Here is a 56779-nt window from a genome sequence, read left to right as displayed (position 1 = left end):
CGCGGCCTGGGACTACCCGGCAGCGGATCCGGGATTCATGCCGCTCGGCAGCAGCGAGTTCTCGGAGTCCGCACGCAGCGACCTGGAGAAGGCCCTCTCCGCTGCGTATGGCGAGGACCGGCCGGCAGGCTTCGAGAGCACGGTGGTGTTCGCCCACCCGGCCAAGGCCCTCGTCAAGGCCTCCGAGTCCGCAGTGCTGCTCATCGTCGGCCGTAGGGGCCACGGCACCTTCCGCGGCCTTCTGCTCGGGTCCGTCAGCAGTGCCTGCGTATCCCATGCGCACTGCCCTGTCCTCGTCATCCGCGAGGACGCGCATCACGCAGCGTCCGAGGCGTGATGTGCTTCCTCCGGCTGTCGACCGCAGTACGTCCGGCACAGCTGAAAGCGAAGCATGCAGGCGCGTCACCGGACGACGACGACGTTGCCTCGCGCATGGTGCAGGACGGCATGGACCGTGGAACCGAGCCGTACTCCCAGGGTATTGGTGCCCTTTGCGCCGAGGACGACGACGGCGGCGTTCCGTGCCTCCTCGAGGATGAGTCCCGGCACGGAACGCGCCACGACGAGGTCCCGGGTCACGGCGATACCCGTATGCTCGCTGAGCAGGGCGGAGGCCCGCTCCAAGGCCTCGTCCCCCACCGCGGATACCGGGCCGGAGGGTGCGTGCCTGCGGTGCTGCTGGACGTGCAGGAGCCGCACCGACGTCCGCAGGCTTGCCGCGAGATCGGCCGCCACGGCCACGGCTCTCTCACTCTCCGGCGATCCGTCGACGGCGACCAGGACGGCGTCGTGGTCGGCGCGGGCCTCGCGGACGACGACGACGGGGCAGGACGCGCTGGACGCGAGATGGAAGCTCACCGATCCGACCAACAGGCCCGCGAAACCGCCGAGTCCGCGGGTTCCGGTGACCAGGAGCGAGGCTTGCTGAGAAAGCGCGGTGAGGTTCCCGGCCGGTAGTCCGACGATCAGGCGCCTCCGCACATCCAGGTGTGGTTCCGCCTCCGCGGCGAGATCGCGGCCTTCGTCGGCGAGCTTCTCCGCCTCCCGGCGCAGGCCGCTGTCCTGAACGCCCGTCACGGGCCCGAGGTCATGGGTGAAGAGGGGCCACACCCAGCAGTGCACGACGACGAGCCGAAGCTGTGCCGCCAAGGCGTAGTGGGCCGCCCAGAGGACCGCGCGCTTCGCGCCGTCCGAGCCGTCGTACCCGACGACCACGGGTTTGCGCTGGACCTGACCCGCGCTGGTGTCGGCATCCTCGGTGCCCGGGATCATGCCGGCACCATGAGGGGTCGCGAAGCGGAGGGCTCACCGTCGACTCGAGGCAGACGGGGTGAAGTGGGCGTGTCCATGGTGGTGTCCTGCTCCCTGGGTGCGGCAATCTCCTAGGCGTTCATCGTCGGCCGGGCCGGTGCGCAGAGATAGGGCCGAAAGTCCCATCTCCTCTTCCGGGTCCTTGGACCCTGCTGCGACAGGGGGCGGCAGGTGATGATGGTGCGGGTGCAGGACGCGCTCAGCCGGTCGGAGCCCGGCCTTTCAGAGGAGTCGGACATGGACAAGGCCGAAGGTGACATACAGGACCGACGGATCACGGTGTTCCTCCTCGACGATCACGAACTCGTGCGACGGGGATTGAGGGAGTTGCTCGAGGGCGAGGGCTTCACCGTGGTCGGTGAATCGGGCTCCGCAGAGGAGGCTGCCCGGAGGATCCCCGCCCTGTCACCGGACGTCGCGATCCTCGACGCGAGGCTGCCCGACGGTACGGGGATCGAGGTGTGCCGGGACGTGCGCTCGATCGATTCCTCGCTGTCGTGCGTGATCCTGACGAGCTACGACGACGATCAGGCGGTGCGCGGCGCCGTGTTGGCGGGGGCGTCCGGCTACATCCTGAAGGAGATCCTGGGCTCGGACCTGATCGAGAAGATCCGTCGCGCAGCGTCGGGTGAATCCCTGTTCGCAGCAGGCGTGAAGGAACGGATCATCGCCGGGCTTCGTGATGCTCCGGTCGAGGATCCGCGGCTGGCGGGACTGACGAGCCAGGAGAAGAAGGTCCTGGCTCTCATCGGCGCCGGCCTGACCAACCGGGAGATCGGCGCAGAACTGTTCCTGGCCGAGAAGACCGTGAAGAACTACGTGTCGTCGCTGCTGTCGAAGCTCGGCTTCCAGCGCCGCACGCAGGCGGCGGTGTTCATCTCGAGGCCGGCGGAACCGAGATACCGCTAGCAGCCAGGGGGATCTCGAGGTGGACGTCGGTCCCTCCACCCACGGTGCTGGTGATGGACACCGTGCCCTCGCACAGTTCGGCGCGACGCTTCATGTTGGCCAGTCCGCTCGTCCGGCTGGGGTTCTCGAACCCGCGGCCGTCGTCGGTGATCCTCAACTCGAGGCGTCCGCACCGTGCACGCAGGATCACGGTGATCGTGCGCGCCTCGGCATGACGCAGCGCATTGGCCAGCCCCTCGAGCAGCACGGCCCGCACATGGTCGGCTCGCTCGTCGTCCACTGACGTATCCAGGGGGCCGGAGAGTTGCAGGACCGGGTCGAGGTCGTGGCCGTCGAAGGCATCGGCGACGAGGGAGAACACCGTGGAGGTGAAGGTCGGGGCGACCTGCGGGACGGAGCGGAGCGAGTAGATGGTGTCGCGCAGCTCCCTGATCGTCGCATCCAGTTCCTTCGTCACTGCCGAGATGCGGTTCAGCGCTTCCGCATCCGGAGTGTACTTCCGCAGGCTCTGAATGCTCAGGCCGGCCGCGAAGAGCCGCTGGATGACCAGGTCGTGCAGGTCTCGGGCGATCCGGTCCCGGTCGCCGAAGACAGCTTCCTGTTCCCGCTGCCGGTGGATCCGCAGCAGTTCGAGGGCCAGGGACACATGGGAGGCGAAGGTGCGCATCATCCCGTGATCGACATCCGAGAAGGGCGTCGCGCCGGGCGGGCGGCCGATGACGAGGAAACGCCGGTCCCCCGCGCCGGCGAGCCTGCAGCACAGTGCCGTCCCGATGGTGCCTGCCGCAGCCCCGGGGAGTACCGCCGCGACGTCCTCAGCATTCAGCAGGACCGGTGACAGGGTGGTCGGCAGCCGGTCCATCAGTCCGGCATCGTGGCTTCGTCGTCCCAGGAGGGCCGCGGCCTCGACGCCGTCGACGGCTTCGCAGATCATCTCCCGTTCGTTGCCGAACGTCCTGAGGACGGCGGCGAGGATACTGTGCGAGGCGTCGAGTGCATGGGTAGCGATGATCTCGAGGTCATTGCTGGATCCGTCGTGCTCCCCGAGGAGTTCCCTCACCGCGTTGAGCCCGCCTTCCAGCCATCGTGTCCGCCGGTTCGATTCCTCGAAGAGGCGCGAGTTCTCTATCGCGACGCCCGCGGCGGAGGCGAGCGAGACCACGAGCTGCTCATCTGCGGCGGAGAAATCCGTCCCCCCGTTTTTCTCCGTCAGGTACAGGTTGCCGAACACCCGGTCATGGATGCGGATCGGCACGCCCAGGAACGAAGTCATCTGAGGGTGATCGGCCGGGAATCCATAGGCGAGGGGGTGCTCGCGCAGATCCGAGAGACGGACGGGGTGCGGCTCGGTGATCAGCAATCCCAGGACGCCGTGCCCCGTCGGGAGCGGACCGATGCGCCGAATGTCCTCCTCCTCGAGACCGACGGTGATGAAGTGGCTGAGCATCCGGTCCGGACCGACGACGCCGAGGGCACCGAAGCGTGCATCGACCAGCTGACACGCCGCTTCGATGACACGTTCCAGGACGGTGTCGAGTCCCAGGTCGTCCGCGATGGCAGCGAAGGCAGCCAGGAGGTTCTCCACCCCCGCCGGAGCCGGTGGTTGCACAACCGCGCCCAGGGGCGGCTCCTCAGGGTAGGTGACCATGCCGCACGCTCCGTCGATCAGGACGAGACCTCATCGTTGGACGATAACAGGGTCGGCGGGCCCCGGTCGGCGTGGCGCCCGCTTCGTACTCCCGGTCCATGGACGCAGGACCTGCACGGACCGACGCTCGTGCTGCTCACGAATGCTGGGATCTGCTCCGAGGCGCTCCCGTCGGGTGCTGGGCGGATGCCGCCGCCGGTCCGGCTGATGGAGGGCACATCAGGGTCTTGCGGCCCTGATGCATGCCTCGGACGCACTCACGCCGTCGCAATGCTGGGCGTTGGTGACCACGCAGTCGACGGGGCGGCTGAGATTCTTCCGGGATGGGCTGCTGGAGATCTTCCCCGTCAACTACTTCGTGCTCGATGAGCGCGTGTACGTCAGGACCAGGGCCGACGGCATCATCGCCACCAGCCATCTGGAGCACGCTGCAGTCCAGACCCATTCCACGGACAGGACCACGCAGAGCGGTTGGACCGTCCTGGTGAACGGGCCGGCGGCCCGCGTCGAAGATCCTGAACTCCTCACCACGTTGTGGGGTACAGCAGCCGAGGAGCCGTGGGCGCCCGGCCTGCGCGACCTGTTCTTCGCCCTGACGCCCGCACATGTGCGCGGGCGCCGCCTGCACACCACCCACTAGTCGCTGTCGGGTACGGGCAGCCTGTCCGACGCTCACCCGATCGGCCGTGCTCGGTCCCGGTGCGCCTGCTGCGGCCGCCGCCATCGGCCTCTATCGGCAGCGGCGACGCAGGTCTACCGTGAGTGCATGTCGAGCCCTCCCGTATCCCCGGCCAACCACGACACCGATGCGACCGGCGTGCTCATGCGGGACGTGATGGGGCAACTGCTCCAGAAGCTGAGATACGAGCCGACCGCGAAGCGCGTCCGCGCCACGCTCGGCGGACAGACTGTCGTGGACACGACGCACGCGATGCTCGTGTGGGAGCCGCGCAGGGTCGTGCCCGGGTACGCCGTCCCGTACCAGGACATCCGCGCCGAGATCTCGCCCCGCACCCCACCGCCACCCGAGAACGGTCCGGTCGGATTCATGCTGCCCGACCTGTCGACGATTCCCGTGTTCGACCCGCGTATCCCCTTCGACGTGCGCACGACCGCGGGCGAGCCGGTCGGGATACGCGTCGCTGGAACGGAGGCCGTCGCGTCCGGATTCCGCGCACGCGACCCCGGCCTCGACGACTACGTGATCCTCGCATTCGCCGACTTCGACAGCTGGTTCGAGGAGGACGACGAGATCATCAGCCATCCGCACGACCCGTACGGCCGCATCGACATCCGAGGCACCTCCCGACACGTGCAGCTGATGCTCGACGGACACATCCTCGCCGACACCACCCGGGCGCGGATGCTGTTCGAGACGACCCTGCCCGCCCGGTACTACCTTCCGGTCGAGGACGTCGTGGCGCCGCTCGAGCCCAGCTCGACACGGTCCATGTGCTCGTACAAGGGCTACGCGACCTGGTACTCCGCGATGGTGGGAGACAGGAGGGTGGATGACATCGCGTGGCAGTACGAACACCCCCTGAGTGACGCGGCCGAGGTGCAGGGCTACGTCGCGTTCCTCGACGAGCGGCTCGATCTCGTCATCGACGGCGAGCAGCAGGAACGTGCCCTCACCCCGTGGTCGTGATATCGGTGGTCGTGTCACGGGCGGTGATCGACGTCGGCACGTCGCGTCGGCGGTGACCTGAGCACCCGGGGTGACGTGGGCTTCCCCGCCGAGGACCGTCGCGGTCTCAGGCCTGCCGCGGCGTCAAGGGTCTCCGCACCCCCCGGTCCTGTCCGGGAAGGCCCAAGGCACCGGCCGTGCCGACTATGCTCGCGCCATGGACCAGCAACTGCACTTCGTCACGGTCGCCACCCGCGACCTCGACGCCGCGCGATCGTTCTACAGCGGATTGGGCTGGTCCCCTGCGCTCGACGTCCCGGAGGAGATCATCTTCTACCGGGTGGCGCCCGGTCTGCTCCTGGGGCTGTTCCGCTCCGACAAGTTCGCGCAGGACGTCGGGCTCGCTGCGGCGCCCGTACCGTCCGGGATGACGCTGTCGCACAATGTCGGCAGCCCCGACGAGGTCCGCCGGCTGGTGGCCAGGATGGCGGACGCCGGCGGGACCATCCTCAAGGAGCCCCGCGACGGCTCCTTCGGGGGCATCTTCCACGCCCTGGTCCGGGATCCGAACGATGTCGTCTGGGAGATCGCCTTCAACCCCGGCTGGCGGATCGACGACGACGGGGGCGTCGTCATCGGCTGATGCCGGAATCAGGTGCGGCACCGGCTCCCCTGCTGTCGTATTCCCTGTCCGCCAGGTATTCGACGGGACACTGCGCGGGTATCGCAGGTCCCGGTCATATTTCTTCTTATTCGCAGGACCGCCCGTCTCCCTGCCTATATTGAATCCAGCTTCAAGAGATGCGGTCGGAAAGCTCCGACTGGACCGCACACCAACCCCATGTTCCTGGGTGGTTCGGATGACGAAGCGGCCTTCGCCATGGCACGTGAGTGCCCGTCCGGCGCGGGCAAGAGCACACCGAAAGGCACTCCCGTGAGCTGTAACGCCCTCCCCCTCCCTTAGCAGGCCCTGCGCGTCCAGCGCATCCTGTTGCTCCTTTCTCCCCTTTTCCGGTGAATTCCGCCGTGCGCGGCACCGGACCCCTCAGAGGAATTCTCCATGAATGCATCCGTAATTCCCCCTGCCCGGAATCACCGGCCGGTCCGCCGGCTCACCACGTTATCGGCCGTCGCCCTGGTGGCCCTTGTCAGTGGCTGCGCCGGGCCGGCGGCCTCCACCTCGGAGGCGGCCGGTGAGCCCGTGTCCGGAGGGGTCCTGGACGTGTCGATCTCGGCCGAACCGGGGTGCCTCGACGGCCACGGCATCTCGGCGACCCAGCAGCAGTTCCTGGGACGCCTGATCTACGACAACGTGGTGACGCTGGACGAGAACGGGGACATCGCGCCCTACCTCGCGGAATCATGGGACATCTCGGAGGACGGCAGGACCTACACCTTCCACCTCAAGGAGGGCGTCACCTTCAGCGACGGCTCGCCGTGGAACGCGGAGGTCCTCGGCCAGAACTTCGAGCACATGCGGGACCCCGCGACGAAGTCACCGCTCGCCGCCGCGTACATCGCCCCCTACGTGGACGGCACGGTCCTGGACGAGTACACCTTCGAGGCCCACCTCGAATACCCCTACACCCCGTTCCTCTACACCCTCGCGCAATCCTGGCTCGGGATGAACTCGGGCAAGGCCATCGCGGAGGCTCCCGAGACCCTGTGCCAGCAGCCGATCGGGACCGGCCCCTTCACCGTCGCGGACTACCAGCCGGGCCAGAGCATCACCTACACGAAGCGCGAGGGCTACGACTGGGCGCCGGAGTGGCTCGAGGGTGACGGCGAGGCATATCTCGACGGCATCGAGGTGACCCTCGTCGGCGAGCCGGTGATCCGGCACCAGTCCCTCGTCTCCGGGCAGTACGACCTGACCGAGAACCTCGCGCCCCAGAACGCGGCGGCTGTCCAGGCAGACCCGAACTTCACCTACGAGAACCTCCCCCGCACCGGCAGCCCCTACGTGCTGAGCTTCAACCTCAGCCGCGCGCCGTTCGACGACCTCGCCGTCCGCCAGGCCTTCGCCGCCGCCGTGGACACCGCTGCGGTCACCGAGAGCCTGGGCTTCGGCACCTACACGCCGATCGACGGGTTCCTCTCGAAGGAGAGCAAGTACTACGACCCGACCGTCGAGGGGACGCTCACCCACGATCCCGAGCGCGCGAACCAGCTGCTCGACGACGCAGGCTGGTCCGAGCGCGACGGCGAGGGCTTCCGCACGAAGGACGGCCGACGGCTGGTCGTCGAGGTACCGACGGTGGAGAGCTCGACGCCGAGTCCCCTGCTGGTCCAACTGCAGGGCGAGGCCCGCAAGGTCGGCTTCGACCTCCAGATCATCCAGCTGCCGCAGGCGCAGCTCAGCGAATTGCGCTACGCCGGTGACTACGACGCGCTGGCCGGCGTGTGGCACACCAACACCACCGACGTCCTGTTCATCCGGTACCACTCCTCGGAGATCACCGGCGAACGGATCGGCCAGAACTCGTCCTACGTCGACGATCCGGCGCTGGACGAACTGCTCCTGACGGCCCGCGGGTCCGACGACGGACCGGAGGCTGAGGAAGCGTACTCGAAGGCGCAGCACCGGCTGCTCGAGATCGTGCCCGGCGTGCCCCTCTACGAGAATCCGAGCCAGTTCGCGTACGCCAAGACGGTCCATGATGTCGCCGTCGACACGTCCCACCCCGTGCCCGTCCTGACCTACGCGTGGAAGGCGGAGTAGGTGCCGATCCTCCGACGCATCCTCACGCGCCTGCTGGTCGGCATCGGCGTGCTCTGGGGCGCGGCAACGCTGACCTTCCTCGCGGTCTACCTGATCCCGGGCGACACCGCTCTGCTGATCCTCGGCGGTCCGGACGCGCGGCCCACGGCCGAGACCCTCGCCCAGGTCCGCAGCGACTACCTCCTCGACCAGCCGTTCATCGTGCAGTACGGCAGCTACCTCGGCAACCTGCTGCAGGGTGACCTGGGCCAGTCCTACCGGCTCCGGCTGCCCGTCACGGATGCCATCGGCCAGCAGATCGGCGCGACGGCGGCCCTCGCGGCAGCCGCCGTCGCCGTCGCCCTCCCGCTGACCCTCGCCGTCGCCGTCCTGTCCGCGCAGCGGGCGAACTGGATCCGGTCGATCGTCTCCGGCGTCGAAGTGGTCCTCGCCGCGACACCGACCTTCATCATCGGGTTCGCCCTGCTGATCGTCTTCTCGTTCTCTCTGCGCTGGTTCCCGATCGGTGGCAATCAGGGCGTGGCGGCACTGGTCCTGCCGGCGTTCACGCTGGGCCTCGCCGTCTTCGGGGCGCTCTCGCAGGTCCTCCGCAACGAACTCGAGGACGTCCTGGAGCAACCCTTCATCCTCACGGCGAGGTCCCGCGGGATGCGCGACCTCCCGGTGCGTGTGCGGCACGCACTCCGGCATGCCGCCATCCCGGTGATGACGATGTCAGGATTCGTCGTCGCCGCGCTCCTCGGCGGATCGGTGATCGTCGAGACCCTGTTCAGCCGGCAGGGCATCGGTTCGCTGACACTGGCCTCCGTCTACAACAAGGACCTCCCCGTCATCATCGGCATCGTGCTGCTCTCCGCCGCGGTGTACGTGGTGGTCAACCTGGTGATCGACCTCCTCTACACGCTCATCGACCCGAAAGTGGTGACGGCATGAGCATCACCTCGCGCACTGCTCCCCCCGACGCGGTTCCCCTGGCGCCGACGCCTCCGGCTTCTCCTACGGTCCCCGTCCACCCCGTCCACCGCGGGGTCCGCGCCCGGCGAGCGCGACGCATCAGGCCCGGCATCCTGCTGGCCTCGGCCTTCCTCCTGTGGCTCGCGGCGGCGGTCCTGGCACCGGGTCTGCTCTCCCCGGCCGATCCGTACGCGGTGGATCCCTCCCGGAGCTTCGAAGCGCCGAACGGGACGGCCTGGTTCGGTACCGACGACTCCGGCGCGGACAACTACTCCCGGATCGTGCACGGTGCTGCCACCTCGCTGTACATCGGTCTCGGCGCGACGGCGATCGGCGTGCTGGGCGGGACGGCCATCGGTCTCCTCGCCGGGCTCAACGGGCGCCTGGTCGAGGCATCCGTGATGCGCTTCCTCGACGTCACCCTCGCCATCCCGGAGATCCTGCTCGCTCTGGTGGTCATCGGCATCATCGGCGGCGGCACGGAGAATGCGATCCTCGCGATCGGGGCGGGCAGCATCGCCTACTACGCCCGGATCACCAGGGCGCAGACGCACCTCGTCCGGCGCTCCGGCTATGTCGAGGCGGCCCGTACGCTGGGGCTGCCCGCCTGGCGGGTGCTCCTGACGCACATCGTCCCGAACGTCATCAAGCCCGTGCTGGTCCTGGCGACTATCGGGGTGGGATCCGCCATCGGTGCCGGTGCGTCCCTCAGCTTCCTCGGACTCGGCACGCCTCCCCCGGCCCCCGAGTGGGGTGCGATGCTCTCGGCGGGGCGCAACTTCATCTCCAACGCCCCCTGGATGATCACGATCCCCGCGGCGTTCCTCGTCGCCACCGTCCTGTCCATCACCGTCGTCGGGCGTGAACTCCGGCGCCGCTCCGAAGGAAGGCTCGCATGAGCTCCACACCGATCCTCACACCCGCCGCCGCCATCGCCGCACCGGCCCGAGCGGCGCCGCCCGTCGTCGAACTCGACGGACTGACGGTCTCCTTCGGCCGTGGCGTACACCGGCGGGAGGTCGTCCGGGACGTCAGCCTGGCGATCCGGCCGGGTGAATGCCTGGCGCTCGTCGGCGAGTCCGGATCCGGCAAGTCGGTGACAGCCCGGACCCTGGTGGGACTGACCGGACCCGGCGCCCACGTCGGATCCCGCAGCCTGCGCTTCGACGGCCGGGACGCGTCGGGGTGGGGAGAACGGCAGTGGAGCCGCGTGCGGGGCAGGGAGGCCGGCTTCATCCTGCAGGACGCGCTGTCCTCACTCGATTCCCTGCGGACCGTGGGCGCTGAGGTGGGCGAGGTCCTCTGCCTACACAGCACCCTCGACCGCACGGGGCGTCGCCAACGCGTCGTGGAGCTCCTGGCGTCCGTCGGTGTCCCGGAACCCGAGGTCCGCGCGAGCCAGTACCCGCACCAGTTGTCGGGCGGCCTCCGCCAGCGGGCACTGATCGCCTCCGCCATCGCGGCGGGCCCCCGGTTCCTCATCGCGGACGAGCCGACGACGGCGCTGGACGCGACGATCGCCGCCCAGGTCCTGCGGCTGCTCGGACAGCTGAAGGGCGCCCGGACCGGGATGCTCGTCGTCAGTCACGACCTCGCGGTCGTCGCAGACCTCGCCGACCGCGTCGCCGTGATGCGCAACGGCGTCATCGTGGAGGAGGGCAGCGTCCAGGCCGTCCTGCAGGATCCCCGGCATCCCTACACGCAGGGGCTGCTGGCCGCCATCCCGTCGAGGACGTCGCGCGGCTCCCGACTCACGGGAGGTGCCCGGTCCGTCCCCGGACCCGGAACGCCGGCCACGACGTCCACGGAGGTCGGCAGCCGGGACGACGCAGCCGCGTCCCCGCCGGGACTGCTGACGGTCGAGGGCATCGGCAAGAGCTACCCCGGGCCCGACGGGCGCCGACGTACAGCGGTCGACGACGTGTCCTTCGCCCTCCGCGCCGGGACCACCCTGGGCATCGTGGGCGAGTCGGGCTCCGGCAAGAGCACGGTGGCGCGCATCGCGCTGGGCGTCGAGGCGCCCGACACGGGTGCCGTGCGACTGCACGGCCGTACCTGGCAGGAGCACCGCGCCTCCCGGGACCTCACGGCGCGACGGTCCGTCCAGATGATCTACCAGGATCCGCTGCAGTCGTTCGACCCGCGCAAGACGGTCCGTCAGGTCGTGGGGCAGGCAGCTGCCGCCGCCGGCACTCCCCGGGGCGCCCTCGCGGCGCGGGTCCTCGAACTCCTGGACCTCGTCGGCCTTCCCGCGGACAGGGCACGCAGCCGCCCACTGGACCTCTCGGGGGGCCAGCGGCAGCGCGTCGCCATCGCCCGTACCCTCGCGGCCGATCCCGAGGTCATCATCTGCGACGAGCCGGTGTCCGCCCTCGACGTCACCGTCCAGGCCCGCATCCTCGACCTCCTGACGGACCTGCAGGACCGTTTCTCCCTGAGCTACCTCTTCATCTCCCACGACCTCGGCGTCATCCAGCACGTCAGCAGCGAGGTCCTCGTCCTCAAGGACGGCGCCATCCTCGACCACGGCCCCGTCGACGACGTCTTCGATGCCCCGCAGCACGACTACACGCGACAGCTCATCAACGCCATCCCCCAGCTCCCCGCATTCCGGAAGGACCAGGTCCACCCATGACACGCCAGATCGCCTTCAACCTGTTCGAGATGAATTGCGTGGGCCATATCTCCCACGGACTCTGGGTCCACCCCGAGAACAACAGGCACCGCTTCAACGACCTCGACTTCTGGGTGGAGACCGCCAAACTCCTCGAGGCAGGCCTGTTCGACAGCGTCTTCCTCGCGGATGTGATCGGGACCTACGACGGCTACCGCAACGGACCGGAGACGGCACTCCGCGAAGCAGTGCAGATCCCGAGCAACGATCCCCTGCTGATCATCCCCGCCATGGCGGCGGTGACCGAACACCTCGGATTCGCGGCGACGTTCTCCACGACCTACGAGCCGCCGTTCGCGTTCGCGCGCCGCGCCTCGACACTCGACCACCTCACGAAGGGGCGGTTCGGCTGGAACATCGTGACCTCGTACCTGCCCAACGCCGCGCGCAACTTCGGTCTCGCGGACGAGGTCGAGCACGACCAGCGCTATGCCATCGCCGACGAGTACCTCGAGGTGCTCTACAAGCTGTGGGAAGGTTCCTGGGACGACGACGCCGTGGTCGAGGACCGGAACCACCGCGTCTACACGGATCCGACCAAGGTCCGTTACATCAATCACCGCGGCCCCCACTTCTCCGTCGCCGGACCGCACCTCAGCGCGCCCTCGCGCCAGCGCACACCCGTGCTGTTCCAGGCAGGAAGCTCGACGGCGGGCAAGGCGTTCGCCGCCAGGCACGCCGAGGGGGTCTTCGTCGGCGGACGTGATGCCGCCGCCTACCGGGAGAACGTACAGGACCTCCGCCGGCTCGCCGTGGAGAACGGCCGCCGGGCGGACCACATCAAGGCCTTCGCCGGCGCCGTCGTCATCGTCGGCCGCACGCACAAGGAGGCGCAGCGGAAAGCGGACGAGTACCGGCGCCTCTCGAGTGCCGAGGGCTATCTCGCCCACGCCGGAGGTGGGGGCATCGATCTGGCCGCCTACCGCCCGGACGAGGTGATCGACGACATCCTCGCGCGTGAGGACCGGCCCGGCCGGGACCGGCAGCCGAGCAACAGGCGGCACCCGGCGGGTACGACGGTCGGTCAGGCCCTCGAACGCATCACGAGGTTCGACCGTGGCCCCTTCGTGGCGATCGGGACGCCCGGCGAGGTCGCGGACGAGATCGAGCGATGGGTCGAAGGCACCGACCTCGACGGCTTCAACCTGCGGCAGTTCCTCACGCCCGGGACGGCCGAGGACTTCATCGAACTCGTGATCCCCGAACTCCAGAAGCGCGGCCTCTACCGCAGGTCCTACGAGGAGTCGACCCTCCGCGAGCGCCTGTTCGGTCGCGGTACCACGAGGCTCTTCGACCAGCACCCAGGGGCGAGGTACCGCAACGGTGCCCACCTCGGTCCCGATGCCGGCACCATCGCGGCCGCCGCTACCGGGGCCTCGGCCCCGTCCTACGCCTAGGAGCGCCGGTGTCCACGATCATCAACGCCCAGCCGCGCAACGGCGGGTTCCCGTCCGGCCCGCACCAGGCACCCGCCACCGAGGTGCTGCTCGACAGATTCCGCCCCGTCTTCGCTCGCATCGCCGGGAGCGCCGCCGAACGTGAGCGGAACCGGACACTGCCCTTCGAGGAAGTGGACGCCCTGAAGGAAGCAGGGTTCGGCGCCCTGCGGGTGCCGGTGGAATACGGCGGATCGGGGGCGAGTCTGCGTCAGCTGTTCGTCCTGCTGACGGAACTCGCTGCCGCGGATTCCAACCTGACGCAGCTGTGGCGGGGGCACTTCGCCTACGTCGAGGGCACACTGATCCAGCCCCGTTCGGCGCACCGCGACCGCTGGTTGCTGGACATCGCCGCCGGGGCCATGGTGGGCAACGCCTCGAGCGAGTTGTCCGGCACGTCCCTGCGGGATATCCGGACGTCCCTCACCCCGTCGACAACCGGCGACATGCAGACCCTGACGGGGACGAAGTACTACAGCACGGGCAGCCTCTACGCGGACTGGATCGCCGGCAGCGCCGTGCGCGACGGCGAGCGCGTCGGGTACGCCGTCCGGGCCACGGCTCCGGGAGTCGACCGGATCGACGACTGGGACGGTTTCGGGCAGAGACTGACCGGCAGCGGCACCACCCGTTTCACGGACGTACGCGTGGACCCACGCGACGTGCGTTCCTACTCCCCCGACGCCCCCAGCCACGTCCATGCCTTCTTCCAGCTGGTGCTCGTGGCGTCCCTCGCCGGCATAGCCCACGCGGCGGCAGGTGATGCAGCGGCCTTCGTGCGGCCGCGGACACGCTCCTACGTGAACGCACCGACTCCCCTGCCGCGCGAGGACCCGCAGGTGCTGCAGGTCCTCGGTGAGGTCTCCAGTCTGGCCTTCTCCGCCCGGGCGGTCGTACTGGCGGCTGCCGACGCGCTCGACACCGCCTTCACGGCGGTCACCAAGGTGCGCCAGGGCGGGTCTCCCGACGGCGGGACGGCGGATGCCCGACCTGCCGGCGAGGATCCGGAGGAGGACGCCGCCCGGGCTTCCGTGGACAAGGCGGAGGTCGCCGTGAGCCAGGCACAGGTGGTCTCCGTCGACCAGGTCCTCCGTGCGGCCACCCACCTCTTCGAGGTCGGCGGTGCCTCGGCGACGTCGGCGGGCAGGGCGCTCGATCGGCACTGGCGCAATGCGAGGACCATCTCCTCGCACAATCCCGCCATCTACAAGGCACGGTTCCTCGGCTACTGGGCCGTGCACGGCGAGCGCGAGCCGCTGCCTCCGGACGCCTGATCCGGGGCAGGAGCGGACAGGCCGGGACGGGGACGAGCCGGCACCGGATAGCGTGGAGGCATGACCCCTGAGTTCCGCTACGACGTGGAGATCCTGCACCTGCTCGTGTCCGGGGCGCATGCCTACTTCGGACGGGCGCGGGACGGTGCCGCCGATGTCCCCACCCTCGACGCCGACAGCGTGGATGTGGTGGAGGGCAAGGGCATCGTCGGCGACCGCTTCTTCGGCAAGGCCGCGCACATGGACGCGGCCGTCACCCTGATGGCCGTCGAGTCGCTCGAGGCCATCGCGGCCGAGGTGGGAGCGGAGCCCTTCGACGCCCTGCTCCCCCGCCGCAATGTCATCCTGCGGGGTGCCGAACTGGTGCCGCTCATCGGCCAGGACTTCGTGCTGGAGTCGGGTGACGGACACGTCGGGTTCCACGGCGGACGACACGCCCATCCCTGCGCGTGGATGGACCGCGTCCTCGCGCCGGGAGCGCACAAGGCCATGCGTGGGCGCGGCGGCCTGCGCTGCCGACCCCTGTCCAGCGGTGTCCTCCAGCGCGGCCCGGCCGTCCTGGTCAGCCCGGTCCGCCTGGATCCGGGCAGGGCTTCCCTGCCGTCCGTGCTGCGGCCCTCCCGGCTGCCCTGAGGGATCAGGCCGGCACGGCGCCGGCAGGGGCGAAGGAGACATCGGCGGTGTCGTCGACGGTCGCCGAGCGCCCCGGCGCGGACTGGTACTGCCAGTACATGTTGGTGTGCCCGATGACCTTGTCCGGTGTCGGGGCTCCCCATTCGCTCAGATCCTCGGTGGTATGGGCGTCACCGACGAGGGTGACGTCGTATCCCCGCGCGAACGCACCGTGGATGGTCGAGCGGATGCACGCGTCCGTCTGGGCGCCCGACACCACGAGCCGGCCCACGCCGGATGCCGCGAGGACGTCCTCGAGATCGGTGTCCTCGAACGAATCACCGTAGGTCTTCCGGACGAGGGGTTCGCCGGAGGACCGCTCCAGCTCCGGCACGAGCTGCCAGGGATCGCTCCCGACCTCCAGCTCGGCGTCCGAGTGCTGCACCCAGACCACCGGAACGCCTTCGCTGCGCGCCCGCGCCACCAGGGTGTTGATGTTGGACAGCACCTCATCCCGCCGGTGGGCACCGGCGACGACGCCGATCTGTACGTCGATGACCAGGAGGGCGGTGTGGGGACGGTTCTGCAAAGTGGTCATGGCTGCTCCTTCGAATGATCGGCCGACCGTGGAGCGGACCTGCCGCGTCCTCGGGCTGGGAGAAGACTACGACGACGCACCCGGCGGGGACAGGAGCATCGAGGACAGCTTCCTTCCGCATCGGGTCGGCTCCCCCGACAGGCCCGGGACAGGACAGGAACAGTCAGGCGCCGGGCAGGCACCACCCGGCGTGTGCGGGTGGTGCCTGCCGTGGCCGGACCTAGCGGTGGCCGCCGAGGATGCCGAGCTCCATAGCTCTCGCCGCGCCGTCCGCCTCCTCCTGGGTGAGGGACCCGTCCGAGACCGCCGCGTCGAGCCGTTCCTGCACAGCCGCCGATCGGTTCTCCTGCTGCTCGGCCCGGAGCTCGTCGAGCGCACCCTGCACCGTGGCCTCGTCCAGTCCCAGTGCTTCGGCGAGCGATGCTGCGAGCGCGGACTGCAGGGCGTCCCGGTCCGGCGTGCCTCCTGCGTCCTTCCCCGCCCCCGCGTCGTTCCGGAGGGTCTGCAGGGCGTCACTGACAACCGACTCCTCGACCCCGAGCTTCTCGGCGAGGCTCGCCGCATCGAACCCCCCGTGGCGCCCGAACCCGCCCCCGCGGCCCTCCTCGCCCGGGGTGGCCGATGCGCTCGCCGACGGCTCGGGCGCCGCCCCCGCCGCGCTGGCCATCCCCGTGACGCCGAGGCCGGCCCCCGCCACCAGTGCGGCCGCGCCGAAGCCCAGTGCCATCTTTCTTCGCTGAATCATCGTGTCTCCTCGATCTGCCGCTCGTCGCGGTTCCGGTGGGGCCCTTACGGCCCCTGACCCACCTTCGCCATCGCGGTTGTGACCCTGCTTTCGCGATGCTGTGCACGACCTGTGACGCAGGACCCTCGTCCGCGCCCGTGCGACGGCCCGTCCCGGAGGACCACTCCGAAGGGCAGGCAGCGGCATGATTCTCCGCACCATCGATCCACAGGTCCCGCGGAGCGAAGGCTTCAGCGACGAGGAGATCGTGCAGATCGTCCGTGCCGCGGCCGCGCGCACGTCATCAGCGGCGCCCTCCACGCGCTCGCCTCGGAGATCGACGAGCGGGCCGCACCCAGCGCCGCGCTGCTGGAACCGCTCGCCCGAGCCCGCCCGTCCCGGTCAACCGGTCATCGGCCGCGGTAGGCCGCTTCGAGGGCTGCGATGTCCAGCTTGCCCATGCCCAGCATCGCCGCCATCGCGCGCTGCGCACCCTCGGCGTCGTCCCCGCCGATCAGGCTCGGCAGCACGGTGGGCACGATCTGCCACGACAGCCCGAACCGGTCCTTGAGCCAGCCGCAGCGGCTCTCCTCCCCGCCGGCCGTCAACGCGGTCCAGTAGTGGTCCACCTCCGACTGGTCGGCGCAGGCGATCTGGAACGAGACCGCTTCCGTGAAGGTGTAGAGCGGTCCGCCGTTCAGGGCGACGAACGGCTGGCCGTCGAGCTCGAAGGACACCGTCAGGGCCGGGGCGTCCGGTTCCTGGCCGGCGCGTGACAGGCTCACGATCCGCGAGTTCTTCACCACCGAGGTGTAGAGAGCCGCCGCTTCCTCGGCCTGGCCGTCGAACCAGAGGCAGGGGGTGATGGATCCCATGGGAGTGTCCTTCGCTCGTGCCGCGCTGCGCGTGCGGATGTCGCCTGAATGTAGTCCACGGGACCGGAACCGACAACCAGTAGGCTGGACGTATGCCCCGAGCCAGCCGCCCGCCCGCCAGGGCCGAGCAGTCCCCCGGCCGGTCGGCGGCGGCTCCGATCACCTGGATCGCGCTCGATGGGGTCCTGATCCTCGCCTTCGCCGCTTCAGGCCGCAGGACGCACGAGCACGGGGTGACCGTCGCCGGCGTCCTCGAGACGGCCTGGCCGTTCCTCCTCGCCTACGCCGTCTGCTTCCTCGCGATCCGCGCGTGGCGCCTCCCCGCGGCGATCCGTCCCACCGGGCTGGTCCTGTGGCTCGGCACGGTGGCCGGCGGGCTCGCCCTCCGCGCCCTGTCGGGCGCCGGAGTGGCCGTCAGCTTCCAGATCGTGACCCTGCTGGTCCTCGGTGCGTTCCTGCTGCTGCCGCGCGTTCTCGCGCGCGTCCGCCGGGGCCGACGACGCCGTGTACGGCCGGTAGCGTAGGCCCGAGTTCCCTCCCCTCCCTGAAAGGCACGCCATGATCACCGCTTTCGTCCTCATCCAGACCGATGCGTCGCGCATCCCCGAGAGCGCCCAGGCCATCTCCGAGATCGAGGGGATCAGCGAGGTCTACTCGGTGACGGGCGAATGGGACCTCATCGCGATCGCCCGCGTGAGCCGGCATGAGGACCTGGCGGACGTCATCGCCGACCGCCTCTCGAAGATCGAGGGGATCCGCTCGACGACGACGCAGATCGCCTTCCGCTCCTACTCCCAGCACGACCTCGACGCCGCGTTCTCCCTGGGGTTCGACAGCTGAGGCTCGGCCGCGCGTCCGCTGCGTGAGCGCCGCATCAGGGCCGCGTAGGGGCCGGGCGATCAGGCGGAGCGGCTGACCTCGACCCACCGCTCGAGTACACCGGCCGCGGCCCCGGAATCGATCGAGGCGCGAGCCCGGTTCATCGCCGAACGGATCCGGTCGACGAGACCGCCCTCCGAGCTCTCGTCGAGCGCGACCAGGCCCGCCGCCGCGTTGAGGACGACGGCGTCGCGCACCGGTCCCGCCTCGCCGGCCAGCACTGCACGCACCACAGCGGCATTGCCCCTGGCATCGGTACCCCGCAGCGCGTCGACCGGGACGACATCCAGGCCGAAGTCACCGGGATGCACCTCGTGCGCATCGACGCGCCCGCCCCGGACCTCCCAGACCGTGGAGGAGCCGCTCGTCGTCAGCTTGTCGCGGCCGTCGTCGCCGCGGAACACGAGTGCGCGGATGCCCCGCTCGGCGAGGACACCCGCCATGAGGGGCGCCATGCGGGCGTCGGCGCACCCGAGGGCCTGCGCGATCACGCCGGCAGGATTGCTGAGGGGGCCGAGGAAGTTGAACGCCGTGGGGATACCCAGTTCACGCCGCGGCACCGCGACGTGCTTCATGGACGGGTGGAAGACCTGCGCGAAGCAGAAGGTGATGCCCGCCTGCTCGGCCGTCCGCGCGACATCGGCCGGCGCGAGGTCGAGCCGGACACCGAGTTCCTCGATGACGTCGGCCGCGCCCGAGGCGGAGGACGCCCCCCGGTTTCCGTGCTTGACAACCTTCGCGCCGGCCCCTACGGCGACGAGCGACGCCATCGTCGAGATGTTCAGGGTGTTCAGGCCGTCGCCCCCGGTCCCCACGATGTCCAGCGTGGGTCCCGCGACCTCGATCCGGTGGGCCCGTCCGAGCATCGCCTCGACCAGCCCGAGGAGCTCACCGACGGACTCCCCCTTGGCGCGCAGCGCGATCAGGAAGCCGGCGATCTGCGTATGGCTCGCCTCTCCCGCCATGATGGTGTCCATCGCCCAGCGGCTCTGCCCGGTGCTCAGATCGGTACCCGCCAGCAGGGACGAGAAGATCGACGGCCAGGTGGGTCGGTCCGCTGCAGGGCTCGTTGTCAGGCTCACCGTCCAAGATTATCTACGAATTGTAGAAAGTCATCCCGGGGAACTTCCGCGGAATTCCGGGCGTTGGGGCTCCCCGCCCCGCCACGGCAGGCTCCGGGCGGCCGTTTCGCGTTGGTGATCGCCCCGATCTTGGGGACATAATGAGTCTGTGACATCTGCGACCCAAGCCCCCAGCGCCGCCCCGCATCCCGCGCTCAACCGCCCCAATATGGTCTCCGTAGGAACCGTGGTGTGGTTGTCCAGCGAGCTGATGTTCTTCGCCGGCCTCTTTGCCATGTACTTCACCCTCCGTTCCACCTCCAGCGAGCTGTGGGCCATGGAGACCGAGAAGCTGAACGTCCCGTTCGCGCTGATCAACACCGTCATCCTGGTGTCGAGCTCCTTCAGCTGCCAGTTCGGCGTCTTCGCCGCCGAGCGCCTGCAGCCGCGCCGGACGGGAGGGCTCTTCGCCTTCGCCCGCTGGGGCATGGTCGAGTGGTTCCTGCTGACCTTCCTGATGGGTGCGATCTTCGTCTCCGTGCAGGCCTACGAGTACGCGGAGCTGGTCTCCGAGGGTGTTGCGCTGTCGTCGAACGCCTTCGGATCGGCCTTCTACATCACCACCGGGTTCCACGGCATCCACGTGATCGGCGGGCTCATCGCCTTCCTGTTCATCATCGGCCGGGCCTTCATCGCGAGGCGCTTCGGCCACTTCGAAGCCACTTCGGCCATCGTGACGTCCTACTACTGGCACTTCGTCGACGTCGTCTGGATCGGCCTGTTCATCATCATCTACTTCCTTCAGTAACTACCTCCTGTAATCTCTTCTACTAGAGGTAGAATTCAAGAAGGACCTCCAGCAGCTCTGGTACCACAAAAGGCAGGAAGCATTCCGTGAAGGCACTCTCCCAGAGGCGGCGTCACCCACTAGCAGCATTCGCGCTGCTCCTGATGGCGCTCCTCGTCACCGGCGGGATCTACGCCGCAGCCAGCACCGCGAACGAGGCGCAGGCACAGACCACCACGTTCACGGCGGACGACGTCGAAGAGGGCAGCAAGCTCTTCTCGGCGAACTGCGCATCCTGCCACGGCATGGGTGCGACCGGTTCGGACGCCGCACCGTCGCTCGTCGGGGTCGGCGCCGCCTCCGTCGACTTCCAGGTCGGCACGGGCCGGATGCCCATGCAGATGGACGGCCCGCAGGCGCAGGCCAAGCCCGTCCAGTTCACCGATGAGCAGATCCGGCAGATGGCGGCGTACGTCGCCTCGCTCGGTGCCGGCCCGGCCATCCCCTCCGAGGAGATCCTCGATGCTTCCGCCGGTGACGCCTCCAAGGGTGGAGAGCTGTTCCGCGTGAACTGCGCGATGTGCCACAACGCGGCAGCCGCCGGCGGCGCCCTGACCGGCGGGAAGTTCGCCCCGTCCATCGACGGCACCAGTGAGCAGCACATCTACGAGGCCATGGTCACCGGCCCGCAGAACATGCCCGTCTTCAGCGACGCGAACATCGCTCCGGAGGACAAGCAGGACATCATCGCGTTCCTCAAGACCATCGAGGAACAGGGTTCACCGGGCGGGGCAGAGCTCGGGTCGCTGGGTCCGGTCTCCGAGGGTCTGTTCATCTGGGTCGCCGGTCTGGGCGTCGTCATCGCCTTCACGGTGTGGCTCACGTCGAGGTCGTCCTGACCATCCGCCCCCGCCTCGACAACGAATCAACAACATACCTGCGCATGCAGTACCTAAAGAAGGATGAGAGGGATCATGGCCGACTCTAGTCACGGTGCTCCGGGAACCTCGGTGACCGTCGCTACGCCAGGCCGGGAGCTGGACGAGTTCGAGAACCCGGGCCTCCCGCCGCACCGGCCGCGCCTCGCGGACCGGGACCGACGCGCCGAGAAGCGTGCCGAACGCCAGGTCGCCCTGCTGTTCTTCATCTCGGTGCTCGGCACCCTGCTCTTCTTCGTCGGCTACTTCGCCATCCCGCTCAACGAAACCGTCGAGCGCCTGCGCCTGCAGAACCTGATGCTGGGTCTCGGCACCGCCTTCGCGATGCTCGGCATCGGCGTCGGCATCGTCCACTGGGCGAAGACGCTCATGCCGGACCACGAGGTCACGGAGAGCCGCCACGAGATCCGCCCCGAGCGCGATCGCCAGGACGCCGAGAAGATCGTCAACGACATCCTCGACGAGTCCGGCATCAAGCGCCGTCCGCTGATCCGCAACACGCTTCTCGGAGCTGCCATCCTGGCTCCCCTGCCGGCCATCGCCATCTTCCGCGACCTCGGTCCCCTGCCGGGCAACACGCTGAAGCAGACGATGTGGGACACCGGTGTCCGCCTCACGCGCGATCCGAGCGGCACCCCCATCCGCGCCTCCGACGTCACCGTCGGCTCGGCGTTCCATGTCATCCCCGAAGGCCTCAACGAGGTCGAGAACAAGCTCGAGGAGAAGGCCAAGGCAGTCGTCCTGCTGATGCGCCTCGACCCCGAGGAACTCAATCCCTCTCCCGGCCGGGAGAACTGGGGCTACGACGGAATTGTTGCGTATTCCAAGATCTGCACGCACGTCGGCTGCCCGGTAGCGCTGTACGAACAGCAGACCCACCACCTGCTGTGCCCATGCCACCAGTCCACCTTCGACCTCGAACAAGAGTGCAAGGTGATCTTCGGTCCGGCTGCGCGTCCGCTGCCACAGCTACCCATCGAAGTCGACGACGAGGGCTACCTCGTCGCGTCAAGCGATTTCCAAGAACCCGTAGGACCTAGTTTCTGGGAGCGAGGCTGACATGAGCAGCTCAACTGCGACGCAAACCTACGTGCCGAAGACGCGCGTCGGCAAGGTCACCGACTACGTCGACTCGCGCGTCGGCGGCTCCGGGATCGTCAAGGAGTTCGGGCGGAAGATCTTCCCCGACCACTGGACGTTCATGTTCGGTGAGGTGGCGCTGTACACCTTCGTCATCCTGCTGATCTCCGGAACCTTCCTCACCTTCTTCTACGATCCGTCGATGGCGGAGACCCACTACGAGGGCAGCTACCTGCCCCTGCGGGGTGTCGAGATGTCGGTCGCCTACGCGTCCTCGCTGGACATCTCGTTCGACATCCGCGGCGGCCTGTTCATGCGGCAGATCCACCACTGGGCGGCCCTGCTGTTCGCCGCTTCGGTGGCCGTGCACATGCTCCGCGTGTTCTTCACCGGTGCCTTCCGCCGCCCCCGCGAGTTCAACTGGGTCGTCGGCTGCGTCCTCCTCATCCTGAGCCTGGCCGCGGGCTTCACCGGCTACTCGCTCCCCGATGACCTGCTCTCCGGCAACGGCCTGCGCATCATCGACGGCGTCATGAAGGCCATCCCCGTCGTCGGTACGTACCTGAGCTTCTTCCTCTTCGGTGGTGAGTTCCCGGGCACCATGATCATCGGTCGCCTGTACGTCCTGCACATCCTGCTGATCCCCGCCGTGATCCTGCTGCTGATCGGTATCCACCTGTTCATGGTGGTGCTCCACAAGCACACGCAGTTCGCCGGCCCGGGCCGCACGAACACGAATGTCGTCGGCTACCCCGTCGGCCCCGTCTACGCGGCGAAGGCCGGTGGATTCTTCTTCATCGTGTTCGGTGTGCTGGCAGCGATCGCCGCAGCCTTCACCATCAACCCGATCTGGAACTACGGCCCATACGACCCCTCCCCCGTTTCCGCAGGCACCCAGCCCGACTGGTACATCGGTTGGGTGGACGGCGCACTCCGCCTGATGCCGGGCACGATCGGCAGCAACTTCGACTTCGAGTTCATGATCCCGTTCCCCTGGGGCGTCAACGCGCTCTCGCTGAACGTCCTGATCCCGGCACTCGTACCGGCCACCATCGTCTTCGCCCTGATGTTCGCGTGGCCGTGGATCGAGGCCTGGGTCACGAAGGATCGGCGTGAGCACCACTTGCTCAACCGTCCCCGGAACGCTCCTACCCGTACGGCTATCGGCGTCGCCGGCATCGTGTTCTACTGCGTGCTGTGGGCAGCTGCCAGCTCGGACCTCATCGCCACGCACTTCCTGGTGTCGCTGAACGACGTCACGTACTGGCTGCGCTTCCTCGTGATCTTCGGCCCGATCCTCGCCTTCATGGCGACGCGCCGCATCGCCTTGGCGCTGCAGCGCAAGGACCGCGAGATCGCCCTCCACGGTCGCGAGACCGGACGCATCGTCCGCCTCCCGCACGGCGAGTTCATCGAGGTCCACGAGCCGGTCGACGACTACAAGCGCTACACGCTCGTCAGCTTCGACTCTCCGGAGGTGACGGTTCCCAAGGCCGACGCTGACGGGAAGATCGGCCTGCTCGACAAGGTCCACGGACGCGTGTCCCGGTTCTTCTTCGAGGACCGCGTCGCCCCCGTGACGCCGAAGGAGCTCTCGGCCTCCCACGGCGACCACCACGACGAGATTGCGGGCGCGAAGGACCGGGAGTCCATCGCCAGCCACTAGGGGCCATCAGCCCCGAGGGTACGAGGAAGGGCCCGGACGGAGACGTCCGGGCCCTTTCCCGTTCCCAGGACGGAACGCGCCCTCGGCGGGAAGCTCTGGTCCCCGCTCCGGTAGATCAGCCGGGTATCGAAGGCGTGAAACGAGCTCGCCTGTCCGTAGGTTCCCGCACATCCTTGTTACGAGAGTGCTACGGGGTCTATCGTTCTCCCTGAGACGCCTGACGATTCCTCATCCTCCAAGGTGAAAGCGCCACCCGTCGTGGGTTCCGGATGAAGAATTCAAGGTGCAAGGAGCGCGACCATGGGCGCACGTAGGTCTTTCGTCGCCGGTGTGGCCTGTGCCTTCCTCGTCGCCGGTTTCTTTGCCAGCTCCGGCGGTACGGGACGAGTGGTGGCGCCCGCGGCACTTCAGGCCGTCCTGGATACTCCGGGCACAGTGCACTTCACCACGAGCGGCGATATCTCCGCGAGTAGTCAGGCGGCGACCGTCCTCACGCAGGTCAGGAGTATCGACCCGGATCTGCACCTCGCCCTCGGCGACCTGTCCTACGGCGCTACCGGCGCCGAGCAGGCGTGGTGTGACTTCGTCACGTCGCGGGTGGGGGCCGGATTCCCCTTCGAGCTGCTGTCGGGCAATCACGAATCGGACGCCCTCAACGGCAACATCAACGATTTCTCGGCCTGCCTGCCGAATCAGCTGCCCGGCCTTGTCGGAACCTATGGCCGCCAGTACTACGTCGACGTGCCCGAGGTGAACCCGGTCGTGCGTTATGTGATGATCTCGCCGGCTCTCACCTACCCGGACGGGCTCTGGTCCTACAGTGCCGGTTCAGCACGCTATCAGTGGACTGCCGCCGCAATCGACGGAGCACGCGCTGCAGGGGTTCCCTGGGTTGTGGTGGGGATGCACAAGCCGTGCTTGTCCGTGGGCCAGTACAGCTGCGAGCCCGGCTCGGCCCTGATGAATCTCCTGGTGAGCAAGAAGGTCGACCTGGTGTTGAGCGGGCACGAGCACCTCTACGCACGGTCCAAGCAGCTCGCACACGGACCATCCTGTTCCTCTGTCACGCCGGGCACCTATACCGCCGGCTGCGTCAGGGACGCTGACAACAGCCTGGTCAAGGGTGCCGGCACGGTGTTCGCCATCGTCGGAACGGGTGGAACTCCCCTTCGCGACGTCGACCAGGGCGACACGGAGGGACAGTACTTCGCCGCCTCCTCCGGCCTGAACGCCCAACCGGCTTTCGGCAACCTCGAGGTATCGGCGACGGCAACGTCCCTGGCTGCCGACTTCCGCCCGGAGGGTACAGCCGCCTTCACGGACTCGTTCACGATCGCCGCGGGTACGTCGACCAACGAACCCCCGACGGCCTTCTTCACGTCCTCCTGCACGGACCTGACCTGCTCCGTGGACGGCTCGGCTTCCAGCGATCCTGATGGTTCGATCGCCGGATACGCCTGGACCTTCGGAGACGGCGCAACGGCGACCGGTGCTGTCGCGTCCCACTCCTATGCGACGGCCGGCACGTACACGATCGGGCTCACCGTCACCGACAATGCCGGCCAAACTACTGCGACGACGCGGTCCCTGACGGTGACGACTCCCGGCCAGCCCGTCGGCCTGGCCACCGATACTTTCTCCCGTACAGTCACCAACGGCTTCGGCACGGCGGAGGTCGGCGGTTCGTGGACCACGACCGGCACGTCGTCGCGGTACTCCGTCTCGGACACGGGGCGGGTCGTGTTCTCTACGCCCGGTGTCACGAACAACGCCTACCTCGCAGGCGTGTCGTCGACCGCGACCGATCTGAGAATGACGGTCTCGGCCGACAAGAGGGCCACCGGCAATGGGATCTACGTATCGCCGATCGCACGGCGAGTCCTCGGGGTGGGTTCCTACCAGGCGAAGATCGTGCTCCGCTCGACAGGCGCGGTAGGTCTCTCGCTGGCGCGTGCCAATGCGACGGGTGGCAGCGAGGTCGTCCTCCAACCCGCGATCGACGTACCGGGGCTGACCCTGGCCGCCGGCGATATCCTCGCGGTGCGGGTGCAGGCCTCCGGAACCAACCCCACGACACTCCGAGCGAAGGTCTGGAAGTCCGGCAGTGCTGAACCGGCGGCGTGGCAACGATCAGTGACGGACACGACGGCCGGGCTCCAGGCCGCCGGCGGGATCGGCATCAATATGTACCTCTCCAGCACCGCGACGAATGCGCCGGTGACCTTGGCTCTCGATGACCTGAACGCTGTGACTCCCACACCGTAGCCGATCTGCACGGACATGGTCGCGCGGAACCGGTGCAAGGGACCGGGCACAGGATCGATGTCCTACGGCCTCATCGGTCGCATCGCTACCCCAGTCTCTTCGAGGTGTAGGCGCGCGGCGTCCGCACGCCTGGCCGCTGCAGGGGAACCCACAGTTTGTAGCGGTCTGCGCGGTAGTAGGACACCGAGTAGTCGATCATCGCGCGCGCCACGTAGGCGTGGCGCTGGATCTTCAGCAGGGGCGCGTTCATCTCGACGTTGAGCAGCCGTGCGATGGACGGCGACGCCGCCGTGGCCTCGATGGTGTCCTCACCCCACTCCATCACGAGGCCGTACTTCTCGCTGAGCACGTTGTACAGGGACGTCGGTGGCGGGTCATCCAGGATCCCCTTCACCCGGTGTGCCGGGATGAAGTTCTCGTCGACGCTCATCGGCTCTCCGTCGGCGAGGAGCTGTCGGCGGAAACGGACCACGGGCTGGCCGATCTCGATCTGCAGTTCCCGTGCAACCAGCGGCGTGGCACCCTGCTGTTCGAAGCTCAGCACCCGTGCGTCGGGCACCATGCCGCGCCGTATCATCTCCTCGGTGTACGAGGTCATCTTCATGTGGAGGTCCATCTTGCTGCGCGCCACGAAGGTACCGAGTCCCACGATGCGCTCGAGGATCTCCTCCGCGACAAGGGCGTCGATGGCCTGTCGCACCGTCATGCGGGCCACACCGTAGTACTCGCTCAGCCTGCGCTCCGACGGGATGCCCGCTCCCGGGTCCCCGGACTCGACCACGTATCGCCTCAGGCTCTCCCGGAGCTGGACATGCTTCGGCACGGCGGACCCCTCATCGAGGAGCTCGGCGTCGAAGGGCCGCGGCAGCACCGCCATGGATCCGTCCCCCCTCCTCGTTCCCGGGTCCGCCTGTCCGGCGGCACTACCGACTGTACTTAAACGGAAGGGAGCCCGCACGTGGCGGGCTCCCTCGCGGTCCTTCCGGTGGACTTCTCCTAGTGCGCGTGGTCTCCGCGGCTGTACTCGAAGACCCAGCCGACCAGGGCGATCACGGCCAGGCCGAGGCCGATGTACAGGATCCAGAATCCGATCGCGATACCGAGGAAACCGGTTGCGGCCGAGATGCCGAGGACCAGCGGCCACCAGCTCCACGGGCTGAAGTGGCCCTGCTCGCCGGAACCCTCGTGGATCTCGGCGTCGAGCCGGTCCTCCGGGCGTGCACCGACGCGCTTGCCGGTGAAGGCGAGGTAGAAACCGATCATGCCGGCGAGGCCGCCGACCAGGAGGATCCCGAGCAGGCCGACCCACTCGGACCATTCCGTCAACCACCCGTAGATGATGGCGACCGGCACGAAGATCGGGACACCGAAAAGGAACAGGTTCTTCTCGATCCTCATGCTTTGGCGTCCTTCCGGTCCGCGGAGCCCAGGGCCTGGCCCACGGCGCTGTCATCGGGGGTGTGGGTCTGCTGCAGCTCGGGGTGGTGCAGGTCGAGCGCAGGGCGCTCCGAGCGGATGCGCGGCAGCGAGGTGAAGTTGTGGCGCGGCGGCGGGCAGGAGGTCGCCCACTCCAGCGAGGCACCGAAGCCCCACGGATCGTCGACCTCGACCTTCTTACCGGTCCGCCAGGTGATGTACACGTTCCAGAAGAACGGGATGAGCGACGCCCCGAGGACGAACGAACCGATCGTGGAGAACTGGTTCATCGCGGTGTAGCCGTCCTCCGGCAGGTAGTCCGCGTAGCGGCGGGGCATGCCCTCGACGCCGAGCCAGTGCTGGATCAGGAACGTGGCGTGGAAGCCGAGGAACAGCATCCAGAAGTGGATCTTGCCCAGGCGCTCGTTGAGCATCTTGCCGGTGAACTTGGGCCACCAGAAGTAGAAGCCGGCGAACATCGCGAAGACCACGGTGCCGAAGACCACGTAGTGGAAGTGGGCGACCACGAAGTAGGTGTCCGAGACGTGGAAGTCCAGCGGCGGCGAGGCCAGGATGATGCCGGTCAGACCACCGAAGAGGAAGGTCACGAGGAAGCCGAGGCTCCAGAGCATCGGCGTCTCGAACGTCAGCGACCCGCGCCAGAGCGTACCGATCCAGTTGAAGAACTTCACGCCCGTGGGGACCGCGATGAGCATCGTCATGAAGGCGAAGAACGGCAGCAGGACCGCGCCGGTGACGTACATGTGGTGCGCCCAGACCGTCACGGAGAGCGCGGCGATCGCGATCGTCGCGTACACCAGGCCCTTGTAGCCGAAGATCGGCTTGCGGCTGAACACCGGGAAGATCTCCGAGACGATGCCGAAGAACGGCAGAGCGATGATGTAGACCTCGGGGTGGCCGAAGAACCAGAAGAGGTGCTGCCACAGGATGGCACCGCCGGCCTCCGGGTCGAAGATGTGGGCGCCGAAGCGGCGGTCGGCGCCGAGGGCGAACAGGGCGGCGGCCAGCGGCGGGAAGGCCATCAGGACGAGGATCGAGGTGATCAGCGCGTTCCACGTGAAGATGGGCATGCGCCACATCGTCATGCCCGGGGCGCGCATGCAGATGATCGTCGTGATGAAGTTGACGCCGCCGAGGATGGTGCCGAAGCCCGACAGGGCGAGTCCGAAGACCCAGAGGTCACCGCCGACGCCCGGCGAGAACGTCGTACTGGAGAGCGGCGCGTAGGCGAACCAGCCGAACGAGGCGGCACCCTGCGGGGTGATGAACCCGGAGACGGCGATGGTGCTGCCGAACAGGAAGAACCAGAAGGCCAGGGCGTTCAGGCGCGGGAAGGCGACATCGGGAGCGCCGATCTGCAGCGGCATGATGATGTTCGTGAAGCCTGCGAACAGCGGTGTCGCGAACATCAGCAGCATCACGGTGCCGTGCATCGTGAACAGCTGGTTGTACTGCTCCTTGGTCTGCAGGACCTGCATGCCCGGTTCGAAGAGCTCGGCGCGGATGACCAGCGCCATCACGCCGGCGAAGCAGAAGAACACGAACGAGGCGATCAGGTACATGTACCCGATGGTCTTGTGGTCGGTCGAGGTGATCCAGCTGACGACGATGCGTCCCTTGGACCTCGGGACCACGCGGGGAGCGGCTACGGTGCCGGCTTCCTCAAGGGTGTATTCGAAGGTGGACATCAGCTGCTGCTCCTGGCTGGGTCGGTATCGGGGTCATCCTCGGGGTAGGAGTCGCGGTCGTACTCGTCGCCGAGCTGACCGTCTTCCAGCTGCGCCATCTGCGCGTCGAATTCCTCCTGCGAGACGACCTTGACGTTGAAGAGCATCTCCGAGTGGTACTGACCGCACAGCTCGGCGCACTTGCCCGCGAAGGTCCCCTCCTTGGTAGGAGTGAGGTTGATGTAGTTGGTACGGCCCGGGTACAGGTCGCGCTTCTGCAGGAACGCCGGGACGAAGAACGAGTGCTGCACGTCGCGGGCGTTGAGCTGAAGCTCGACGGACCGGTTCACGGGCAGGTACAGCGTCGGGAGGTTCTCCGGAACGCCCTCCTCGCCGTTCAGGCTGCCCTGGACGCCGGTGGAGTACTTGTCCTCCTTGACGTAGTTGAAGTCCCACGACCACTGCTTGCCGCGGACGTCGACGATCACGTCGGGGTCCTCCACTCGCGCGTCGATCGTGGCGATGTCACGCTCGGTGAAGTAGAAGAAGACGAGCACCATGAACAGCGGGATCGTCAGGTAGAAGATCTCGAGCGGCAGGTTGTAGCTCATCTGCCGCGGGTAGCCGGTGTCGTTCTTCCGGCGGCGGTACGCGACCATGCACCAGATGATCAGGCCCCAGGTGATGATGCCGACGGCCAGGGCCGCGATCCACGAGTTGACCCAGAGATCGGTGATGATCCCGGTGTGATTGGTGTTGTCCCGGTCTGCCGGAAGCCAGCCCTTTTGGGCTTCTGCCGAACAGCCGGTCAGTAGGAGGGCGCCAGCCAGCGAGAGGCTGGAGATCTTCGCGATCCTGACGCGCTTGCTACCGGTTCGGTCCTGCGAACTCACAGACGGACCTTCCTTTTCTACGTGCGTTGCCACCCGCCCATGAAGCTGCCCGGGGTGCACATCCAGTTTTACTACTCACTGTAGAGCTTACCCGTAAGACCTGCGATCTGGTGACATGCAAAAGGGCCCGGAACACACCTCGGCGGTGATGTTCCGGGCCCTTTCCGCGTGTTAGTGGAAGGAATCCCCACACGCGCAGGAGCCGCCTGCGTTCGGGTTGTCGATGGTGAAACCCTGCTTCGAGATGGTGTCCTCGAAGTCGATGGAGGCACCCGACAGGTAGGGGACGCTCATCTTGTCCACGATGACCTCCACGCCGTCGAAGTCGCGGACGGCATCGCCGTCGAGCACGCGCTCGTCGAAGTACAGCTGGTAGATGAGGCCCGAGCAGCCGCCGGGCTGGACCGCCACGCGCAGGCGGAGGTCGGTACGGCCTTCCTGCTCGAGGAGGCTGCGCACCTTGCCGGCTGCGACGTCGGACAGGGCGACCTCGTGCACAGGGAGTTCCGTGGACTCCTGCATGGATCCTGTTTCGGTGGTCGATGTGCTCATAGTGCTTCTCCTAGCTCGGACTCCACCAGGTGTGTCCGCTCTCAGTGCCGTCCGCGGTGGAGCGCGCACGGCTTTGGTCAATCGTACGCCGGGCCCGCATCAGGGATAACGGCCGGGAGGGCGGAAACATTTCCGCCCTCCCGGCCCGTCCGTGACTAGCCGGCGGTGAGCCCGCCGTCGTTGATGCGGGCGAGCAGGATCGCCTCGGCGAGGACGGCCTTCCTGAATTCGTCGAGGTGCAGCGATTCGTTGGCGCTGTGCGCCCGGGAGTCCGGGTCCTCGACCCCGGTGATGAGGATCTGGGCGGAGGGGAAGAGCTCGGTGAGGTCGGCGATGAAGGGGATGGATCCGCCCATGCCGGCTTCCACGGGCTTCACGCCCCAGGCCTCCTCGAGCGCCTCCAGTGCGAGGCGCGATGCCGGTTCGCTCGTGTCCGTCCGGAAGGGGCTGCCGGTCTCCCCCGGCATGAACGTGACCTTCGCACCGAAGGGCGCGTGGGATTCGACGTGCCGCCGGACCGCCTCCATCGCGGCCTGCGGATCCTGGCCGGGAGCGAGCCGGAGGCTGAACTTCGCCCGTGCCCGCGGGAGCAGCGTGTTGGAGGACAGAGCAACGCTCGGGATGTCCATCCCGATGATGGACAGGGCGGGCTTGTGCCACAGCCGTGAGGCGATCGACCCAGTGCCCGCGAGCTCGACGCCGTCGAGCACCGACGCGTCCGCGCGGTAGTCCTGCTCGGCGTAGTCCACGGACGCGTGGTCCCCGCCCTCCAGGCCCGCGACGGCGACGTCGCCGGCGTCGTCGTGCAGGGTCGCGATGAGGCGCGCGAGGAGCGTCGGGGCGTCGAGCACCGGTCCCCCGAACATGCCGGAGTGCACCGCGTGGTCGAGCACCTGCACCTCGATGGTGCCGTCCACGAGGCCGCGCAGGCTCGTGGTGAGCGCCGGCACGCCGACCTTCCAGTTGCTGGAATCGGCGACGACGATCACGTCGGCCGCGAGGTCGTCCCGGTAGGTCTCGAGGAACGAGCGGAAGGTCGGCGAGCCCGCTTCCTCCTCCCCCTCGATGAAGAGCGTGACGCCGACCCCGAACGAGTCCCCGAGCACCTCCGTCAGGGCTCCGAAGGCTCCGACGTGGGCCATGATGCCCGCCTTGTCGTCGGCCGCGCCACGGCCGTAGAGCCTGCCGTTCCGCTCCGTGGCGACGAAGGGCTCGGTCTCCCAGAGCGCCGGATCGCCCGGCGGCTGGACGTCGTGGTGGGCGTAGAGCAGGACGGTCGGCCTGCCCTCGGCCGCAGCGCGACGGGCCACGACGGCGGGACCGCCGGGAGCGCCGTCGTTGTCGACGCGGAGGATGCGGACGTCGTCGATCCCGACGCCCCGGATCAGCTCGGCCACGGCGTCGGCGCTGCGGTCGAGCTCGTGCGCGTCGAAGGCCTCCCAGGCGATGCCCTGGATGGCGACGAGGGACGAGAGTTGCTCGACGATGCGCGGGAACGCGGCATCGATGCTCGCTCGGAGCTGCTCTCCGACGTGCGAGGATCCCTGCTGTTGCCCGGTGGAGGTGTTCATGGAAGTCATGCCAGAACCCTACACACGCGGACGGCGCCGGTGGTGTCGCAGCGCACTCCGGAGCGGCAGCGGCGACGCTCGGCGCGGAGCGACGCCTCCCGGCCGCGAACCGCTATCCTGAAGGGGTGTTCGGACGAAATAAAGAAGCCCCCTCTGCCCAGGAAGTCGTCGACGGCGCTTCACGTACCCCTGAGGCGCAACGCGCACCGGGCAAGGGCGCCCCGACGCCCAAGCGCAGTGTGCAGGAGGCCGCGCGCAAGCGTCCCCTCGTGCCGAACGACCGCAAGGCGGCCCGTGAGCAGAGCCGCGCCGGCGTCCGCGACGACCGCGCAAGGATGCGCCAGGCCCTCGACACCGATGACGAGCGTTACCTCCCGCTGCGGGACAAGGGCCCCAGCCGTCGCTACATCCGGCAGTTCGTCGATGCCCGCGTGAACATCGGTGAGTTCCTCATGATCGCTGCGCTGGTCTTCGTGATCCTGAGCTTCTTCCAGTCCCTCGCCGTGCAGAGCGCCGTCCTGATGGCGTTCTGGGTGCTCATCGTCGCCGTGATCGTCGACTGCGTGCTGCTGCGCCGGAAGCTGAAGAGGAAACTGACCGAGAAGTTCGGTGCCCCGAACCAGGGTGACCTCTGGTACGGCGTCACCCGGGCACTGCAGTTGCGCCGTCTGCGCCTGCCGAAGCCCCAGGTGCGCCGGGGCCAGTACCCTTCCTGACCGGTCCAGCGACCGGGAACGACGGAAGCCGGGCCCTCGGGCCCGGCTTCCGTCGTTCCCGGTCGTCGACGTGGTCCTCCCGGAACCTCAGGTCGCGGATCGGGAGGACCGTGACCGCAGGAGGCCGCGGTTGATGCGCCGGGCCCAGAACGGGCCCTCGTAGAGGAACGCGGTGTAGCCCTGGACGAGTGTCGCACCGGCGTCCAGCCGCTCGACGACGTCCTCGGGTGTCTCGATCCCGCCGACGGCGACGATGGCGAGCTTGTCCCCCACGGCAGCCCGCAGGCGCTTCAGGACCTCTAGGGACCGGGCCTTCAGGGGTGCGCCGCTCAGGCCGCCCACCCCCTTGGCCATCACCGTGGCGGCGTCGGTGGTGAGGTTCTCGCGCGTGATGGTGGTGTTGGTGGCCACGATGCCGTCCAGCCCCAGGTCCAGCGCGAGGGCTCCGACGTCGTCGATGTCGGAGTCCGTCAGGTCGGGCGCGATCTTGACGAGGAGCGGCACATGCCGGCCCGCCGCCTCGTCCGAGGTGCGGCGGACCGCCTCGAGCAGTGGCCGCAGGGACTCCGCACTCTGGAGCAGACGGAGGCCCGGGGTGTTGGGCGACGACACGTTCACCACGAGGTAGTCCGCCACGGGTGCCAGCTGCTCCGCGCTGACGAGGTAGTCGGCGATCGCGTCGGCGATGTCCACCTTCTTGGTCTTGCCGATGTTGACACCGACCACGGGTCGCTGACGTGTCCCGTACCGCCGTGCAAGCCGGTTCCGCGCCGATTGCAGGCGTGGAGCGACGGCGGCGGCGCCGTCGTTGTTGAAGCCCATGCGGTTGATGACGGCCCTGTCCTCCACCAGCCGGAACAGGCGCGGAGCGGGGTTGCCGGGCTGGGCCCGGCCGGTGATCGTCCCGATCTCGATGTGTCCGAAGCCCAGTGCGGTGAGAGGCAGCACTCCCTTGCCCGCCTTGTCGAAACCAGCCGCGAGGCCGAACGGGGACGGGAAGTCCACACCGAAGGCGGTCGTTGCGAGGCGGGGGTCCGGGGCGCAGAAACGGCGCAGGGCCCGGCCGGCGGGGGTGAGGTCCACGGCGCGGATGAGGGCGAAGCCGATCCTGTGGGCCCTTTCGGCGTCCATCCCGGAGAAGACGATCCGGAAGAAGGTCGGGTAGATGCGCATGCACCCAGAATTCCACGCGGAGCGGGTGCGCACCAACTCAGGAAGCCCCCCGGCTCGGGACACCGGAGGTAGTGTCGGAGGATGGACGGGCGCTGGTCGGAGGACATCCTAGGAGCGCCGTTCCGCGCGCTCACGCTGCCCCTGCCGCCCGACGACGAGGGCCCGCGCGTCGCGACCCTGGTGGCCCACGAGCCCGAGGACGTCCCACGGCTCCGGTCGGGGCCCGCGCGGGCCGTGCTCTACGTGCACGGTTTCAGCGACTACTTCTTCCACTCGGAGCTGGCGGAGACCCTGCATGCCCGGGGGTGGGACTTCTTCGCCCTGGACCTCCACAAGTACGGCCGGAGCCTGCTGCCGGGCCAGACCCCGGGGTTCGTCACCTCCCTCGACGACTACGACGCCGACTTCGAGGCCGCGATCGACGCGCTCCGGAGCCGGCTCGCGGCACGGCACGGCCCGGGGACGGTGGTGGAGATCGCGGTGATGGCGCATTCGACCGGCGGCCTCACCGCCGCCCTCTGGGCCGCCCGCAACCCCGGCCGCCTCGCGGCCCTGGTCCTCAACAGCCCGTGGCTCGACACCCAGGGCAGCGCGCTGCTGCGGACCGCCGCGCAGGGCATCCTCGACACGGTGTCCCGCCGCCGCCCGAAGACACGATTGCGGCTTCCTGCCCTGGGCTTCTACTTCCGGAGCATCAGCGACACGCGCGACGGCGAGTGGACCATCAATCCGGCGTGGCGTCCGAAGGCCGGCTTCCCGATCAGGGCAGGCTGGCTGGCAGCGGTCCTGGCCGGGCATGCGGCCCTCGCCCGAGGGGTGTGCATCGATGTGCCGGTGCTCGTGCTGTGTTCGACGGCATCCACGATCAGTGGGACCTGGAACAGCTCGATGCTGGAGACCGACAGCATCCTCGACGTCACGCCCCTGGTGCGCCGTGCCGCGGAACTCGGTACCACCGTGACCATCCGCCGGCTGCACGGCGCGCTGCACGACGTCTTCCTCTCCCGCCGCGACGTGCGCCGGCATGCCGCGAGCTTCACCGCGTGGTGGCTGGACTCGTGTGTACCCGCGGGCCCGCCCTAGGTGGACGGCCCGTCGGACGCCCGGTCCACCGCGCCGCCATACCTGCGGTCGCGCGCGGCGTACTCCTCGATCGCACGCCACAGGGTCCGTCGGTCGACGTCGGGCCACAGGGTGTTCATGAACACCATCTCCGCGTAGGCGGACTGCCAGAGCATGAAGTTCGACAGCCGCTGCTCGCCCGACGTGCGGAGGAACAGGTCGACGTCGGGCAGGTCGGGCTCGTCGAGGTACCGCTGGATGGTCTTCTCGCTGACCGACGAGGCCTTCAGGGTGCCGGCGGCGACGTCCTCGGCGATGGCCCTGGCGGCGTCGGCGATCTCGGCACGACCCCCGTAGTTGACGCACATCGTGAGGGTGCAGGTCGTGTTGAGAGCGGTGTGCCGCTCCGCGTCCTCCAACTCGCGGATGACCGACTGCCACAGCTTCGGCCGACGCCCGGACCAGCGGATGCGGACGCCCCAGTCGTCGAGCTGGTCGCGCTGGCGCCGGAGTACGTCCTTGTTGAACCCCATGAGGAAGCGGACCTCCTCGGGTGAGCGTTTCCAGTTCTCGGTGCTGAACGCGTAGACGGAGACGTGCTTGACGCCGATCTCGATCGCGCCGGCCATGACGTCGAGCAGCGCCGCCTCACCGGCCCTGTGCCCTTCCGTCCGGGGCAGTCCCCGCTCGTTGGCCCAGCGGCCGTTGCCGTCCATGACGATCGCCACGTGCTCGGGCACGAAGTGGCGCGGGATCGGCGGAACCTGCTCACCGCTCGGGTGGGGCCACGGCGCCACGGGTCGAACAGGGTTCTTCATATGCGCTCCACGTGTTTGAGGGAGGCGACCCCGCGTTCGAGGTGCCATTGCAGATAGGCGGCGACCAGTCCGGCGGCCTCACGGCGTGCGCCGCCCTCCGAGGCGTCCGCGACGGTCCAGTCCCCGGTCAGCAGCGCCGCGAGCAGGTCCATGGTCGCGGCCGAGGGTGATGCGGCTCCGGGGGGCCGGCACACGGGACAGACCGCTCCGCCGAGCGGGGCGGAGAACGCGGTGTGCGGCCCGGGCGCGGCGCACCGGGCGCAGTCCGTGAAACTCGGGGCCCATCCCGCCGTCGCCAGCGACCGGAGCAGGTAGGAGTCGAGGATGAGTTCCGACGGGTGCAGGTCGCGGCTGAGGGCGGAGAAGGCACCAGCGACGAGGGCGTACTGCGCCCCCCCGGCCTCGCCGATGTCGGTCAGCCGTTCCGCCGTCTCGGCGATGGCCGTCGCCGCGGTGTACCGGCCGTAGTCGGAGGCGATCCCGTGCCCGTAGGCGCCCTTCGTCTGGGCCTGGGTGACGACGTCGAGATTCCGCCCGTGTGCGAGCTGGAGGTCGACGGACATGAACGGTTCCAGGCGGGAGCCGAACTTGCTGGTGGTCCGGCGTACGCCCTTGGCGACGGCGCGGACCTGGCCGTGGTCCCTCGTCAGGAGCACGATGATGCGGTCGGCCTCACCGAGCTTGTAGGTACGCAGGACCACGCCTTCGGTGCGGTAGGTGCGCGATGCTGAGGAGGAGGCCACAGTCTCATTCTTCCACCTGCCACCCCCGCGGGAATCGTTCCGCGCGGGGGTCGCAGGGCGGAGAGGGCTCGGTCAGGCGGCGTCGCGGATGGCGCGGTTCACGGCCGAGACGACCGCCTTGAGGGCTGCCATCGTGGTGTTCGCATCGATCCCGACGCCCCACAGCACCCGCTCGCCCACAGCGCACTCCACGTAGGCGGCGGCGCGCGCGTTGCCGCCCGAGGACAGGGCGTGCTCGGTGTAGTCGAGGACGCGGACGTCGACCCCGTCCTGGCTGAGGATGGCCAACAGGGCGTCGATCGGTCCGTTGCCCTGCGAGGTCTTGCGCTGCTGGACACCGTCGACGAGGAGGGTCGCGACGAGCTTGAAGGAGCCGTCCTCCGCCGTGTCCGTGTTCACCGAGGTCAGCTCGTAGTGGCCCCACGCCCCCGCGCCGCCCTCGGCACGCATGGGCAGGTACTCGTCCTGGAACGCCGACCACAGCTGGGCACCACTGACCTCGCCGCCCTGCGTCTCCGTGCGGCGCTGGACGACGCCGGAGAACTCGATCTGGGCGCGGCGCGGCAGGTCGAGGCTGTGCTCGCTCTTGAGCAGGTAGGCGACGCCGCCCTTGCCCGACTGGGAGTTGACGCGGATGACGGCTTCGTAGGAACGGCCGATGTCCTTGGGGTCGATCGGCAGGTAGGGCACCGCCCATGGGAGGTCGTCGACGCCGACCCCGGCCTCTGCGGCATCGCGCTCCATGCTCTCGAAGCCCTTCTTGATCGCATCCTGATGCGATCCGGAGAACGCCGTGAAGACGAGGTCGCCGCCGTAGGGCGACCGCTCCGGGACGCTGAGCTGGTTGCAGTACTCGGCCGTGCGGCGGATCGAGTCCATGTCGGAGAAGTCGATCTCCGGATCGATCCCCTGGCTGAAGAGGTTCATGCCGAGCGTCACCAGGTCCACGTTCCCGGTCCGCTCACCGTTGCCGAACAGGCAGCCCTCGATGCGGTCGGCGCCGGCGAGGTAGCCGAGCTCTGCGGCGGCCACACCGGTGCCGCGGTCGTTGTGCGGATGCAGTGACAGGATGATGCTGCTGCGGTCGGCGAGGTTCCGGTTCATCCACTCGATCGAGTCCGCGTAGACGTTGGGCGTGGCCATCTCGACGGTAGCAGGCAGGTTCAGGATCATCTGCCGGTCCGCGGAGGCCTCGAACACGGCCGAGACCTCGTTGCTGATGCGCGCCGCGAACTCGAGTTCGGTGCCGGTGAAGGACTCCGGGGAGTACTCGTAGGTGATAGCGGTGTCGCCCATGTTCTCCTCGAACTTGCGGCACAGGCGGGCGCCCTGGAGGGCGATGTCGATGATGCCGTCCTGGTCCTGGTTGAACACCACGCGACGCTGCAGCACGGACGTCGAGTTGTACAGGTGGACGATGGCGCGGTCCGCGCCCTCGAGGGATGCGTAGGTGCGTTCGATCAGGTGCTCACGCGACTGCGTCAGCACCTGGATGGTGACGTCGTCGGGGATGCGGTCGCCCTCGATCAACTGGCGGACGAAGTCGAAGTCCGTCTGCGACGCCGATGGGAAACCGACCTCGATCTCCTTGTAGCCCATGCCCACGAGCAGGTCGAACATCTTGTGCTTGCGCTCGGCGTTCATCGGATCGATGAGTGCCTGGTTGCCGTCGCGCAGGTCCACGGCGCACCAGCGGGGCGCCTTCGTGATGACGCGGTCCGGCCAGGTCCGGTCGGGGAGCTCCACGGAGATCTGTTCCTGGAACGGGCGGTACTTGCCGAACGGCATACCTGATGACTTCTGTGCGTTTCGCATGGGGATCGGCCTTATCTGTCGGGACTGAGGGTGCTGGCGGCCGGGCAACGCGGACTCCGCGGCGAGGGATGGCCAGTAGCTCGTAGGTCCTAGATGGCCTCGCCGCGGCACCGAAGAAGAGTTCTGTGTGCGCGCACGTTGCCACGATAGCACGGCACATAGGATGGCTTGCGGGGCGCGTCGCCTCGGGATACCAGGTACCGCAGCACGAGGAAACAGGAAGCGACAATGACGATCAGCACTCTCGATCCGGACAATCTCGACGGAACGGTCCGACCCCAGGACGACCTCTTCCGGCATGCCAACGGAGTGTGGCTGAAGGACGCGGTGATCCCCGACGACCGTCCGCTCACGGGGTCCTTCACCGCCCTCCGGGACGCGTCCGAGCTCGCCGTCCGCGCGATCATCGAGGACGCCGCCTCGCGGGCGGGGACCGGACCGGCGGACGGCATCGACGCGAAACTGGGCACGCTGTACGCGGACTTCATGGACACGGCCCGGATCGAGGCCCGGCGGGCGGAGCCGATCGAGCGGCTGCTGGCCCGGGTCGCCGCCGTGTCGTCGGTCGCGGAGCTGGTGGACCTCAGTGCGGAGCTGACGCGGTCGGGTATCCAGGGCCTCGTCGCACCCTATGTCAGCAACGACGCCGGCAATCCCGAGCGGTACCTGCTCCACCTGTACCAGTCCGCCCTGGGGCTCCCCGACGAGTCGTACTACCGTGAGGAGGGCTTCGCGGAGACGAGGGACGAGTACCGAAACCTCCTGTCGACGCTGTTCGGGCTCGTCGGCGGCGACGATCCAGCCGGGGCGGCTGATCGCGTGCTCGCACTCGAGACGCGCCTCGCGGCGTCGTCGATGGGCAGCGTCGAGCGGCGCGACCCGCAGAAGACCTACAACCTCGTCCGGCACGACGACGCCGCCGCGCTCTCCGGTCACCTGGCACGGTGGCTGCGCGTCGTCGTCGACGAACCGCACCAGTCCTCGGAGCTCGTCGTCAACCAGCCCGATTTCGTGCGAGGGCTCGACGACGCCCTCGGCTCGGTGGAGCTCGGGACATGGCGCGAGTGGCTCGTGAGCCGCGTCCTGCTGCACGCGTCCGACTACCTGGACGAGCGGTTCGTCGACGCGTCCTTCGCCTTCTACGGCACCCACCTCGCGGGTACGCCGCGCCTGAAGGACCGGTGGAAGCGCGGCGTGGCCCTGGTGGAAGGAGCGATGGGCGAGGCCATCGGGCAGCGGTACGTGGAGCGGCACTTCCCCGCCACGCACAAGGCGGCGATGCTCGATCTCGTCGGCAACCTCATCGCGGCCTACGAGTCGAGCATCTCGGCGCTCACCTGGATGACCGACGAGACCCGCGCCAGTGCACTGGAGAAGCTCTCGCAGTTCACCACGAAGATCGGTTACCCGGAGGAGTGGATCGACTACGGCCCGCTCGACGTCCGGCCCTCCGACCTCTACGGCAACGTCCTGCGCGCGTCGGAGTTCGAGCACCGCAGGCAGCTGGGCAAGCTCGGCCGGCCGATCGACCGCGGCGCATGGCTCATGACGCCGCAGACGGTCAACGCCTACTACATGCCCACCATGAACGAGATCGTCTTCCCTGCGGCGATCCTGCAGCCGCCGTTCTTCGACATCGACGCCGACGACGCCGTCAACTACGGAGCGATCGGAGCCGTGATCGGTCACGAGATCGGCCACGGCTTCGACGACAAGGGATCCCAGTTCGACGGGACCGGGCGCCTGCACAACTGGTGGAGCGAGGAGGACCGGGAGGCCTTCGACGCCCTGACCGGCCGCCTGGTGGCGCAGTACGCCGCACTCGAGCCGTCCGAGGTCCCCGGGCAGGCCGTGAACGGTGAACTGACCCTCGGGGAGAACATCGGCGACCTCGGAGGCCTCGGCATCAGCTACCGCGCCTACCTCCTGAGCCTCGGCGGCGAGGAGGCACCCGTGATCGGGGGCATGACCGGGACGCAGCGGTTCTTCCTGTCGTGGGCCACCTGCTGGCAGCAGAAGATCCGGCCGGAGGAGGCCCGACGGCGCCTGACCGTCGATCCGCATTCACCCAACGAGTTCCGCTGCAACCAGGTGGTGCGGAACCTCGACGAGTTCCACGACGCCTTCGACGTGGCCGATCAGGACGGCCTGTGGCTGGAGCCCGGGGAGCGCGTCCGGATCTGGTGACCGGGATCGGGGCTGCGGCCGCCGGTGCGGCTGCGGCCCCGACTCCCCCGAGCGTCCGCTGGGCGTCCGTGCGGCCGAGGGCGCCGGAGGAGAAGCTCTCCTAGAACCCCGACGACGCCTGGCAGGTGACCTGGTCCGCGGTCTGGCCGTCCAGCTCGCCGCCCAGCGGCGGGAGGACCACCTTCGTGCCGGTGGCGAGGTCGGCGCCGACGAGCAGCTCCACACCTGCCGCCGTCCCGCTGAACAGCACCTGGCTCGCAGGGACCCCGAACCGCTCCGCGAGGTCAGCGGCAGCGGCGTCGTACCCGCTCCCGAACAGGACCTGTGACGTCTCCGCCGGGACGGACTCGAAGGGAGCGGCCTGCGTGTAGCCGGCCCCGACGAGGAGTTGCTGCACCTCGGCCGCACGGTCGATGTCCGTCGTCGCGTTGATGACGAGCACCGGGACGGATGCCGGATCGAACGCCGGCACCTCGGGGGCGGACGTCGGGGTCGAGGGGGCGGGGGGTGCGTCCGACGGGGCAGGCGTGGCGGCCCCCGTGCCGGGCGCGGCGGTCTCGGGCGCCTCCTCGGTGAGGCCCCGGTCCTCGCGCAGCGCGTCGAAGAGCGGGGCGGCGCCCTCCTCGTCGAGGACGAGCCGATTCGGATCCTCGATCCACGCTTCGGTGGGGACGGTCACGAACGCGATGTTGCCGAGATCGACATCCTTCAGGCGATCGGCGATCTTCAGCAGTTCCGTGGGCTGGGACAGGCCCTCGTCGACGGTCAGGTTCCGGGTGACCGTGTCGGCGATGGTGTAGAGCTTGGGCAGGTTCGTTAGGGTCCCCTCTGCCCGCACCTTGCGGGCCATCGACGCCATGAACGACTGCTGGGCGGCGATCCGCCCGGTGTCTCCCCCGTCACCGAAGCTGTGGCGCGTGCGCAGGAAGGCCAGCGCCTGGTCTCCCTCGACCTCGCTGGTCCCGGCAGGCAGGGACAGCCCGGAGTATTCGTCCTCCACGGGTTCGTCGACGCACACCTCGACCCCGCCGAGGGTCGAGGACAGCTCCTTGACCGCGTTGAAGTCGGCCATCATGAAGTGGTCCACCGAGAGCCCTGTGAGGTTGTTGATCGCCGCCACGGTGCAGCCCGGTCCGCCCTCGTCGAGTGCCCCGTTGAGCTGGCCCAGATCCATCGCCTGCGATGTCTCCCCCGTCTCCGGATCCACGCAACTCGGCAGGGGTACCAGCAGGTCGCGGGGGAAGGACACGACGGTGACGTCCTCGCGGTCGGCCGAGAGCGTCATCAGCATCATCACGTCCGAGTTGCCGTCGCCGGAGGAGTCCTCCTCGTCCCCGAAGAACTCGCCGCTGTTGCCCGTGCGCGTGTCCGTGCCGAGGATGAGGATCTGGAGCGGGTCCGTGCTGGAGTCGACCGGGAGCGCCGACTCCTGGCCCTGTCCGAGATTGAGCGGGAGGGTGGCCACGTTGGACTGCAGGCGGAAGACCTGCACGGCGACGAAGGCGAGGGCAGCCACCAGGACGGAGGCCATCAGGATGGCCGTCAGCCGGAGCCCGCGGTGCCCTCCGCCATGGCCGAGATGCCGCCCCGCGGGTCCGGCACCCAGGGGAACTGGGGCGCTCGCCGCACTGGCGTCGCCGGCGCTGCCTGCGCCCTCGCGGGATGATCGGCCGGTCATTCCCGGTCTCCTTCGGATGGATGGACGTGGTCGGTACTGGCCGGAGGGAGGCGCTGCCGCCTTTTCGCTCGGCCGCGGCTCTCCTGCCGGTCCCCGAACTGCGGCGCGGCGGTGGCCGCGGTCATCGGGGACCGAGCGGCCGGAGAGCGCAGGGCAGGTAGCCCGCTCCCCGCATGCCAACGAGCGGGACGCGGAAGTCGTGCCGCTAGAAGCCGAGCTTCACGAGCTGCTTGGGATCACGCTGCCAGTCCTTGGCCACCTTCACGTGCAGGTCGAGGTAGATCCGGGTGCCCAGCAGCGCCTCGATCCCGCGGCGGGCGTTGGTGCCCACCTCCCTGAGCCGGGCGCCGCCCTTGCCGATGATGATCGCCTTCTGCGACGGCCTCTCGACGTACAGGTTCACGTGCACGTCGAGCATCGGGTTGTCCTCGCTGCGGCCCTCGCGCGGGATCATCTCCTCCACCACGACGGCGAGGGAGTGGGGGAGCTCGTCCCGGACCCCCTCGAGGGCGGCCTCGCGCACCAGCTCGGCCACCATCACCGCTTCCGGCTCGTCGGTCAGTTCACCGCCGGGATACAGGACGGGCGATTCCGGCATGTGCCGGCTGAAGACCTCCGCGACGGTGTCCACCTGGAAGCCGTCGGCGGCCGACACCGGCACGATGTCCGCCCATCCCTCGGGGCCGGCGACCTCGGTGCCGAGCTTCGACACGGCGAGGAGCTGCTCGGTCAGGGCCTGACGGTCCACGAGGTCCGTCTTGGTCACCACGGCGATGAGGGGCTTGCGGTTGAGCCGTGCCAGCTGCTCGGCGATGAAGCGGTCGCCGGGGCCGATCTTCTCGTTGGCCGGAAGGCAGAAACCGACGGCGTCGACCTCGGCCAGCGTGTCCGCGACGAGGTCGTTGAGGCGCTGACCCAGGAGGGTACGCGGACGGTGGAGTCCGGGGGTGTCCACGAGGACGATCTGGGAATCCTCGCGGTTCACGATGCCGCGGATGGTGTGCCGGGTGGTCTGGGGCTTCGCCGAGGTGATGGCGACCTTCTGCCCCACCAGGGCATTCGTCAGGGTGGACTTACCGGCGTTCGGCCGTCCCACGAGCGAGACGAATCCTGCCCTGTGCTCAGCGTCGCTCATTGTCAGCCTCTATCGTCTCTCGTTCGTCCTGCTCGGTGTGCTCTGGCGGAATGCGGTACGCGATGACGTGGGACACCCTGTTGCGGCGGCCCTCCACGCGCTCGGCCCGCAGACCGATACCGTCAATTGTGACCTCCGATCCCACGATCGGCACCCTTCCGAGGGTCTTCGCGAGGAGCCCGCCCACCGTGTCCACCTCCTCGTCGTCGAGGTTGAGGCCGAACAGCACACCGAGGTCGTCGATGCCCATCCGGGCACTCACGCGGTATTCGCCGTCGTCGAGCTGCTCCTGCTCCGGGACCTCGGAATCGTACTCGTCGACGATCTCGCCCACGATCTCCTCGATCAGGTCCTCGAGCGTGACGAGTCCGGCGGTTCCGCCGTACTCGTCGATCACGATCGCGACGTGCGTCGACTCGCGCTGCAGTTCCCTCAGCAGGTCGCCCACGGGCTTCGATTCCGGCACGTAGCGGGCGGGCCGGCAGTCCGCGTCCACCGGTCGGGACAGGTTCGACGCCGGGCGGCCGTGGAGGTTCGCGACGACGTCCTTCAGGTACAGCAGGCCCTTGATGTCGTCGGAGCTCTCGCCGATCACGGGGATCCTCGAGTAGCCCGACCGCAGGAAGAGCGACATGGCCTGGCTGAGGGTCGAGCCGGACTCGATGGTCACCATGTCGGTGCGTGGCACCATCACGGACCGCACCTTGGTGTCGCCGAGCTCGAAGACCGAGTGGATGAGTTCCGCTTCGTTGTCCTCGATCATCTCGGCGTCCGAGGCGCGGGAGAGCAGCTCCCGGAACTCCTCCTGAGTGAAGAACGCGGCCTCGTCCCGTGCGGCCCCGGGTGTGATGGCGCTGCCGATCCCCACGAGCCAGCGCGGGATGGGCCCGAGGACGGCGCAGAGGAACGCCACCAGCCCGGCGGTCGCGCGCACTACGGCGGGAGCGTGCATCCTCCCGAGCTGGCGTGGCGACACGCCCACGATCACGAAGCCGATGGCCGCCATCACCGCGGTGGCGAGCAGCCCTGCGAGCCAGATGCTGTCGAAGAGGTCGTGGAACAGGATGGCGACGGCGACCGCTCCGGCCATCTCGAACCAGACCCGCCAGAACCGCAGCGCATGCATATGGGCGACGGGGGCATCGAGGATGCGGCGGAGGGAGGTGGTGCGCGACCCCTGGACGAGTGCTTCGCCCTCCTGCCGCGGGAGGTAGCTGAACGCTGCTTCCGCAGCCGTGACGAGCGCTGCGGTGAGTGCGAAGAGCAGACCCATGAGCCCGAGGAGCCAGATGGTCAAGCGCGCGTCTCCCGGGGTGCGGTGCCGCCGAGGAAGTCGGACAGGAGCTGGCGCTGCAGGCCGAACATCTCCTTCTCCTCCTCGGGTTCCGCATGGTCGTAGCCGAGGAGGTGGAGCACGCCGTGCGTGGTCAGGAGGAGCAGTTCGTCGTTCGTGCCGTGGCCCGCGGCAGCCCCCTGTGATGCCGCCACCTCGGGGCAGAGCACGATGTCGCCGAGCAGCCCGGCGGGCGTGACGCGCCCCGGCGTGCCGGGACGCAGCTCGTCCATGGGGAACGACAGCACGTCGGTGGGACCCGGCTCGTCCATCCATTCCACGTGGAGCTTCTCCATCGCGGCGACATCGACGAGGATGATCGACAGTTCCGCCTCGGGGTGGACGAACAGGGATTCGAGCAGGAAGTTCGCGAGGCGGACGAGGGACTCTTCCTCGACCTCGTAACCGGACTCGTTGTTGACCTCGACGCTCATCGGGCTGCCACCGGTCGGCGGGCCTGCGTCGCGCGCTGCTCTTCGTCCCACGTGCTGTAGGCACTGACGATGTCGCCCACCAGGCGGTGCCGGACGACGTCGGCGGCATCCAGTTCGCTGAAGTAGACGTCGTCGACGTCGCGGAGGATCTCGCTCACGATCCGCAGGCCGGAACTCGTCCCGTTGGGGAGGTCCACCTGCGTGACATCGCCGGTCACGACCATCTTGGACCCGAAGCCGAGGCGTGTGAGGAACATCTTCATCTGCTCCGGCGTCGTGTTCTGCGCCTCGTCGAGGATGATGAACGCGTCGTTCAGCGTCCGCCCGCGCATGTAGGCGAGCGGTGCGACCTCGATCGTGCCGGCCGCCATGAGGCGTGGGATGGAATCGGGGTCCATCATGTCGTGCAGCGCGTCGTACAGCGGACGCAGGTACGGGTCGATCTTGTCGTTCAGGGTGCCCGGGAGGAAGCCCAGCCGCTCCCCCGCCTCCACGGCGGGGCGCGTCAGGATGATCCGGTTGACCTCCTTCTGCTGCAGCGCCTGGACGGCCTTCGCCATGGCCAGGTAGGTCTTGCCGGTACCGGCCGGGCCGATGCCGAACACGATGGTGTTGCGGTCGATGGCGTCGACGTACGTGCTCTGGTTCAGCGTCTTGGGGCGGATGGTCTTTCCGCGCGACGTCAGGATGTTTACGGACAGCACCTCCGAGGGACGGGCGGCGCTCTGCGTCTTGAGCATCGTGACCAGCTGCTCGAGGACCTGGGGCGAGACCGTGGCGTTGTTGCTGGCCATGGTCTGGATCTCACCGATCAGCCGCTCGGTGCGCAGGACGTCCGCGGAAGGTCCCGTGATCGCCAGCTCGTTGCCCCGGGCCTGGAGGCTGACGCCCGGGAACGACTCCTCGATCAGGCGGAGCGCCTCGTCGTTGGAGCCGAGCGACTGCACCATCTGCTGGGTCGATTCGAAGACGAAGGTCCTGGTGTCCAGTCCTGCCGCATTGATGCCTGTTGAAGATTCGCTCATAGCTCGGCCGTCCGGCCTCTGATCGCCCCTCGCTGGAGTAGTCGTCCTGATGATCTGGTCCTGTCGTGCTCTCGCAGCAGGAATGCCAATGTTACGGCATCCCCCTTTTGTCAACAGGAGCGGGACCGCCTTGATTCCCTCGGGGTCGACGGCGGCGAACGCTGCCGAGCCGCACTCGGCTTTCGTCGCGAATCGGCAACGGCTTCGTATCGATCGGGTTTCAGTCCTGCCACCCGCCCGTATTCGTGGCGGGGCGTTCCCTGCGTTGTGCCAAGCTGAATCAGGTCCGGCAGGACCACCGCAAGCGGCCGGCGCCTCGTCCGACAGGGGCGTCCCCCGGCCGGGACACGGACATTCCACCGATAGACCCGCGCACCAGTGCGCCCGACGGAAGGGGGCCGGCATGAACGAGCAGGACCCCCTGAGGAAGAACCGGCTGGGGCTGCGAAGCATGCTCCTGGTCTCCGGCGGGGTGCTCGTCGCCAGCAGCGTGTACCTCCTCCCCAACGTCGGCCCGAACCAGGGCGGCGCGCCGACCACGTCGCTTCCGGCACCCCTGCAGCCGACGTCGTCCGCAGGGGAGGCCGGTGCGTCCCCGACCGTACCGGCGGTCCGGAGCGAGGGCGCGGCAGCCGGGCCCGCCGACGCGGTCCAGCCCCTCCTCCCGGTCTACTGGCTCGGCGACGTCGACGGCAGCGACAAGCTGTTCCGCGAATTCCTGGTGGCACCGGCCGAAGGCTCCGGAGATCCGATCGCCGACGCCGTGCAGCTCATGACCTCGGGGCGGCCGCTCGACCCCGACTACCGCTCCCCGTGGCGGGCCGCGTCGAACGTGACGTCCTCGATCTCCACGAAGAACGTCATCACGCTCGACATCTCCTCGGACGCCGTCTCGGAGGGACTCGGCGAGGACGAGGCCCGCCTCGCCCTCCAGCAACTGGTCTACACGGCGACCGCGGCGGCGTCCGACGCCGGCCTCATCACCGGGGGCGAGGCCAGCTCGGTGGTCGTACTCGTGGACGGGACGGCCGGCTACCGCGCCTTCGACGCCGTCGACCTGGACGGCGAGTGGACCCGGGACCCCGCCAACCTCGCTCCGGTGTGGATCATCGATCCGCAGGAGGATGTCGAGGCCGACACCGCGGGCCTCACGATCCACGGGGTGGGACCGGCCGCCGAGCAGTCCCTGGACTGGCGGATCGACCGCAGCATCGACGGCTCCGAGGACGGCGACGCCGCCCTCTTCCGGGACGGCTCCGTGGACATGGCCCCGCAGGACGGCGCACCCGGGGCGTTCTCCTTCTCGGTCACCCTTCCACCGGGCCGCTACGAGATCACGGTGTCCGCGCCCTCGGACGCGACCAGCGCCGCTGATTCGAAGACCGTCGTCGTCCGATAGCCGCGCCTCCCGCCCTACCAGCGACCGAGCAGGTGGTTCAGCAGCACGAGTGCGGCCGGACCGGCCGAGGACGACCGCAGGACGTGCGGACCCAGGCGGGCCGTGCTCGCACCGGCTGTCCGCAGTCTGGCCAGCTCGGTGTCACTGATGCCGCCCTCCGGGCCGACCACCACGGCGGTCGACGTCGGGACGTCGAGGGCGCCTGAGGTGCGCAGCTCCGACACCTGCTCGGCGAGAGACACCTCGGCGTCCTCGTGGAGGACGACGACCCGATCCACCGTCGACGCCCAGGCCACCAGTCGCGGCGTGTCGAGCACGCCATGGACGGTCGGGACGAACGAGCGGCGTGACTGCTTCGAGGCGGCGGCCACGAGCGAGGTCCACTTCTGCCGGCCCTTGTCCTCCTTGTCCCCGCGCCAGCGGACAATGCTGCGTTCGGCGTGCCAGGGGACGACGGCGTCGACGCCGAGTTCGGTGGCCGCTTCCACGGCCTGCTCGTCGCGGCCGCCCTTCGCGAGGGCCTGGACGAGCACCAGGCGGTGCCGGGGCGCCGGATCCTGCCCTGCGCTCTCCACCATCAGCTCCACGGTCCCGGCCCCGACCGCCGAGACCAGCCCGCGGAGCCGGTAGCCCGCACCGTCGGAGACGTCGATGCGCTCACCGGCCGTGAGCCGCCGGACCGTCGCGGCGTGGCGCCCCTCGTCACCGCCGAGGACGAACACGGCACCGGGCGCTGCGGACCGGACTACCTCACCCGGTCCGAAGAAGAGGGGTCGCGTCATGGTCAGCGGTTCCCGAGACGCTCCCGCAGGCGCGCGAACACGCCCGAACCGCTGCTGGCCAGCTGTCCGTCCGTGTACTCCTCGTTGCGCAGTTCCGCGAGCTTGCGGAGGAGTTCCTCCTGCTGGTGGTCGACGTTCCGGGGCGTCTCGACATTGAGGTGGACCCGCAGGTCCCCCCTGCCCTGGTTTCGCAGGTGCGTGACGCCGAGGCCGCGCAGGGTGAGGATCTCGCCGGATTGCGTGCCCGGCTTGATGACCAGCTCCTGGTCGCCGTCGTAGGTGTCCAGGTGGACCGTGGTACCGAGCGCCGCAGCCGTCATCGGGACACTCAGCGTCACGTGCAGGTCGTCGCCGTCACGCAGGAAGGTCGCATTCGTCTCGACCCGGATCTCCACGTAGAGATCGCCCTGGGGTCCGCCGGCGATGCCGGCCTCGCCCTGTCCGGCGAGCTGGATGCGCGTGCCCGTACCGACCCCGGCGGGGACCTTGATGGTGAGGGTGCGGCGGGCGCGGATGCGCCCCTCGCCGCTGCACTCGTGGCACGGGCTGGGGATGACCGTGCCGTACCCCTGGCAGGTGCCGCAGGGCGCGCTCGTCATGACCTGGCCGAGGATCGAGCGCACGGCCCGCTGGACCTGGCCCGAACCACCGCAGATGTCGCAGGTGCGGGGCGAGGTGCCGGGCTGGCAGCACGTGCCGTCGCAGGTGGGGCACACCTCCGCGGTGTCCACCTCGATCTTCTTGTTCGTGCCGAAGACGGCATCCTTCAGGTCGATGCGCACGTTGATGAGCGCGTCCTGCCCGCGACGCGTCCGCGAAGGAGCACCCGGCTGCTGGCCGCCTCCGCCGAAGAAGGTCTCGAAGATGTCCTGGAAAGCGAAGCCCGAGCCCGAGTAGCCCGAGCCGTAGCCGTTGTCGGTCCCGTTCTCGTTGCCCGTCGTGTCGTAGACCCGCCGCTTCTGGGGATCCGACAGGACCTCGTAGGCGTGACTGACGCGCTTGAACTCCTCCGACGCGTCCTCACCGGGGTTCACGTCCGGGTGGAGCTTCCGCGCGAGCTTGCGGTACGCCTTCTTGATTTCCTCCCCGGTCGCACCCTGCGCCACACCGAGGACCTCATAGTGATTACTCACTCGTGCACATCACTTCCTGTTGGAGACTTTTGTCTTGTGCTCGCCGGCCGGGCCGGCGGAATACTGCCCGGATCGCGGGATACCGCCCGGATCAGGGCCGGAGGCTATTCCTCGAGGATCCTCGAGAGATAGCGGGCGACGGCGCGCACCGCGGCCATCGTCGTCGGATAGTCCATCCGGGTGGGTCCGAGGATGCCGAGCTTCGCACCGGCATCCGGGCCGTAGCCCGTCGCGACCACGGAGGCCTCCGACAGGCCCCCGTAGGGGTTCTCGCTGCCGATCCTCACCGAGATCCCCCGCGCGTCGTACTCCATCTCGGACAGGAGACGGAGCATCACCACCTGCTCCTCCAGCGCCTCGAGGATGGGCCCGATGCTCAGCGGGAAGTCGCCCGTGGACCGCGCGAGGTTCGCGGTACCCGCCAGCAGGATACGGTCGTCACGGCCGAGTCCCGCGAGCTGCTCGAGCGCCCTTCCGATGGTACTCCCGTGGGCCCGCAGTGCAGGAGGAAGCTGCGAGGCCGCGACCGCGAGCTCGCCGGGCAGGGCGGAGAGCTTCACACCCGACACCGCGGAGAGGATCCGCTGCTTCAGCTCCGCCAGCTCGGCCTCCTGGAGAGCGGCGTGCGTCCGGACGATCCGTTGCTGGACCGTGCCGTTCGTCGCGATCAGGACCACGAGGATCTGCTGCGGCGCGAGCAGCACGAATTCGATGTGGCGCACCGAGGCCCCACCGACCCGGGGGAACTGCACCACGGCCACCTGGTTGGTGAGCTGCGCCAGCAGCCGGACCGTCCGGTCCATCACGTCGTCGAGGTCCTCCGCTCCTTCGAGCAGCGTCTGGATGGCCTTCTTCTCCGGCGCGGAGAGGGGCTTAACCTCCGAGATGCGATCCACGAAGAGCCGATAGCCCTTGTCCGTGGGGATCCGGCCCGAACTCGTGTGGGGTGCGGCGATCAGGCCCTCCTCCTCGAGGACGGCCATGTCGTTACGGATGGTGGCGGACGAGACACCGAGCTGGTGGCGGTCGACGAGGGCCTTGGAGCCGACGGGCTCCCGCGAATGGACGTAGTCCTCGACGATCGCCCGGAGGACCTCCAGGCGTCGTGGTTCACTCACTTCGATGTCACCTCCGGGTTCCACACTCGCTTCCCGGGCGGCCGGAGGCGATTAGCACTCGACACACCCAAGTGCCAAGTCTAGTACGTCCGGGCCGATTGTTAGCATTGGGAACCCGGGCTGCGGCAGACCGCCGGTGCCCTCGCGGGAAGGACGGGCTCGGCATGGACCACGGCTGGGGGGCACAGGACATCTCGACGCCCAGGAGGGTCGCGCTGCCCGATGTGCCCGTCGAGAAGGACATGGTCCTCGAGGACGTCCAGAGCGGTTTCGTGGGCGCCGTGATCCGCGTCGAGAAGTCCGGCGGGCTGCACGTGATGGTCCTCGAGGATCGCCGCGGCAAGCACCGCACGTTCCGGCTGGGCCATGGCTTCCTCCTCGACGGCGCACCCGTGCACGTCGTCGCACCCGTCGCGCGGACGGCGCCCGCGTCCCTGCGTACCGCCTCCGGGTCCGTGCGGGTCGAGGGTGCACGGGCGAGAACGGCCCGGGCCAGCAGGATCTGGGTGGAGGGGAAGCACGACGCCGAACTGGTCGAGAAGGTCTGGGGCGACGACCTCCGGCTCGAGGGCATCGTCGTCGAGCCGTTGCACGGTGTCGACGACCTCGAGGGAGCCGTCCGGGACTTCGGCCCCGGCCCGAACCGCCGGCTGGGGATCCTCGTCGACCACCTGCTGCCCGGCACCAAGGAGTCCCGCATCGCCCAGCAGGCGATGACCGTGCCCGGCGCCCGCAGCCACGTCCTGATCGTGGGCCACCCCTACGTCGATGTGTGGCAGGCCGTGAAGCCGGCAGCCCTCGGGCTCGAGGCCTGGCCCGTGGTCCCCCGCCACCAGGACTGGAAGACGGGCATCCTCGCCGGCCTGGGCTGGCCCCACGCCGACCAGGCCGCGGTCGCCCATGGGTGGAGGCGCATCCTCGCGGGGGTCAGCACCTACGCGGATCTGGAGCCCTCGCTGCTGGGCCGCGTCGAGGAGGTCATCGACTTCCTGACCGCTCCGGCAGGTCCTGCCTGAGCGGTCGGCGCCCGACCACCACGTATCCTTGGAGCACGATCCGGGGGAAATGTTCCGCCGCCAGCAAAGGAATCGAAGTTGCCCAACACCGCCGACCACCAGCACCACGGACGGGGCGAGTCCCAGTCCGCGTTCGAAGGAACGCCGGCCAACGCCCTTCCACTGACCGCGTCGGAGGACCGCCAGTTCGCCACCCTGGCACACTTCGGCGGCATCCTGGGATTCATCCCGTCCCTGCTGATCTTCCTCATCTTCAAGGACAGGGGCCCCTTCACCGCGCAGGAGTCCAAGGAGGCACTGAACTTCACGCTGCCGCCGACGATCCTCGCCCTGGTCGCCTGGCTCCTGTCGCTGGTGCCGGTCATCGGCGGGATCTTCGCCGTCGTGAACGCCCTCATCTGGGTCACGATCACCATCTTCTCGGTCAACGCCGGCATCCAGGTCAACCGCGGGCGACCCTACCGGTACCCGCTGAACCTGCGCCTCGTCCGCTGACCGGCGGGGCGCCGCATCCGCCGGTCCCGGTCATGGGTCTCCCGATCCACCGACGGCGCGCCCGGCCGTCATCAGCGGTCCCGGCTCGCGCCGTCCGCACGACCGTGCGGTCAGTCGGGCAGCAGTCTCCGCACGACGGCGTCCGCGAGCAGCCTGCCCTGGAAGGTCAGGACGACGCGGCCCGCGAAAGCTGCGGCAGGCTCGACGAGCCCGTCGGCGATCAGCCCGGCGATCGCCCTGCGGCCCGTCGCCGTCAGGGAGCCGGTCGGAAGCCCCTCACGGAGCCGTACGCGCAGCATGACGTCCTCGACGTAGCGATCCTCCGCCGACAGGATCTCGCGTCCGGCCGCGGGTGACCGCCCGATCCCGAGAGCCTCGGCGTACGGACGCGGATGCTTCACGTTCCACCAGCGCGTGCCGCCGACGTGCGAATGCGCACCCGGGCCGGCGCCCCACCAGTCGCTCCCTCGCCAGTAGGCCAGATTGTGGCGACACTCGTCGGCGGGCGTCCGCGCCCAGTTGCTGACCTCGTACCAGTGCAGGCCGCCGGCGGTCAGCATCTCCTCCGCGAGGGCGTACTTGTCCGCGTGGTCGTCGTCGTCGATGGGCGGCACCTGTCCGCGGCGGATGCGCGAGGCGAGGCGGGTCCCGTCCTCGATGATGAGCGCGTACGCGGAGATGTGGTCGGGCCCGTACGAGAGGGCCGTGGCCAGTGAGGTCCGCCAGTCCTCCAGCGACTCCCCCGGCGTCCCGTAGATCAGGTCCAGGCTGACCTTCAGCCCGGCCTCGCGCGCCCACTGCACGGCCTGCGGCACGCGCTCGGGCGAGTGCGTGCGGTCGAGCACGGCGAGCACGTGGGGCACCGCGGACTGCATGCCGAACGAGACGCGGGTGAAGCCGGCCTCCTTCAGGACGCGCAGCGACTCCGGCGTGACGGAGTCGGGGTTGGCCTCGGTCGTGACCTCTGCATCCGGGGCCAGACCCCACTGCGCGGTGGCCGCGCGGAGGATCGAGGCGAGGTCCTCCGCCGGCAGGAGCGTGGGAGTGCCTCCGCCGAAGAAGACGGTGGACAGCGGCCGGGCCGGCACTCCGGAGGCCTCGAAGACGTGCGCACCGAGGGCCAGCTCCGCCAGCACCGATCCCGCGTAGGCGTCCTGCGACGCCCCGCCGCCGAGCTCCGTCGCGGTGTAGGTGTTGAAGTCGCAGTAGCCGCAGCGGACGGCGCAGAACGGGATGTGCACATAGAGGCAGAAGTCGCGCCCGAGCGCGCCGTCCGCTGCCTCCCGGGGCAGGACGCCGTCCTCGGGTGCCGGGAGGCCGAGTGGAAGGGCGCTAGGCACGCGGACCAGCCCCCTCGAAACCGTGCGGGGTCACTTCTTGGCTTTGTCCTTCGACTCGTCGGACGACAGCGCGGCGATGAAGGCCTCCTGGGGCACCTCCACGCGCCCCACCATCTTCATGCGCTTCTTGCCTTCCTTCTGCTTCTCGAGCAGCTTGCGCTTGCGCGTGATGTCGCCGCCATAGCACTTGGCGAGCACGTCCTTCCGGATGGCCCGGATGCTCTCCCGAGCGATGATGCGCGCGCCGATGGCAGCCTGGATGGGCACCTCGAACTGCTGGCGCGGGATGAGCTCGCGGAGCTTGCCCGTCATCATGACGCCGTAGGCGTAGGCCTTGTCCCGGTGCGTGATGGCGCTGAAGGCGTCCACCTGTTCGCCCTGCAGGAGGATGTCCACCTTCACGAGGTCGGAGACCTGGTCGCCGTCGGCCTTCCAGTCCAGGGAACCGTAGCCGCGGGTCTTCGACTTGAGCAGGTCGAAGAAGTCGAAGACGATCTCCGCCAGCGGAAGCCGGTACCGGATCTCGACGCGGTCCTCGGACAGGTAGTCCATGCCGCCGAGGACGCCGCGGCGCTGCTGGCACAGCTCCATGATCGCGCCGACGAACTCCGACGGCGCGAGGATCGTCGCGGACACCATCGGCTCGCGCACCTCGGCGATCTTGCCCACCGGGTACTCGCTCGGGTTGGTGACCTTCATGATGCGCTTGTCCTCGAGCGTGACCTCGTACTCGACGTTCGGCGCCGTGGAGATCAGGTCGAGGTTGTACTCGCGCTCGAGGCGCTCGCGCGTGATCTCGAGGTGCAGGAGGCCCAGGAAGCCGACACGGAAGCCGAAGCCCAGCGCCGCCGACGTCTCCGGCTCGTAGACGAGAGCGGCGTCGTTCAGGGTGAACTTCGCGAGCGCGTCCCGCAGCACGGGGTAGTCGGTGCCGTCGAGCGGGTAGAGGCCGGAGAAGACCATGGGCTTCGGATCCTGGTAGCCGCCCAGCGACTCCGCGGCGGGCTTGGCGAGGTTGGTGACGGTGTCGCCGACCTTCGACTGGCGCACGTCCTTCACACCGGTGATGAGATAGCCCACCTCGCCGACGCCGAGCCCCTTGGAGGGTTTCGGCTCGGGCGAACTCACGCCGATCTCGAGCAGTTCATGGCTGGCCCGCGTGGACATCATCTGGATGCGCTCGCGGGGGCTGAGCTTTCCGTCGACCACGCGGACGTAGGTCACCACGCCGCGGTACGTGTCGTACACGGAGTCGAAGATCATCGCCCGGGCCGGCGCATCCGGATCCCCGGTCGGGGCGGGGAGGTCGCGCACGATCTTGTCCATCAGGGCCTCGACGCCGACCCCGGTCTTCCCGGAGACCATCAGGACGTCCTCGGGCTCGCCGCCGATGAGGCTCGCCAGCTCCGCGGCGTACTTCTCCGGCTGCGCAGCAGGCAGGTCGATCTTGTTCAGGACCGGGATGATCGTGAGGTTGTTCTCCATCGCGAGGTACAGGTTCGCGAGGGTCTGGGCCTCGATGCCCTGCGCTGCGTCGACGAGCAGGATCGCCCCTTCGCAGGCCGCGAGCGAGCGTGACACCTCGTAGGTGAAGTCGACGTGGCCGGGGGTGTCGATCATGTTCAGCGCGTAGGCGGTGCCGTCCACCTCCCAGGGCAGCCGGACGGCCTGCGACTTGATCGTGATGCCGCGCTCGCGCTCGATGTCCATCCGGTCGAGGTACTGCGCCTTCATGTCCCGCTGCTCGACGGCTCCGGTGAGCTGGAGCATGCGGTCGGCCAACGTGGACTTGCCATGATCGATGTGGGCGATGATGCAGAAATTCCGAATGATCGCCGGATCGGTGGCGGCGGGCACCGGCGCGGTGCGGGCCATGGGTGACACGTAGGTTCCTCACTCTTTCGGGACAGGGTGCGGCATGCGGCTCCCGCCGCGCCGTCATCGGCGGCGGACGGGGCTGGTTCGCGCCGATTCAACTCCCCCTAGTGTCCCACGTGGCCGCACGGCTCCGGGAATCGCGCGCTCCCGGTTCCCGGGCCACGGCTGGTACTGGCCTAGGATTCCAGCATGGCGATCACGGTCCGCTCCCTCCTGTCCCTCGCGCGTCGTGTCGTCCGGGCGGTGGACAGCACCTCGGCCGGGACCCCGGCCGATCGGACGGGCCCGCAGAGCCGGCGTCGCCCCGTCGGCACACGGCGGCCCGGGCCGGTGGTGCCATCAGCGGCTCCCCGCTCCGGGGACGACCGACGGCAGCAGGCGGTGCTCGCCTACTCGCCGTCGGCCGACGGCAACCCGGACCCGGGCGAGATCGTCTGGACGTGGGTTCCGTACGAGGACGACCCGGCGCAGGGCAAGGACCGCCCCGTGCTCCTGATCGGGCGCGACGGCGGCGACCTGCTGGGCCTCATGCTGACGAGCCGGGACCGGAACAACGGCCGCGACTCCGACGACCGGTACGTGGACATCGGCACGGGCAGCTGGGACCGGCAGGGGCGCCCGAGCGAGGCGAAGATCGACCGCGTCCTGCGGATCGCCCCCGCCGAGATCCGGCGTGAAGGTGCGGTCCTGGCACGGGGGCGCTTCGAGCGGGTGGTCGCGGCGGTGCCCGACCACCTGCTCCCCTAGGCAGGCCCGAGGCCGTCCCGACCACGGCACACTCCCGAGGCCGGAGGGCTCACCGGTCGAGGCGCCGGAGCCCGACCGGCACGGCTGGCGAGTCGGGATTCCGTGCGCCTTTCTGGTAACCTTTATAGCTGTGTGTCCGCGCAGGTCTTCGGGCACTTTGGCCGATCGCCATACGGTATCCCCACGCCGCTCAGTCTTGGTTGGCCGAAATACCCTCACGACCAGTCCGCAATACAAAGAAAGTTCTCATACGTGGCAAATATCAAGTCCCAGAAGAAGCGCATCCTCACCAACGAAAAGGCGAGGCAGCGCAACAACTCGGTCAAGTCCGAGCTCAAGACCGCCATCCGCGCCGTGAACACGGCCGTCGAGGGCGCTGACAAGGACGCTGCCGCTACGGCGCTGCAGGCAGCCAGCCGCAAGCTCGACAAGGCTGTCAGCAAGGGTGTGCTGCACAAGAACAACGCAGCGAACCGCAAGTCCGCGATCTCCAAGAAGGTCAACGCGCTCTGAGCTGCGGAACCTTCGACGTAGGGGGGGCTCCCCAGGGGGGGGGGACCCACCCTTTGTTAGAAGGGGAGCGACGATCCCG

General features: G+C 68.8%; 53 protein-coding genes and 1 riboswitch (1 of these 54 cut by a window edge). Of the genes, 27 read left to right on the top strand and 26 right to left on the bottom strand.

Annotated elements, in window-relative coordinates; translation table 11 throughout:
• Positions 1 to 337, top strand: partial view of a universal stress protein gene (locus tag ACX80L_RS17605; protein WP_133080517.1) — the 3' portion only. It extends 119 nt beyond the left edge of the window; 337 of the gene's 456 nt are visible here — the last part of the coding sequence; the start codon falls outside the window, past its left edge; it ends in the stop codon at positions 335 to 337.
• 65 nt (positions 338 to 402) lie between these two features.
• Here ACX80L_RS17605 and ACX80L_RS17600 read toward each other — a convergent pair whose 3' ends face one another.
• Positions 403 to 1272: a universal stress protein gene (locus ACX80L_RS17600; RefSeq protein ID WP_208739424.1), complete on the bottom strand. Its 870-nt coding sequence runs from the start codon at positions 1270 to 1272 to the stop codon at positions 403 to 405.
• A gap of 276 nt (positions 1273 to 1548) precedes the next feature.
• Between ACX80L_RS17600 and ACX80L_RS17595 the strand changes: the two genes are divergently transcribed.
• Entirely contained in the window at positions 1549 to 2220 is a 672-nt protein-coding gene (locus tag ACX80L_RS17595) for a response regulator (protein WP_459291348.1), read from the top strand.
• On the opposite strand, the gene ACX80L_RS17590 is transcribed toward ACX80L_RS17595, so the two are convergent.
• Positions 2186 to 3868 (bottom strand): GAF domain-containing sensor histidine kinase, encoded by a 1683-nt coding sequence (locus ACX80L_RS17590; RefSeq protein ID WP_459291346.1) that lies wholly within the window; start codon positions 3866 to 3868, stop codon positions 2186 to 2188. The genes ACX80L_RS17595 and ACX80L_RS17590 overlap by 35 nt on opposite strands.
• Positions 3869 to 4106: 238 nt before the next feature.
• Between ACX80L_RS17590 and ACX80L_RS17585 the strand changes: the two genes are divergently transcribed.
• The 10 genes from ACX80L_RS17585 to ACX80L_RS17540 all read left to right on the top strand — a co-directional run bounded on the left by ACX80L_RS17585 (position 4107) and on the right by ACX80L_RS17540 (position 15188).
• Positions 4107 to 4508, top strand: a complete 402-nt coding sequence (locus ACX80L_RS17585) for a pyridoxamine 5'-phosphate oxidase family protein (protein WP_459291344.1) — start codon at positions 4107 to 4109, stop codon at positions 4506 to 4508.
• Between the two features lie 126 nt (positions 4509 to 4634).
• Positions 4635 to 5516 carry a DUF427 domain-containing protein gene (locus ACX80L_RS17580; RefSeq protein WP_459291342.1) on the top strand — a complete coding sequence of 294 codons (882 nt, stop codon included), beginning with the start codon at positions 4635 to 4637 and terminating at the stop codon, positions 5514 to 5516.
• A gap of 196 nt (positions 5517 to 5712) precedes the next feature.
• A complete protein-coding gene (locus tag ACX80L_RS17575; RefSeq protein WP_459291340.1) occupies positions 5713 to 6138 on the top strand; it encodes a VOC family protein in 426 nt (141 codons plus the stop codon).
• Between the two features lie 149 nt (positions 6139 to 6287).
• Positions 6288 to 6416, top strand: a riboswitch (SAM riboswitch).
• Positions 6417 to 6555: 139 nt separating this feature from the next.
• On the top strand, positions 6556 to 8217 hold the full coding sequence (locus ACX80L_RS17570) for an ABC transporter substrate-binding protein (RefSeq protein WP_459291338.1): 1662 nt from the start codon (positions 6556 to 6558) through the stop codon (positions 8215 to 8217).
• The gene (locus ACX80L_RS17565; protein WP_459291336.1) at positions 8218 to 9150 is read left to right on the top strand and encodes an ABC transporter permease; all 933 of its coding nucleotides are present in this window, start codon (positions 8218 to 8220) and stop codon (positions 9148 to 9150) included.
• On the top strand, positions 9147 to 10070 hold the full coding sequence (locus ACX80L_RS17560) for an ABC transporter permease (protein ID WP_459291334.1): 924 nt from the start codon (positions 9147 to 9149) through the stop codon (positions 10068 to 10070). The genes ACX80L_RS17565 and ACX80L_RS17560 overlap by 4 nt, the downstream gene beginning before the upstream one ends.
• Positions 10067 to 11806, top strand: a complete 1740-nt coding sequence (locus tag ACX80L_RS17555) for a dipeptide ABC transporter ATP-binding protein (protein ID WP_459291332.1) — start codon at positions 10067 to 10069, stop codon at positions 11804 to 11806. The genes ACX80L_RS17560 and ACX80L_RS17555 overlap by 4 nt, the downstream gene beginning before the upstream one ends.
• Positions 11803 to 13242 (top strand): LLM class flavin-dependent oxidoreductase, encoded by a 1440-nt coding sequence (locus ACX80L_RS17550; protein ID WP_208739417.1) that lies wholly within the window; start codon positions 11803 to 11805, stop codon positions 13240 to 13242. The genes ACX80L_RS17555 and ACX80L_RS17550 overlap by 4 nt, the downstream gene beginning before the upstream one ends.
• Positions 13243 to 13250: 8 nt before the next feature.
• On the top strand, positions 13251 to 14555 hold the full coding sequence (locus tag ACX80L_RS17545; protein WP_459291330.1) for an acyl-CoA dehydrogenase family protein: 1305 nt from the start codon (positions 13251 to 13253) through the stop codon (positions 14553 to 14555).
• Positions 14556 to 14615: 60 nt separating this feature from the next.
• Positions 14616 to 15188 (top strand): MOSC domain-containing protein, encoded by a 573-nt coding sequence (locus ACX80L_RS17540; RefSeq protein WP_133080529.1) that lies wholly within the window; start codon positions 14616 to 14618, stop codon positions 15186 to 15188.
• A gap of 4 nt (positions 15189 to 15192) precedes the next feature.
• Here the strand turns inward: ACX80L_RS17540 and ACX80L_RS17535 are convergent, their stop codons facing one another.
• The 3 genes from ACX80L_RS17535 to ACX80L_RS17525 all read right to left on the bottom strand — a co-directional run bounded on the left by ACX80L_RS17535 (position 15193) and on the right by ACX80L_RS17525 (position 17364).
• Positions 15193 to 15765 (bottom strand): cysteine hydrolase family protein, encoded by a 573-nt coding sequence (locus ACX80L_RS17535; RefSeq protein ID WP_459291328.1) that lies wholly within the window; start codon positions 15763 to 15765, stop codon positions 15193 to 15195.
• 220 nt (positions 15766 to 15985) lie between these two features.
• Positions 15986 to 16510, bottom strand: a complete 525-nt coding sequence (locus ACX80L_RS17530; RefSeq protein ID WP_459291326.1) for a hypothetical protein — start codon at positions 16508 to 16510, stop codon at positions 15986 to 15988.
• 389 nt (positions 16511 to 16899) lie between these two features.
• Positions 16900 to 17364 carry a VOC family protein gene (locus ACX80L_RS17525; RefSeq protein ID WP_459291324.1) on the bottom strand — a complete coding sequence of 155 codons (465 nt, stop codon included), beginning with the start codon at positions 17362 to 17364 and terminating at the stop codon, positions 16900 to 16902.
• Positions 17365 to 17456: 92 nt separating this feature from the next.
• Here ACX80L_RS17525 and ACX80L_RS17520 point away from each other — a divergent pair, with 92 nt between their 5' ends.
• Positions 17457 to 17888 (top strand): DUF3054 domain-containing protein, encoded by a 432-nt coding sequence (locus ACX80L_RS17520; RefSeq protein WP_459291322.1) that lies wholly within the window; start codon positions 17457 to 17459, stop codon positions 17886 to 17888.
• Between the two features lie 34 nt (positions 17889 to 17922).
• Positions 17923 to 18204: an Lrp/AsnC family transcriptional regulator gene (locus ACX80L_RS17515; RefSeq protein ID WP_055771154.1), complete on the top strand. Its 282-nt coding sequence runs from the start codon at positions 17923 to 17925 to the stop codon at positions 18202 to 18204.
• A gap of 59 nt (positions 18205 to 18263) precedes the next feature.
• Here the strand turns inward: ACX80L_RS17515 and trpD are convergent, their stop codons facing one another.
• On the bottom strand, positions 18264 to 19325 hold the full coding sequence (trpD, locus tag ACX80L_RS17510) for an anthranilate phosphoribosyltransferase (protein ID WP_459291320.1): 1062 nt from the start codon (positions 19323 to 19325) through the stop codon (positions 18264 to 18266).
• A 148-nt stretch (positions 19326 to 19473) separates the two neighbouring features.
• Here trpD and ctaE point away from each other — a divergent pair, with 148 nt between their 5' ends.
• The 5 genes from ctaE to ACX80L_RS17485 all read left to right on the top strand — a co-directional run bounded on the left by ctaE (position 19474) and on the right by ACX80L_RS17485 (position 26040).
• Entirely contained in the window at positions 19474 to 20112 is a 639-nt protein-coding gene (ctaE, locus tag ACX80L_RS17505; protein WP_133080535.1) for an aa3-type cytochrome oxidase subunit III, read from the top strand.
• Between the two features lie 86 nt (positions 20113 to 20198).
• Entirely contained in the window at positions 20199 to 20990 is a 792-nt protein-coding gene (gene qcrC / locus ACX80L_RS17500; RefSeq protein ID WP_133080536.1) for a cytochrome bc1 complex diheme cytochrome c subunit, read from the top strand.
• A 75-nt stretch (positions 20991 to 21065) separates the two neighbouring features.
• Positions 21066 to 22088: a cytochrome bc1 complex Rieske iron-sulfur subunit gene (gene qcrA, locus ACX80L_RS17495; RefSeq protein ID WP_133080537.1), complete on the top strand. Its 1023-nt coding sequence runs from the start codon at positions 21066 to 21068 to the stop codon at positions 22086 to 22088.
• A 1-nt stretch (position 22089) separates the two neighbouring features.
• A complete protein-coding gene (gene qcrB, locus ACX80L_RS17490) occupies positions 22090 to 23775 on the top strand; it encodes a cytochrome bc1 complex cytochrome b subunit (protein WP_133080538.1) in 1686 nt (561 codons plus the stop codon).
• A 300-nt stretch (positions 23776 to 24075) separates the two neighbouring features.
• The gene (locus ACX80L_RS17485; RefSeq protein ID WP_459291318.1) at positions 24076 to 26040 is read left to right on the top strand and encodes a PKD domain-containing protein; all 1965 of its coding nucleotides are present in this window, start codon (positions 24076 to 24078) and stop codon (positions 26038 to 26040) included.
• An 85-nt stretch (positions 26041 to 26125) separates the two neighbouring features.
• Here ACX80L_RS17485 and ACX80L_RS17480 read toward each other — a convergent pair whose 3' ends face one another.
• From ACX80L_RS17480 to ACX80L_RS17455, 6 genes are all read right to left on the bottom strand, one after another.
• On the bottom strand, positions 26126 to 26917 hold the full coding sequence (locus tag ACX80L_RS17480) for a GntR family transcriptional regulator (RefSeq protein WP_133080539.1): 792 nt from the start codon (positions 26915 to 26917) through the stop codon (positions 26126 to 26128).
• Positions 26918 to 27036: 119 nt separating this feature from the next.
• Positions 27037 to 27438, bottom strand: a complete 402-nt coding sequence (locus ACX80L_RS17475; protein ID WP_133080540.1) for a cytochrome c oxidase subunit 4 — start codon at positions 27436 to 27438, stop codon at positions 27037 to 27039.
• Entirely contained in the window at positions 27435 to 29165 is a 1731-nt protein-coding gene (gene ctaD / locus ACX80L_RS17470) for an aa3-type cytochrome oxidase subunit I (protein ID WP_133080541.1), read from the bottom strand. Before ctaD ends, ACX80L_RS17475 begins: the two co-directional genes overlap by 4 nt.
• Positions 29165 to 30037 carry an aa3-type cytochrome oxidase subunit II gene (gene ctaC, locus ACX80L_RS17465; RefSeq protein ID WP_133080542.1) on the bottom strand — a complete coding sequence of 291 codons (873 nt, stop codon included), beginning with the start codon at positions 30035 to 30037 and terminating at the stop codon, positions 29165 to 29167. Before ctaC ends, ctaD begins: the two co-directional genes overlap by 1 nt.
• A 171-nt stretch (positions 30038 to 30208) precedes the next feature.
• A complete protein-coding gene (locus ACX80L_RS17460) occupies positions 30209 to 30589 on the bottom strand; it encodes a HesB/IscA family protein (RefSeq protein ID WP_459291316.1) in 381 nt (126 codons plus the stop codon).
• Positions 30590 to 30744: 155 nt separating this feature from the next.
• A complete protein-coding gene (locus ACX80L_RS17455) occupies positions 30745 to 32169 on the bottom strand; it encodes a M20/M25/M40 family metallo-hydrolase (protein ID WP_459291314.1) in 1425 nt (474 codons plus the stop codon).
• A gap of 116 nt (positions 32170 to 32285) precedes the next feature.
• Here ACX80L_RS17455 and ACX80L_RS17450 point away from each other — a divergent pair, with 116 nt between their 5' ends.
• On the top strand, positions 32286 to 32876 hold the full coding sequence (locus ACX80L_RS17450) for a DUF3043 domain-containing protein (RefSeq protein ID WP_459291312.1): 591 nt from the start codon (positions 32286 to 32288) through the stop codon (positions 32874 to 32876).
• Between the two features lie 87 nt (positions 32877 to 32963).
• On the opposite strand, the gene ACX80L_RS17445 is transcribed toward ACX80L_RS17450, so the two are convergent.
• Positions 32964 to 34049: a quinone-dependent dihydroorotate dehydrogenase gene (locus ACX80L_RS17445; RefSeq protein ID WP_459291310.1), complete on the bottom strand. Its 1086-nt coding sequence runs from the start codon at positions 34047 to 34049 to the stop codon at positions 32964 to 32966.
• An 81-nt stretch (positions 34050 to 34130) separates the two neighbouring features.
• On the opposite strand from ACX80L_RS17445, the gene ACX80L_RS17440 reads away from it, so the two are divergent.
• Positions 34131 to 35132, top strand: coding sequence for an alpha/beta hydrolase (locus ACX80L_RS17440; protein ID WP_459291308.1), 1002 nt, complete (start codon positions 34131 to 34133; stop codon positions 35130 to 35132).
• On the opposite strand, the gene ACX80L_RS17435 is transcribed toward ACX80L_RS17440, so the two are convergent.
• From ACX80L_RS17435 to leuA, 3 genes are all read right to left on the bottom strand, one after another.
• Complete coding sequence (locus ACX80L_RS17435; protein WP_459291306.1) at positions 35129 to 35929, bottom strand: isoprenyl transferase; 801 nt, start codon at positions 35927 to 35929, stop codon at positions 35129 to 35131. The two genes, ACX80L_RS17440 and ACX80L_RS17435, sit on opposite strands and share 4 nt — an antisense overlap.
• Positions 35926 to 36672, bottom strand: a complete 747-nt coding sequence (recO, locus tag ACX80L_RS17430; RefSeq protein WP_459291304.1) for a DNA repair protein RecO — start codon at positions 36670 to 36672, stop codon at positions 35926 to 35928. Before recO ends, ACX80L_RS17435 begins: the two co-directional genes overlap by 4 nt.
• Before the next feature lie 72 nt (positions 36673 to 36744).
• On the bottom strand, positions 36745 to 38487 hold the full coding sequence (gene leuA / locus ACX80L_RS17425; protein ID WP_133080550.1) for a 2-isopropylmalate synthase: 1743 nt from the start codon (positions 38485 to 38487) through the stop codon (positions 36745 to 36747).
• 228 nt (positions 38488 to 38715) lie between these two features.
• Here leuA and ACX80L_RS17420 point away from each other — a divergent pair, with 228 nt between their 5' ends.
• Positions 38716 to 40674, top strand: coding sequence for a M13 family metallopeptidase (locus ACX80L_RS17420; protein ID WP_459291302.1), 1959 nt, complete (start codon positions 38716 to 38718; stop codon positions 40672 to 40674).
• Positions 40675 to 40774: 100 nt separating this feature from the next.
• On the opposite strand, the gene ACX80L_RS17415 is transcribed toward ACX80L_RS17420, so the two are convergent.
• The 5 genes from ACX80L_RS17415 to ACX80L_RS17395 form a co-directional block, all read right to left on the bottom strand.
• Positions 40775 to 42352 (bottom strand): LCP family protein, encoded by a 1578-nt coding sequence (locus ACX80L_RS17415; protein WP_459291300.1) that lies wholly within the window; start codon positions 42350 to 42352, stop codon positions 40775 to 40777.
• A gap of 205 nt (positions 42353 to 42557) precedes the next feature.
• On the bottom strand, positions 42558 to 43487 hold the full coding sequence (gene era / locus ACX80L_RS17410) for a GTPase Era (RefSeq protein ID WP_133080553.1): 930 nt from the start codon (positions 43485 to 43487) through the stop codon (positions 42558 to 42560).
• Complete coding sequence (locus ACX80L_RS17405) at positions 43474 to 44784, bottom strand: hemolysin family protein (RefSeq protein WP_459291298.1); 1311 nt, start codon at positions 44782 to 44784, stop codon at positions 43474 to 43476. The genes era and ACX80L_RS17405 overlap by 14 nt, the downstream gene beginning before the upstream one ends.
• Positions 44781 to 45254 carry an rRNA maturation RNase YbeY gene (gene ybeY, locus ACX80L_RS17400; protein WP_459291296.1) on the bottom strand — a complete coding sequence of 158 codons (474 nt, stop codon included), beginning with the start codon at positions 45252 to 45254 and terminating at the stop codon, positions 44781 to 44783. Before ybeY ends, ACX80L_RS17405 begins: the two co-directional genes overlap by 4 nt.
• On the bottom strand, positions 45251 to 46279 hold the full coding sequence (locus ACX80L_RS17395; protein WP_133080556.1) for a PhoH family protein: 1029 nt from the start codon (positions 46277 to 46279) through the stop codon (positions 45251 to 45253). Before ACX80L_RS17395 ends, ybeY begins: the two co-directional genes overlap by 4 nt.
• Before the next feature lie 403 nt (positions 46280 to 46682).
• Between ACX80L_RS17395 and ACX80L_RS17390 the strand changes: the two genes are divergently transcribed.
• The gene (locus ACX80L_RS17390) at positions 46683 to 47678 is read left to right on the top strand and encodes a GerMN domain-containing protein (RefSeq protein WP_459291294.1); all 996 of its coding nucleotides are present in this window, start codon (positions 46683 to 46685) and stop codon (positions 47676 to 47678) included.
• Positions 47679 to 47692: 14 nt separating this feature from the next.
• On the opposite strand, the gene ACX80L_RS17385 is transcribed toward ACX80L_RS17390, so the two are convergent.
• The 3 genes from ACX80L_RS17385 to hrcA all read right to left on the bottom strand — a co-directional run bounded on the left by ACX80L_RS17385 (position 47693) and on the right by hrcA (position 50711).
• Positions 47693 to 48460: a 16S rRNA (uracil(1498)-N(3))-methyltransferase gene (locus tag ACX80L_RS17385; protein WP_459291292.1), complete on the bottom strand. Its 768-nt coding sequence runs from the start codon at positions 48458 to 48460 to the stop codon at positions 47693 to 47695.
• A gap of 2 nt (positions 48461 to 48462) precedes the next feature.
• Entirely contained in the window at positions 48463 to 49593 is a 1131-nt protein-coding gene (gene dnaJ, locus ACX80L_RS17380; RefSeq protein ID WP_133080559.1) for a molecular chaperone DnaJ, read from the bottom strand.
• A 104-nt stretch (positions 49594 to 49697) separates the two neighbouring features.
• Positions 49698 to 50711: a heat-inducible transcriptional repressor HrcA gene (gene hrcA / locus ACX80L_RS17375; protein WP_459291290.1), complete on the bottom strand. Its 1014-nt coding sequence runs from the start codon at positions 50709 to 50711 to the stop codon at positions 49698 to 49700.
• 164 nt (positions 50712 to 50875) lie between these two features.
• On the opposite strand from hrcA, the gene ACX80L_RS17370 reads away from it, so the two are divergent.
• Positions 50876 to 51727: a DUF3097 domain-containing protein gene (locus tag ACX80L_RS17370; protein WP_459291288.1), complete on the top strand. Its 852-nt coding sequence runs from the start codon at positions 50876 to 50878 to the stop codon at positions 51725 to 51727.
• Positions 51728 to 51805: 78 nt separating this feature from the next.
• Positions 51806 to 52222 (top strand): DUF4870 domain-containing protein, encoded by a 417-nt coding sequence (locus tag ACX80L_RS17365; RefSeq protein WP_133080562.1) that lies wholly within the window; start codon positions 51806 to 51808, stop codon positions 52220 to 52222.
• A gap of 110 nt (positions 52223 to 52332) precedes the next feature.
• On the opposite strand, the gene hemW is transcribed toward ACX80L_RS17365, so the two are convergent.
• Together hemW and lepA are read right to left on the bottom strand one after the other, a co-directional pair.
• Positions 52333 to 53562, bottom strand: a complete 1230-nt coding sequence (hemW, locus tag ACX80L_RS17360; protein WP_459291286.1) for a radical SAM family heme chaperone HemW — start codon at positions 53560 to 53562, stop codon at positions 52333 to 52335.
• Positions 53563 to 53592: 30 nt separating this feature from the next.
• Positions 53593 to 55446, bottom strand: a complete 1854-nt coding sequence (gene lepA, locus ACX80L_RS17355; RefSeq protein WP_459268345.1) for a translation elongation factor 4 — start codon at positions 55444 to 55446, stop codon at positions 53593 to 53595.
• A 183-nt stretch (positions 55447 to 55629) separates the two neighbouring features.
• On the opposite strand from lepA, the gene ACX80L_RS17350 reads away from it, so the two are divergent.
• Positions 55630 to 56187, top strand: a complete 558-nt coding sequence (locus ACX80L_RS17350) for a type II toxin-antitoxin system PemK/MazF family toxin (protein ID WP_459291284.1) — start codon at positions 55630 to 55632, stop codon at positions 56185 to 56187.
• Between the two features lie 252 nt (positions 56188 to 56439).
• Positions 56440 to 56700 carry a 30S ribosomal protein S20 gene (gene rpsT, locus ACX80L_RS17345; RefSeq protein WP_087075755.1) on the top strand — a complete coding sequence of 87 codons (261 nt, stop codon included), beginning with the start codon at positions 56440 to 56442 and terminating at the stop codon, positions 56698 to 56700.
• Positions 56701 to 56779: the final 79 nt, after the last annotated feature.

The sequence above is a fragment of the Arthrobacter sp. MDT1-48-3 genome (genome assembly GCF_054511015.1).
The sequence above is the reverse complement of the archived record's forward strand: the minus strand, read 5'-3'. Positions and strand labels throughout refer to the sequence as shown.

Excerpts from the sequence above, each read along its gene's own strand:
- ACX80L_RS17515 (WP_055771154.1), top strand. The coding sequence starts at position 17,923 with ATGATCACCGCTTTCGTCCTCATCCAGACCGATGCGTCGCGCATCCCC.
- ACX80L_RS17385 (WP_459291292.1), bottom strand. The coding sequence starts at position 48,460 with ATGACGCGACCCCTCTTCTTCGGACCGGGTGAGGTAGTCCGGTCCGCA.
- ACX80L_RS17395 (WP_133080556.1), bottom strand. The coding sequence starts at position 46,279 with ATGAGCGAATCTTCAACAGGCATCAATGCGGCAGGACTGGACACCAGG.
- ACX80L_RS17530 (WP_459291326.1), bottom strand. The coding sequence starts at position 16,510 with ATGATTCAGCGAAGAAAGATGGCACTGGGCTTCGGCGCGGCCGCACTG.
- ACX80L_RS17420 (WP_459291302.1), top strand. The coding sequence starts at position 38,716 with ATGACGATCAGCACTCTCGATCCGGACAATCTCGACGGAACGGTCCGA.
- ACX80L_RS17445 (WP_459291310.1), bottom strand. The coding sequence starts at position 34,049 with ATGCGCATCTACCCGACCTTCTTCCGGATCGTCTTCTCCGGGATGGAC.
- ACX80L_RS17460 (WP_459291316.1), bottom strand. The coding sequence starts at position 30,589 with ATGAGCACATCGACCACCGAAACAGGATCCATGCAGGAGTCCACGGAA.
- ACX80L_RS17525 (WP_459291324.1), bottom strand. The coding sequence starts at position 17,364 with ATGGGATCCATCACCCCCTGCCTCTGGTTCGACGGCCAGGCCGAGGAA.
- ACX80L_RS17415 (WP_459291300.1), bottom strand. The coding sequence starts at position 42,352 with ATGACCGGCCGATCATCCCGCGAGGGCGCAGGCAGCGCCGGCGACGCC.
- ACX80L_RS17455 (WP_459291314.1), bottom strand. The coding sequence starts at position 32,169 with ATGACTTCCATGAACACCTCCACCGGGCAACAGCAGGGATCCTCGCAC.
- ACX80L_RS17390 (WP_459291294.1), top strand. The coding sequence starts at position 46,683 with ATGAACGAGCAGGACCCCCTGAGGAAGAACCGGCTGGGGCTGCGAAGC.
- ACX80L_RS17585 (WP_459291344.1), top strand. The coding sequence starts at position 4,107 with ATGCATGCCTCGGACGCACTCACGCCGTCGCAATGCTGGGCGTTGGTG.
- qcrA (WP_133080537.1), top strand. The coding sequence starts at position 21,066 with ATGGCCGACTCTAGTCACGGTGCTCCGGGAACCTCGGTGACCGTCGCT.
- ACX80L_RS17550 (WP_208739417.1), top strand. The coding sequence starts at position 11,803 with ATGACACGCCAGATCGCCTTCAACCTGTTCGAGATGAATTGCGTGGGC.
- ACX80L_RS17540 (WP_133080529.1), top strand. The coding sequence starts at position 14,616 with ATGACCCCTGAGTTCCGCTACGACGTGGAGATCCTGCACCTGCTCGTG.
- ctaD (WP_133080541.1), bottom strand. The coding sequence starts at position 29,165 with ATGTCCACCTTCGAATACACCCTTGAGGAAGCCGGCACCGTAGCCGCT.
- ACX80L_RS17575 (WP_459291340.1), top strand. The coding sequence starts at position 5,713 with ATGGACCAGCAACTGCACTTCGTCACGGTCGCCACCCGCGACCTCGAC.
- ACX80L_RS17370 (WP_459291288.1), top strand. The coding sequence starts at position 50,876 with ATGGACCACGGCTGGGGGGCACAGGACATCTCGACGCCCAGGAGGGTC.
- ACX80L_RS17350 (WP_459291284.1), top strand. The coding sequence starts at position 55,630 with ATGGCGATCACGGTCCGCTCCCTCCTGTCCCTCGCGCGTCGTGTCGTC.
- ACX80L_RS17570 (WP_459291338.1), top strand. The coding sequence starts at position 6,556 with ATGAATGCATCCGTAATTCCCCCTGCCCGGAATCACCGGCCGGTCCGC.
- ACX80L_RS17580 (WP_459291342.1), top strand. The coding sequence starts at position 4,635 with ATGTCGAGCCCTCCCGTATCCCCGGCCAACCACGACACCGATGCGACC.
- ACX80L_RS17485 (WP_459291318.1), top strand. The coding sequence starts at position 24,076 with ATGGGCGCACGTAGGTCTTTCGTCGCCGGTGTGGCCTGTGCCTTCCTC.
- ACX80L_RS17600 (WP_208739424.1), bottom strand. The coding sequence starts at position 1,272 with ATGATCCCGGGCACCGAGGATGCCGACACCAGCGCGGGTCAGGTCCAG.
- era (WP_133080553.1), bottom strand. The coding sequence starts at position 43,487 with ATGAGCGACGCTGAGCACAGGGCAGGATTCGTCTCGCTCGTGGGACGG.
- leuA (WP_133080550.1), bottom strand. The coding sequence starts at position 38,487 with ATGCGAAACGCACAGAAGTCATCAGGTATGCCGTTCGGCAAGTACCGC.
- ACX80L_RS17520 (WP_459291322.1), top strand. The coding sequence starts at position 17,457 with ATGCCCCGAGCCAGCCGCCCGCCCGCCAGGGCCGAGCAGTCCCCCGGC.
- ACX80L_RS17590 (WP_459291346.1), bottom strand. The coding sequence starts at position 3,868 with ATGGTCACCTACCCTGAGGAGCCGCCCCTGGGCGCGGTTGTGCAACCA.
- ACX80L_RS17475 (WP_133080540.1), bottom strand. The coding sequence starts at position 27,438 with ATGAGGATCGAGAAGAACCTGTTCCTTTTCGGTGTCCCGATCTTCGTG.
- ACX80L_RS17480 (WP_133080539.1), bottom strand. The coding sequence starts at position 26,917 with ATGGCGGTGCTGCCGCGGCCCTTCGACGCCGAGCTCCTCGATGAGGGG.
- ACX80L_RS17535 (WP_459291328.1), bottom strand. The coding sequence starts at position 15,765 with ATGACCACTTTGCAGAACCGTCCCCACACCGCCCTCCTGGTCATCGAC.
- ACX80L_RS17560 (WP_459291334.1), top strand. The coding sequence starts at position 9,147 with ATGAGCATCACCTCGCGCACTGCTCCCCCCGACGCGGTTCCCCTGGCG.
- ybeY (WP_459291296.1), bottom strand. The coding sequence starts at position 45,254 with ATGAGCGTCGAGGTCAACAACGAGTCCGGTTACGAGGTCGAGGAAGAG.
- ACX80L_RS17555 (WP_459291332.1), top strand. The coding sequence starts at position 10,067 with ATGAGCTCCACACCGATCCTCACACCCGCCGCCGCCATCGCCGCACCG.
- ACX80L_RS17440 (WP_459291308.1), top strand. The coding sequence starts at position 34,131 with ATGGACGGGCGCTGGTCGGAGGACATCCTAGGAGCGCCGTTCCGCGCG.
- ACX80L_RS17435 (WP_459291306.1), bottom strand. The coding sequence starts at position 35,929 with ATGAAGAACCCTGTTCGACCCGTGGCGCCGTGGCCCCACCCGAGCGGT.
- qcrB (WP_133080538.1), top strand. The coding sequence starts at position 22,090 with ATGAGCAGCTCAACTGCGACGCAAACCTACGTGCCGAAGACGCGCGTC.
- ACX80L_RS17595 (WP_459291348.1), top strand. The coding sequence starts at position 1,549 with ATGGACAAGGCCGAAGGTGACATACAGGACCGACGGATCACGGTGTTC.